General features: G+C 72.3%; 51 protein-coding genes and 2 pseudogenes (2 of these 53 running past the window's edge). 41 read left to right on the forward strand and 12 right to left on the reverse strand.

All coding sequences use genetic code 11. From position 1 onward, the window contains the following. A protein-coding gene (locus ACWCWD_RS14490) for a class I SAM-dependent methyltransferase (protein WP_450772914.1) crosses the window boundary here: on the reverse strand, positions 1–560 show its 5' portion. The gene continues 322 nt to the left of window position 1, outside the view; the window shows 560 of its 882 coding nt (coding positions 1–560); it begins with the start codon at positions 558–560; the stop codon falls past the left edge of the window. A 783-nt stretch (positions 561–1,343) separates the two neighbouring features. On the opposite strand from ACWCWD_RS14490, the gene ACWCWD_RS14495 reads away from it, so the two are divergent. From ACWCWD_RS14495 to ACWCWD_RS14575, 17 genes are all read left to right on the forward strand, one after another. After that, a complete protein-coding gene (locus ACWCWD_RS14495; RefSeq protein WP_386894042.1) occupies positions 1,344–1,937 on the forward strand; it encodes a hypothetical protein in 594 nt (197 codons plus the stop codon). A 156-nt stretch (positions 1,938–2,093) separates the two neighbouring features. After that, positions 2,094–2,525, forward strand: a complete 432-nt coding sequence (gene rpsP / locus ACWCWD_RS14500; protein ID WP_266709635.1) for a 30S ribosomal protein S16 — start codon at positions 2,094–2,096, stop codon at positions 2,523–2,525. 2 nt (positions 2,526–2,527) lie between these two features. Then, a complete protein-coding gene (locus ACWCWD_RS14505; RefSeq protein ID WP_014153811.1) occupies positions 2,528–2,767 on the forward strand; it encodes an RNA-binding protein in 240 nt (79 codons plus the stop codon). 165 nt (positions 2,768–2,932) lie between these two features. Then, positions 2,933–3,532 carry a ribosome maturation factor RimM gene (gene rimM / locus ACWCWD_RS14510; RefSeq protein WP_450772917.1) on the forward strand — a complete coding sequence of 200 codons (600 nt, stop codon included), beginning with the start codon at positions 2,933–2,935 and terminating at the stop codon, positions 3,530–3,532. Then, positions 3,532–4,353, forward strand: coding sequence for a tRNA (guanosine(37)-N1)-methyltransferase TrmD (trmD, locus tag ACWCWD_RS14515; protein ID WP_450772919.1), 822 nt, complete (start codon positions 3,532–3,534; stop codon positions 4,351–4,353). The genes rimM and trmD overlap by 1 nt, the downstream gene beginning before the upstream one ends. Positions 4,354–4,483: 130 nt before the next feature. Further along, on the forward strand, positions 4,484–4,834 hold the full coding sequence (gene rplS / locus ACWCWD_RS14520; protein WP_266709644.1) for a 50S ribosomal protein L19: 351 nt from the start codon (positions 4,484–4,486) through the stop codon (positions 4,832–4,834). 45 nt (positions 4,835–4,879) lie between these two features. Next, a complete protein-coding gene (gene lepB / locus ACWCWD_RS14525; RefSeq protein ID WP_450772920.1) occupies positions 4,880–5,755 on the forward strand; it encodes a signal peptidase I in 876 nt (291 codons plus the stop codon). Further along, a complete protein-coding gene (gene lepB, locus ACWCWD_RS14530) occupies positions 5,748–6,986 on the forward strand; it encodes a signal peptidase I (RefSeq protein WP_450772921.1) in 1,239 nt (412 codons plus the stop codon). The genes lepB (ACWCWD_RS14525) and lepB (ACWCWD_RS14530) overlap by 8 nt, the downstream gene beginning before the upstream one ends. Next, on the forward strand, positions 6,889–7,776 hold the full coding sequence (lepB, locus tag ACWCWD_RS14535; RefSeq protein WP_450773047.1) for a signal peptidase I: 888 nt from the start codon (positions 6,889–6,891) through the stop codon (positions 7,774–7,776). Before lepB (ACWCWD_RS14530) ends, lepB (ACWCWD_RS14535) begins: the two co-directional genes overlap by 98 nt. A gap of 49 nt (positions 7,777–7,825) precedes the next feature. Beyond that, entirely contained in the window at positions 7,826–8,668 is an 843-nt protein-coding gene (gene lepB / locus ACWCWD_RS14540) for a signal peptidase I (protein ID WP_450772922.1), read from the forward strand. After that, complete coding sequence (locus tag ACWCWD_RS14545) at positions 8,658–9,146, forward strand: NUDIX hydrolase (protein WP_450772924.1); 489 nt, start codon at positions 8,658–8,660, stop codon at positions 9,144–9,146. Before lepB (ACWCWD_RS14540) ends, ACWCWD_RS14545 begins: the two co-directional genes overlap by 11 nt. A 64-nt stretch (positions 9,147–9,210) precedes the next feature. Then, positions 9,211–9,519, forward strand: coding sequence for a DUF2469 domain-containing protein (locus tag ACWCWD_RS14550; protein WP_043444228.1), 309 nt, complete (start codon positions 9,211–9,213; stop codon positions 9,517–9,519). Positions 9,520–9,830: 311 nt separating this feature from the next. Beyond that, positions 9,831–10,193 carry a YraN family protein gene (locus ACWCWD_RS14555; protein ID WP_450772925.1) on the forward strand — a complete coding sequence of 121 codons (363 nt, stop codon included), beginning with the start codon at positions 9,831–9,833 and terminating at the stop codon, positions 10,191–10,193. 1 nt (position 10,194) lies between these two features. After that, positions 10,195–11,817: a YifB family Mg chelatase-like AAA ATPase gene (locus ACWCWD_RS14560; RefSeq protein WP_450772927.1), complete on the forward strand. Its 1,623-nt coding sequence runs from the start codon at positions 10,195–10,197 to the stop codon at positions 11,815–11,817. A 239-nt stretch (positions 11,818–12,056) separates the two neighbouring features. Then, positions 12,057–13,193, forward strand: a complete 1,137-nt coding sequence (gene dprA / locus ACWCWD_RS14565; RefSeq protein ID WP_450773048.1) for a DNA-processing protein DprA — start codon at positions 12,057–12,059, stop codon at positions 13,191–13,193. A gap of 250 nt (positions 13,194–13,443) precedes the next feature. Then, positions 13,444–14,280 (forward strand): RNA polymerase sigma factor WhiG, encoded by an 837-nt coding sequence (gene whiG, locus ACWCWD_RS14570; RefSeq protein ID WP_327178240.1) that lies wholly within the window; start codon positions 13,444–13,446, stop codon positions 14,278–14,280. Positions 14,281–14,387: 107 nt separating this feature from the next. Beyond that, positions 14,388–14,945 (forward strand): TetR/AcrR family transcriptional regulator, encoded by a 558-nt coding sequence (locus ACWCWD_RS14575; RefSeq protein WP_450773049.1) that lies wholly within the window; start codon positions 14,388–14,390, stop codon positions 14,943–14,945. A 155-nt stretch (positions 14,946–15,100) separates the two neighbouring features. Here ACWCWD_RS14575 and ACWCWD_RS14580 read toward each other — a convergent pair. Further along, positions 15,101–15,745, reverse strand: a pseudogene (locus ACWCWD_RS14580) (peptidoglycan DD-metalloendopeptidase family protein); the annotation flags it as partial. Positions 15,746–16,019: 274 nt separating this feature from the next. Here ACWCWD_RS14580 and rpsB point away from each other — a divergent pair. The 12 genes from rpsB to ACWCWD_RS14640 all read left to right on the forward strand — a co-directional run bounded on the left by rpsB (position 16,020) and on the right by ACWCWD_RS14640 (position 28,110). Continuing rightward, positions 16,020–16,919, forward strand: a complete 900-nt coding sequence (gene rpsB, locus ACWCWD_RS14585; RefSeq protein ID WP_266709663.1) for a 30S ribosomal protein S2 — start codon at positions 16,020–16,022, stop codon at positions 16,917–16,919. Positions 16,920–17,021: 102 nt separating this feature from the next. Beyond that, positions 17,022–17,858, forward strand: a complete 837-nt coding sequence (gene tsf / locus ACWCWD_RS14590) for a translation elongation factor Ts (protein WP_386894062.1) — start codon at positions 17,022–17,024, stop codon at positions 17,856–17,858. A gap of 160 nt (positions 17,859–18,018) precedes the next feature. Then, complete coding sequence (gene pyrH / locus ACWCWD_RS14595) at positions 18,019–18,792, forward strand: UMP kinase (RefSeq protein ID WP_450772930.1); 774 nt, start codon at positions 18,019–18,021, stop codon at positions 18,790–18,792. 120 nt (positions 18,793–18,912) lie between these two features. Further along, positions 18,913–19,470, forward strand: a complete 558-nt coding sequence (gene frr, locus ACWCWD_RS14600; RefSeq protein ID WP_450772932.1) for a ribosome recycling factor — start codon at positions 18,913–18,915, stop codon at positions 19,468–19,470. Continuing rightward, entirely contained in the window at positions 19,470–20,576 is a 1,107-nt protein-coding gene (locus tag ACWCWD_RS14605; RefSeq protein WP_450772933.1) for a phosphatidate cytidylyltransferase, read from the forward strand. The genes frr and ACWCWD_RS14605 overlap by 1 nt, the downstream gene beginning before the upstream one ends. Positions 20,577–20,746: 170 nt before the next feature. Further along, entirely contained in the window at positions 20,747–21,853 is a 1,107-nt protein-coding gene (gene rlmN / locus ACWCWD_RS14610) for a 23S rRNA (adenine(2503)-C(2))-methyltransferase RlmN (RefSeq protein ID WP_386894067.1), read from the forward strand. 300 nt (positions 21,854–22,153) lie between these two features. Then, positions 22,154–23,248, forward strand: a complete 1,095-nt coding sequence (locus ACWCWD_RS14615; protein WP_450772936.1) for a thiamine ABC transporter substrate-binding protein — start codon at positions 22,154–22,156, stop codon at positions 23,246–23,248. Positions 23,249–23,337: 89 nt separating this feature from the next. After that, a complete protein-coding gene (locus tag ACWCWD_RS14620; protein ID WP_450773050.1) occupies positions 23,338–24,951 on the forward strand; it encodes an ABC transporter permease in 1,614 nt (537 codons plus the stop codon). Positions 24,952–24,953: 2 nt separating this feature from the next. Beyond that, positions 24,954–25,985, forward strand: a complete 1,032-nt coding sequence (locus ACWCWD_RS14625; protein ID WP_450772938.1) for an ABC transporter ATP-binding protein — start codon at positions 24,954–24,956, stop codon at positions 25,983–25,985. A 69-nt stretch (positions 25,986–26,054) separates the two neighbouring features. Beyond that, on the forward strand, positions 26,055–26,471 hold the full coding sequence (locus ACWCWD_RS14630; protein WP_450772940.1) for a hypothetical protein: 417 nt from the start codon (positions 26,055–26,057) through the stop codon (positions 26,469–26,471). A gap of 175 nt (positions 26,472–26,646) precedes the next feature. After that, positions 26,647–27,561 (forward strand): alpha/beta hydrolase family protein, encoded by a 915-nt coding sequence (locus tag ACWCWD_RS14635; protein ID WP_450772942.1) that lies wholly within the window; start codon positions 26,647–26,649, stop codon positions 27,559–27,561. Positions 27,562–27,657: 96 nt separating this feature from the next. After that, entirely contained in the window at positions 27,658–28,110 is a 453-nt protein-coding gene (locus ACWCWD_RS14640) for an SRPBCC family protein (protein ID WP_450772943.1), read from the forward strand. 135 nt (positions 28,111–28,245) lie between these two features. Here ACWCWD_RS14640 and ACWCWD_RS14645 read toward each other — a convergent pair whose 3' ends face one another. Continuing rightward, on the reverse strand, positions 28,246–29,415 hold the full coding sequence (locus ACWCWD_RS14645; protein ID WP_450772944.1) for a hypothetical protein: 1,170 nt from the start codon (positions 29,413–29,415) through the stop codon (positions 28,246–28,248). Continuing rightward, a pseudogene (locus tag ACWCWD_RS14650) lies at positions 29,397–30,050 on the reverse strand (ABC transporter ATP-binding protein); the annotation flags it as partial. The gene ACWCWD_RS14645 and the pseudogene ACWCWD_RS14650, both read right to left, overlap by 19 nt. A 415-nt stretch (positions 30,051–30,465) precedes the next feature. On the opposite strand from ACWCWD_RS14650, the gene ACWCWD_RS14655 reads away from it, so the two are divergent. Together ACWCWD_RS14655 and ACWCWD_RS14660 are read left to right on the forward strand one after the other, a co-directional pair. Further along, a complete protein-coding gene (locus ACWCWD_RS14655) occupies positions 30,466–31,905 on the forward strand; it encodes a gamma-aminobutyraldehyde dehydrogenase (protein WP_450772946.1) in 1,440 nt (479 codons plus the stop codon). A gap of 136 nt (positions 31,906–32,041) precedes the next feature. Further along, positions 32,042–32,587 carry a hypothetical protein gene (locus tag ACWCWD_RS14660; protein WP_450772947.1) on the forward strand — a complete coding sequence of 182 codons (546 nt, stop codon included), beginning with the start codon at positions 32,042–32,044 and terminating at the stop codon, positions 32,585–32,587. A gap of 33 nt (positions 32,588–32,620) precedes the next feature. Here ACWCWD_RS14660 and ACWCWD_RS14665 read toward each other — a convergent pair whose 3' ends face one another. From ACWCWD_RS14665 to ACWCWD_RS14685, 5 genes are all read right to left on the reverse strand, one after another. Further along, a complete protein-coding gene (locus tag ACWCWD_RS14665; RefSeq protein WP_450772949.1) occupies positions 32,621–33,838 on the reverse strand; it encodes a serine hydrolase domain-containing protein in 1,218 nt (405 codons plus the stop codon). A 100-nt stretch (positions 33,839–33,938) separates the two neighbouring features. Next, positions 33,939–34,646 carry a response regulator gene (locus ACWCWD_RS14670; RefSeq protein WP_450772951.1) on the reverse strand — a complete coding sequence of 236 codons (708 nt, stop codon included), beginning with the start codon at positions 34,644–34,646 and terminating at the stop codon, positions 33,939–33,941. Further along, positions 34,643–35,893, reverse strand: a complete 1,251-nt coding sequence (locus ACWCWD_RS14675; RefSeq protein WP_450773051.1) for a sensor histidine kinase — start codon at positions 35,891–35,893, stop codon at positions 34,643–34,645. The genes ACWCWD_RS14670 and ACWCWD_RS14675 overlap by 4 nt, the downstream gene beginning before the upstream one ends. A gap of 102 nt (positions 35,894–35,995) precedes the next feature. Further along, the gene (locus ACWCWD_RS14680; RefSeq protein ID WP_450772952.1) at positions 35,996–36,700 is read right to left on the reverse strand and encodes a glycerophosphodiester phosphodiesterase; all 705 of its coding nucleotides are present in this window, start codon (positions 36,698–36,700) and stop codon (positions 35,996–35,998) included. Between the two features lie 21 nt (positions 36,701–36,721). Further along, positions 36,722–37,756, reverse strand: a complete 1,035-nt coding sequence (locus ACWCWD_RS14685) for an adenosine deaminase (protein WP_450772954.1) — start codon at positions 37,754–37,756, stop codon at positions 36,722–36,724. Positions 37,757–37,911: 155 nt separating this feature from the next. Here ACWCWD_RS14685 and ACWCWD_RS14690 point away from each other — a divergent pair, with 155 nt between their 5' ends. Then, positions 37,912–38,622: a DUF4190 domain-containing protein gene (locus ACWCWD_RS14690; RefSeq protein ID WP_450772955.1), complete on the forward strand. Its 711-nt coding sequence runs from the start codon at positions 37,912–37,914 to the stop codon at positions 38,620–38,622. 95 nt (positions 38,623–38,717) lie between these two features. On the opposite strand, the gene ACWCWD_RS14695 is transcribed toward ACWCWD_RS14690, so the two are convergent. After that, positions 38,718–39,272 carry an NADAR family protein gene (locus ACWCWD_RS14695; protein ID WP_450773053.1) on the reverse strand — a complete coding sequence of 185 codons (555 nt, stop codon included), beginning with the start codon at positions 39,270–39,272 and terminating at the stop codon, positions 38,718–38,720. Positions 39,273–39,456: 184 nt separating this feature from the next. On the opposite strand from ACWCWD_RS14695, the gene ACWCWD_RS14700 reads away from it, so the two are divergent. The 3 genes from ACWCWD_RS14700 to ACWCWD_RS14710 all read left to right on the forward strand — a co-directional run bounded on the left by ACWCWD_RS14700 (position 39,457) and on the right by ACWCWD_RS14710 (position 44,389). Next, a complete protein-coding gene (locus tag ACWCWD_RS14700) occupies positions 39,457–41,709 on the forward strand; it encodes a hypothetical protein (RefSeq protein WP_450772957.1) in 2,253 nt (750 codons plus the stop codon). A gap of 232 nt (positions 41,710–41,941) precedes the next feature. Then, positions 41,942–42,424, forward strand: a complete 483-nt coding sequence (locus ACWCWD_RS14705; RefSeq protein WP_450772959.1) for a hypothetical protein — start codon at positions 41,942–41,944, stop codon at positions 42,422–42,424. Between the two features lie 135 nt (positions 42,425–42,559). Continuing rightward, a complete protein-coding gene (locus tag ACWCWD_RS14710) occupies positions 42,560–44,389 on the forward strand; it encodes a chitinase (protein ID WP_450772961.1) in 1,830 nt (609 codons plus the stop codon). Here the strand turns inward: ACWCWD_RS14710 and ACWCWD_RS14715 are convergent. Beyond that, the gene (locus ACWCWD_RS14715; RefSeq protein WP_450772963.1) at positions 44,377–45,237 is read right to left on the reverse strand and encodes a phosphatase PAP2 family protein; all 861 of its coding nucleotides are present in this window, start codon (positions 45,235–45,237) and stop codon (positions 44,377–44,379) included. The genes ACWCWD_RS14710 and ACWCWD_RS14715 overlap by 13 nt on opposite strands. 148 nt (positions 45,238–45,385) lie before the next feature. Beyond that, a complete protein-coding gene (gabT, locus tag ACWCWD_RS14720) occupies positions 45,386–46,726 on the reverse strand; it encodes a 4-aminobutyrate--2-oxoglutarate transaminase (RefSeq protein ID WP_450772964.1) in 1,341 nt (446 codons plus the stop codon). A 391-nt stretch (positions 46,727–47,117) separates the two neighbouring features. On the opposite strand from gabT, the gene ACWCWD_RS14725 reads away from it, so the two are divergent. The 6 genes from ACWCWD_RS14725 to dxr form a co-directional block, all read left to right on the forward strand. Continuing rightward, complete coding sequence (locus ACWCWD_RS14725) at positions 47,118–49,487, forward strand: ATP/GTP-binding protein (RefSeq protein WP_450772965.1); 2,370 nt, start codon at positions 47,118–47,120, stop codon at positions 49,485–49,487. Positions 49,488–49,712: 225 nt separating this feature from the next. Next, on the forward strand, positions 49,713–51,302 hold the full coding sequence (locus ACWCWD_RS14730; RefSeq protein WP_450772967.1) for a PucR family transcriptional regulator: 1,590 nt from the start codon (positions 49,713–49,715) through the stop codon (positions 51,300–51,302). A 291-nt stretch (positions 51,303–51,593) separates the two neighbouring features. After that, complete coding sequence (locus ACWCWD_RS14735; RefSeq protein ID WP_450772969.1) at positions 51,594–53,039, forward strand: aldehyde dehydrogenase family protein; 1,446 nt, start codon at positions 51,594–51,596, stop codon at positions 53,037–53,039. 212 nt (positions 53,040–53,251) lie between these two features. Then, entirely contained in the window at positions 53,252–55,264 is a 2,013-nt protein-coding gene (locus ACWCWD_RS14740; RefSeq protein WP_450772971.1) for an acyl-CoA dehydrogenase family protein, read from the forward strand. 78 nt (positions 55,265–55,342) lie between these two features. Continuing rightward, positions 55,343–56,590: a 3-phosphoshikimate 1-carboxyvinyltransferase gene (gene aroA, locus ACWCWD_RS14745; RefSeq protein ID WP_450772972.1), complete on the forward strand. Its 1,248-nt coding sequence runs from the start codon at positions 55,343–55,345 to the stop codon at positions 56,588–56,590. A 98-nt stretch (positions 56,591–56,688) separates the two neighbouring features. Continuing rightward, on the forward strand, positions 56,689–57,671 hold the 5' portion of the coding sequence (dxr, locus tag ACWCWD_RS14750; protein ID WP_450772974.1) for a 1-deoxy-D-xylulose-5-phosphate reductoisomerase. The gene runs 271 nt beyond the window's last position; the window shows 983 of its 1,254 coding nt (coding positions 1–983); it begins with the start codon at positions 56,689–56,691; its stop codon lies off the right edge, out of view.

A 57,671-nucleotide genomic window follows, 5' to 3' on the forward strand; every position in this document is an offset into this window, starting at 1 on the left:
ACCTCCAGCACCGCCGCCGTGGCGCACCGCTCGGGCGGCCCCCAGCCGGTCAGCACCACGGTCGCGCCCCGGGCCGCCAGCGGTACGGCGGACTCCAGCGCGGGGGTGAGCTCCTCCCCGTCGCCCGCCGTGCAGCCGATCGGGTCGAAGGCGGTGACCAGGTTGTACGGTGCCCCGTCCGCGGGCACCGCCGCCGGGAGACCGTCGACCAGGCGCGCGGGTGCGCCGGTGCTCGGGCCGTGCGGCCCGGCTCTTCCGCCCGGCCCCTCCGCGCCCGGGGGCAGCAGCCGTTCCCGGGCCAGGGCGAGCCGGTCGTGGTCGGTGTCCACCCCGGTGACCCTGGCTCCGCGGGCCGCCGCGATCAGCAGGGCGAGCCCGGAGCCGCAGCCGAGGGAGAGCAGGCGCGTGCCGGATCCGACTTCGAGCCGTTCGTAGACCGCTTCGTACAGCGGTGACAGCATCCGCTCCTGGATCTCTGCCCAGTCGCGGGCACGGGTACCGGTGTCCACCGGAGCGGGGGTGTCCGCGTACCTGTGGTTCCGGACGAGCGTTGGTGTCATGGATGTACCCCAATCGCCAAGAGGGTTCGGTCGTGCCCGAATGGGCGCCCCGCGTGCGGGCGTCGGCGTCCCCGTATGTCAGGGAACTGCGCATCAGCCGCCGCGTCCAGGGGGCGCAGGGTCATTCATTGCGCGCCCCGGTCGTGCGCCCTGTGGGGGCGGGGGTGCGCCGCACCGCCGACTCTCGCCGTCGGGAAGGCGGTACCGACTCGCTTCGCGGACCCTGCGGTCCGCCGGGTGGCACCCGGGTCCGGTGGTCCGCGGTGGGCGGCGGCCATCCGGAACGCGAGCCTCCCGTTCCTTCCGCCCAGTCTCACCCGACACCCGGAGCGCAGCACGTCGAACGCCCCGGGGACCGCGTACGCCGTGGTCACGGGGGTGGTCGCGGAGCTCGGCGGACCGCCCGCGGGTGCGCCCCGCCGCGTCCGGGAACGGTGGGCGGGGCCGGTGCTCCGTTCGGGCGGCGGGAGCGGTAGCCTCGCCCCGACCGCGTGCGGGCCGGGTGGATCCCTCGGTCACGAGCCCCGCCGCAGGCCTCCGTGGCGGCCCGGGGCCCCCGCCCGGCGATCGCGAAAGCATGCGAAAGCGGTACGGACCCGTGCACTCCGACCAGAGCGTCTACGCGTTATTACGTACGGCCTTGGTGGGAGCTGTGAGGCTTCTCCGCAGATCGGCGTACCCGCCCGCGTACACGGGGCATCGCCGCCAACCGGCTGGTACGTGCAAATTATTTGGGATGCCCCGGAATAGGAACACCGAGGCCCCCAGGCTCGTTATCACGACGTGAGCACGACACCACCTGTACTTGCCGCAGAGCTGGCGCAGGCGTGGGCCGACATTCAGCGGTACCACCCCGAGCTGCCCGATCTCGCCGCACCCGAGTCCCTGATCGGAGAGTCCTCGTCCGCCTGTGGCGCCGAACTCTCCTTCGAGCGACTGCTCCACGAGGCAGTCCACGGCATCGCCGCCGCCCGAGGTGTCCGCGACACCTCCCGCGCCGGCCGTTACCACAACCGACGTTTTCTCGCGATCGCCGAAGAGCTGGGCCTCGACCACACCGAGGAGCCCCACCCCAGCAGCGGTTTCTCCCTGGTCACCCTCAACCCGGAGGCGAAGCGGCGGTACCGGCCCACGGCCGAGCGCCTCCAGCGCGCGCTGAAGGCGCACACCGTGGCGACGGCGGCCGACACCAAGCGGTCCTTCCGGGGCCCGGCGGCCCGCCACGGCTCGTCCGGCGGCGGCGTCCGCGTCAAGGCCGTCTGCGACTGCGGACGCAACGTCCGGGTCGTCCCCTCGGTCCTCGCCCAGGCGCCGATCGTCTGCGGGGGCTGCGGGAAGCCGTTCCGTATCCCGGAAGCCACCGTCGCGGTGGGGTGAGTCGATGGTGTGTGGCACAATGGACAGCTGCACTCGACAGTCGCACAGGACCCCTCTCTCCTCCGGCTGACGCGTCCATCGGGCACCTCGAGTGCCACAACCCCACGTGGCATTTTGTTGTGCCCAATCCCGTCAAGACCAGGAGACACCACTCCCGTGGCAGTCAAGATCAAGCTGAAGCGTCTGGGCAAGATCCGTTCGCCTCACTACCGCATCGTCGTCGCCGACTCCCGTACCCGCCGTGACGGCCGGGCCATCGAGGAGATCGGTCTGTACCACCCGGTGCAGAACCCGTCCCGCATCGAGGTCAACGCGGAGCGCGCGCAGTACTGGCTGTCCGTCGGCGCCCAGCCGACCGAGCCGGTCCTCGCGATCCTCAAGCTCACCGGTGACTGGCAGGCCCACAAGGGCCTCCCGGCCCCCGCGCCGCTGCTGCAGCCGGAGCCCAAGGCTGACAAGCGCGCCCTGTTCGAGGCCCTGACCTCCGACGGTGACGAGGCCAAGGGTGAAGCCATCACCCCGAAGGCCAAGAAGTCCGAGAAGAAGGCTGACGAGGCGGCCGACGCTGCCGAGTCGACCGAGGCCTGAGCATGCTCGAGGAGGCTCTCGAGCACCTCGTGAAGGGCATCGTCGACAACCCCGACGATGTGCAGGTCGCCTCGCGTGACCTGCGCCGCGGGCGCGTGCTGGAGGTCCGGGTACACCCCGACGACCTCGGCAAGGTGATCGGCCGCAACGGCCGCACCGCGCGTGCTCTGCGCACGGTCGTGGGCGCCATCGGCGGCCGCGGCATCCGTGTCGACCTCGTCGACGTGGACCAGGTGCGCTGAAAGAGTTGAACACCGGCAAGGGCCGGGGAGGGCTTCACAGCCGTCCCCGGCCCTTGTCGTCGCTCCGGCCCCGAGGGGTGCCCGGGGCGGCCCTCCCGTACCCCCGGCGCTGACGCCCGGCTCCCGCCGGCCGCCCGCGTCCGCCCCATCAATCGGAGAATCAGCGTGCAGTTGGTAGTTGCGCGGATCGGCCGCGCCCACGGCATCAAGGGCGAAGTCACCGTCGAGGTCCGCACGGACGAGCCCGAGCTGCGACTCGGCCCCGGTGCCGTGCTCGCCACCGACCCGGCGGAAACGGGACCGCTCACGATCGAGACCGGCCGGGTGCACAGCGGCCGGCTGCTGCTCCGCTTCGCGGGCGTGCACGACCGGACCGGCGCCGAGGCGCTGCGCAACACCCTGCTGATCGCCGAGGTCGACCCGGACGAGCTCCCGGAGGACCCGGAGGAGTTCTACGACCACCAGCTGATCGACCTCGACGTGGTGCTCGCGGACGGAACCGAGATCGGCCGGATCACCGAGATCACCCATCTGCCCTCGCAGGACCTGTTCATCGTGGAGCGCCCGGACGGCAGCGAGGTGATGATCCCCTTCGTCGAGGAGATCGTCACCGAGATCGACCTGGAGGAGCAGCGGGCCGTCATCACCCCGCCGGCCGGCCTGATCGACGAGAGCGAGGCGGTCGTCGCCTCCTCGCGCGACGAGGAGGCCGACGGCGAGGGCCCCGGCGAAGGCTCCGGGACCGACGCGGGGAGCAAGGCGTAATGCGGCTCGACGTCGTCACGATCTTCCCCGAGTACCTCGACCCGCTGAACGTCTCGCTCGTGGGCAAGGCCCGCGCCCGGGGCAGCCTCGGCGTGCACATCCACGACCTGCGGGAGTGGACGTACGACCGCCACAACACGGTCGACGACACCCCGTACGGCGGCGGACCCGGCATGGTCATGAAGACCGAACCGTGGGGCGACGCCCTCGACCAGGTGCTCGCCGACGGCTACGAGGCCGGCGCTCACAGTCCCGTCATGGTCGTGCCCACGCCCAGCGGGCGCCCCTTCACCCAGGAACTCGCGGTCGAACTCTCCGAGCGGCCGTGGCTGGTCTTCACCCCGGCGCGGTACGAGGGCATCGACCGCCGTGTGATGGAGGAGTACGCCACCCGCATGCCGGTCGTCGAGGTCTCCATCGGCGACTACGTGCTGGCCGGCGGGGAAGCCGCCGTCCTCGTGATCACCGAGGCGGTGGCCCGCCTGCTGCCCGGCGTCCTCGGCAACGCCGAATCGCACCGCGACGACTCCTTCGCCCCCGGCGCCATGGCCAACCTGCTGGAAGGCCCCGTCTACACCAAGCCGCCCGAGTGGCGCGGCCGGGCCATCCCCGACGTGCTGCTCACCGGCCACCACGGGAAGATCGCACGGTGGCGACGGGACCAGGCGTTCGCCCGTACCGCGCTGAACAGGCCCGATCTGATCGAACGCTGCGCCGCGAGCGACTTCGACAAGAAGGACCGGGAGATCCTCTCGATCCTCGGCTGGGCACCGGAGCCCGGTGGCCGATTTTGGCGCAGGCCTTCCGACGTGGAAGAATGAGCAGCTGCTGTACGTCCGGCGTGCGCCCCTGCCACAGGGGGAACGACGTCCGACCGGCGTGATCAGCACTTCGATCTTCCAGACGATCTCCCGTCGATGACCTGTGGCATCGGCGAAGAAAGCAGACACAATGGCTTCCCTGCTCGATGGCGTCAACGCCGCCTCCCTGCGTTCGGACCTCCCGGCGTTCCGCGCCGGTGACACCGTCAACGTCCACGTGCGCGTGATCGAGGGCAACCGCTCCCGTATCCAGCAGTTCAAGGGCATCGTCATCCGCCGCCAGGGCGCGGGCGTCAGCGAGACCTTCACGGTCCGCAAGGTCTCCTTCAGCGTCGGCGTCGAGCGCACCTTCCCGGTGCACAGCCCGATCTTCGAGAAGATCGAGCTCGTCACCCGCGGTGACGTCCGTCGCGCCAAGCTGTACTTCCTCCGTGAGCTGCGCGGCAAGGCCGCGAAGATCAAGGAGAAGCGCGACCGCTGAGCTGACACCGACGTCCACAGCGCGGCCGGATAGGCTTCGGCCGCGATGGACACGGAAGAACAGCACACGAAGCGCGATCGCTCCGCCGGACCTGCGAAAGGTCCGGGGGCGCGGTCGCGCTTTTCGCGTTCCGGGGCTCTCGGGCCTTTTGGCGGTACGTCCCCCGATCCCGACGGGCCCCAGCCCCCCGGTGAGTCCGACGGGTCCGGTGCGGCCGGTCCGCCGGGGCGGGACGGCGGCGATCGGGCCGGGCGCGGCCCCGCGCTGCGGCGGGCGGCTCTGCTCTGCGCCGCCCTGCCGGCCGCCGTGCTCCTCCTCAGCGCCTTCGTCGTGCAGCCCTTCCTCATCCCGAGCGGCTCCATGGAGTCCACGCTGCGGGTCGGGGACCGGGTGTTCGTGAACAAGCTGGCGTACCGTTTCGGCTCCGTGCCGGAGAGGGGGGACGTCGTGGTCTTCGACGGCACCGGCTCCTTCCTCCCGGAGACCGCCGGCGGTAACCCCGTCACCGGGCTGCTGCGCGGCGCCGCCGCGGTCCTGGGCCTCGCCGACGCCCCGGACACCGACTTCGTGAAACGCGTCGTCGGGGTGGGCGGCGACCACGTGGTCTGCTGCGACACGGAGGGCCGGCTGGAAGTGAACGGCACCCCCCTGGACGAGGAGTACCTGCACGCGGGGGACGCCCCTTCCCGGGTGCCGTTCGACATCGTCGTCCCCGACGGCACCCTGTGGATGATGGGCGACCACCGGGACCGGTCCAGCGACTCCCGCAGCCACCTCGGGGAGCCCGGGGGCGGCATGGTGCCCGTCGACGAGGTGATCGGACGGGTGGACTGGATCGGCTGGCCCTGGAGCCGGGCGGGATCCCTGGCCGGTTCCGGCGCGTTCGACGGCGTACCGGAGCCGGGCGGCTCGCATGGGTAGCCGCGGCCGCGGGAGCCGCTCCGGTCCCGGAGGAGGGTCCTCGTACGGCTCCGGTCCCGAGGGGTCTTCGTACGGGTCTGCCCCCGAGGGGTCTTCGTACGGGTCCGGTCCTGAGGGGGCTTCCCACGGCTCCGGTCCCGAGGGGGCCTCGTACGACACCGGGGACGCGGGGGCCTCGTACGACACCGGGGACGCGGGCCGTTCCGCTTCCCCGGCCGGGACCGGGGGCGCGCGTTCGGCACCGACCCGGGCCGAGCGCCGCAGGCTGGCGCGCCGGGTCGCGCGGCGGCGTCGCAGGTCCAGGGTGACCGAGATCCCCCTCCTGCTCGTGTTCGCGCTGCTCATAGCCCTGCTCCTCAAGACCTTCGTCGTCCAGGCCTTCGTGATCCCCTCGGGCTCGATGGAACAGACCATCCGGATCGGCGACCGGGTTCTGGTCGACAAGATGACGCCGTGGTTCAACGCCGAACCGCAGCGGGGCGACGTGGTGGTCTTCAAGGACCCCGGCGGCTGGCTGGGGGAGGGCGAGACGGTGGGCACCGGCACGGCGCCGGTCGGGATCCGGCAGGCGAAGGAGTTCCTCACCTTCATCGGACTGCTGCCCTCCGCCGACGAACAGGACCTGATCAAGCGTGTGGTCGCGGTCGGCGGGGACACCGTGAAGTGCTGCGGGAAGGACGGCCGGCTCACGGTCAACGGGGTGGCCGTCGACGAGCCCTACCTGAACCTTGGGGATGTGCCATCGGCCATCCAATTCGAGGTAAAGGTTCCCGAGGGCCGGATCTTCGTGATGGGCGACCACCGGTCCAATTCCGCCGACTCCCGCTACCACCTCGGCAACGGTTTCCACGGCACTGTGCCGCTCTCGGACGTCGTGGGGCGCGCCGTGGTCATCGCCTGGCCTGCGGGGCACTGGGCCACGCTGGGGCAGCGCGACGCGTTCGCGGGGGTTCCGGACGCGGCGTCGGGAGCGTCGGCCGCGCCGCGTCTCTCGCATAGTGTGTCCCACCAGGATCCCTACGGAATGATCCCGCTCCCGACCCCTGCGGAACTCCCGCTCGTTATGGGAGTGATGGGCCTGCGTCGCATCCGGCGCGGGCGGTGGCACGGATTGAGGAGTGGATGTGGGGGATTTGGCGGTCGGCGCACGATCCGGACACGACGAACCCGAGGACCGGCCCGGACGGACCGGGGACCCCTCGGAGACGGCGGCGGACCGGACGGGGGATGACGACGCCCCGGACGGCGCCGCCTCGGGCCCCAAGCAACGTTCCTTCTGGAAGGAGCTGCCGCTCCTCATCGGGATCGCGCTCGTTCTGGCTCTGCTGATCAAGACCTTCCTGGTCCAGGCGTTCTCGATTCCCTCGGACTCGATGCAGGACACGCTCCAGCGCGGTGACCGGGTGCTGGTGGACAAGCTGACCCCGTGGTTCGGCTCCGAGCCGGAACGCGGCGAGGTCGTCGTCTTCCACGACCCCGGCGGCTGGCTGGAGGGCACCACCACGCCCGACCCGAACATCGCGCAGAAGTTCCTCAGCTTCATCGGACTCATGCCCTCCGCCGAGGAGAAGGACCTGATCAAGCGGGTCATCGCGGTCGGCGGCGACACGGTGGAGTGCAAGCTGAACGGCCCCGTCACGGTGAACGGGAAGGCGCTGGACGAGAAGTCCTTCATCTACCCGGGCAACACCCCCTGCGACGACAAGCCGTTCGGCCCGATCAAGGTTCCGAAGGGCCGGATCTGGGTCATGGGAGACCACCGCCAGAACTCCCTGGACTCCCGGTACCACCAGAGCCTCCCGGGCCAGGGCACCGTCTCCGTGGACGACGTCGTCGGCCGTGCCGTACTGGTGGCCTGGCCCGTCAACCGCTGGGCGACGCTGCCCGTGCCCAGCACCTTCGACCAGCCCGGTCTGAACGCCGCGGCGGCGGCAGCGCCGGCCGCGCTCGGTGTGGCGGGGGCGCTGCCCCTGGTCTTCTGGCGTCGCAGGAGGCTGACCCGGGACCGTACCGACGGGTAGTGTGCCGACTCGGATCAGCGATTGTCGATCTCCGATGGGGGACGCTGGGATGAGTGGTGCAGGACGTACGGGAGACGGCCGCGGCCGGCTCGGCAATGTGTTGTCGGGCCTGGTCGTGGCCGTCGGCTGTGTGCTCTTCCTCGGCGGGTTCGCCTGGGCGGCGCTGGTGTACCGGCCGTACACCGTGCCGACCGGGTCGATGTCCCCGACCGTGGAGACCGGGGCCAAGGTGCTCGCGCAGCGGATCACGGGCGACGAGGTGCGGCGCGGCGACGTCGTGGTCTTCACCGACAAGGCGTGGAGCGGCTCCCCGATGGTCAAGCGGGTCATCGGGATCGGCGGCGACACGGTGGTCTGCTGCGACGCGAAGGGCCGGCTCACCGTCAACGACGAGCCGGTCGAGGAACCGTATCTGCGGACACCGGCGGGTGCTGACGGCGCCTCCGGCGGCCTCAGCGGCTCCGGGGCTTCCGGAGCTTCTTCCGGTACCTCCAGCGACTCCGGTGCTTCCGGCGACTCCGGACAGGCCGCTTCCACGGAGTTCAGTGCGGAGGTCCCCGAGGGAGAGCTCTTCCTGCTCGGTGACGACCGTGCGATCTCCCTGGACTCCCGCGTCCACCTGACGGAGGAGGGACAGGGCTCGGTGCCGCGCACCGCGGTCGAGGCACGGGTCGACGCGGTGGCCTGGCCGTCCGGGCACATGCTCGACCGGGCCGAGGGGTTCGCCGGACTTCCCGGCGGCATCTCGTCCCAGGGGCCGCTGCCGCTTCAGCTCGGCGCCGTGGTGGTGGGTGTGGTGCTGATCCTGGCCGGCTGCGCCTACGGGCCGGTCGCCGCGTGGACGCGGCGCGGGAAGTCCGCGAAGGCGAAGGCGGTGGCGGGTGGCCGCTGAGATCCGGACGGTCGCGCGGGTCGTGCTCCTCGACCCGCAGGACCGGATTCTGCTGATGCACGGTTTCGAGCCCGACGACCCCGGCACCACCTGGTGGTTCACGCCCGGCGGCGGGCTGGAGGGCGACGAGAGCCACGAAGAGGCCGCCCGCCGCGAGCTCGCGGAGGAGACCGGCATCACGGAGGTCGAACTCGGCCCGGTGCTCTGGAAGCGCAGATGTTCCTTCCCGTTCGACGGGCGTCGCTGGGAACAGGACGAGTCGTACTTTCTCGCGCGAACGGAACGGACCGCCACCGACCTGGGGGGCCTGACCGACCTGGAGCGCCGCAGTGTCACGGGTCTCAGGTGGTGGACTTCCGCCGAACTGCAGGCGACCCGTGAGACGGTGTACCCGACCAAGCTCGCCGAGCTGCTGCGCAGGCTGCTCGACGAGGGTTCTCCGAGTGTTCCGCTGATTCTCGCCCCCGAAATCGCTTGAACGTCCGGGGGCGTCACCGGCTGCAGCACAATGGGGGAACGCACGGCTGAAGGGGACGCATGCCATGAGCGCCGAGGACCTCGAAAAGTACGAGACCGAGATGGAGCTGAAGCTCTACCGGGAGTACCGCGACGTCGTCGGTCTGTTCAAATTCGTGATCGAGACCGAACGTCGCTTCTACCTCACCAACGACTACGAGATGCAGGTGCACTCGGTCCAGGGGGAAGTGTTCTTCGAGGTGTCCATGGCGGATGCCTGGGTCTGGGACATGTACCGGCCGGCGAGATTCGTCAAGCAGGTGCGTGTGCTGACCTTCAAGGACGTGAACATCGAGGAGCTCAACAAGAGCGATCTCGAACTCCCGGGAGGCTGACGGACCGCCTCGCGAGGGCGGGAAGAACCTTTCCGCGGGTGTGTGAAGCGGGCCGCGGGGTCTGTGAAGCGGGCTGCGGGGTCCCTGAAAGGGCACACGGGGTGTGCGGTGGGCCGCAGAGTTCGGTGAAACGGCACATGGGGCGGGCGCAGCAGCACGCGATAGTGAGACGGATCGTTTCCTCGGCCCGTCAATCCGGGCGACCCGGTCATCCTCAAGGGTGGCCGGGTTTTCCACATCCGGGAAGTTGTCCACCAAGATCCACAAGGATCGGCCGCTCCGCGCAGAGTCGGTGCCGGAGGTGGTGCCGGATGAAGAACGCACGAGGGGCACTCGGGCGGTACGGCGAGGAGTTGGCGGCGCGGCTGCTGACCGACGCGGGGATGGCCGTGGTGGAGCGCAACTGGCGCTGCCGGGCCGGAGAGATCGACATCGTCGCGCGCGACGGAGACGCACTCGTCGTCTGCGAGGTGAAGACCCGCAGATCGACGGCGTACCAGCACCCGATGGCGGCGATCACCCCGGTCAAGGCGGAGCGGCTGCGGCGGCTCGCGGAGCTGTGGCTCGACGCGCACGGGGGGCCACCGAGGGGCGGCGTCCGCATCGACCTCGTCGGGGTGATCGTGCCCCGGCGGGGCGGCCCGGTCGCCGAGCACGCCCGGGGGGTGGCCTGAGATGGGCTTCGCGCGAGCCTGTTCCGTCGCCCTGGTCGGCGTGGAGGGCGTGGTGGTGGAGGTCCAGGCGGACCTGGAACCGGGAGTGGCGGCCTTCACGCTGGTCGGGCTGCCGGACAAGAGCCTGGTCGAGAGCAGGGACCGGGTCAGAGCGGCCGTCGTCAACTCCGGTGCCGAGTGGCCGCAGAAGAAGCTCACGGTCGGTCTCTCCCCGGCCTCCGTACCGAAATCCGGCTCCGGGTTCGACCTCGCCGTCGCGTGCGCCGTACTCGGCGCCGCCGAGCGGATCGATCCGTCGGCGATCGCCGACGTCGTCATGATCGGCGAGCTGGGCCTGGACGGGCGGGTGCGCCCGGTACGCGGGGTGCTGCCCGCCGTCCTCGCCGCCGCCGAAGCGGGGTACGACCACGTGGTGGTCCCGGAGCAGACCGCCGGGGAGGCGGCACTGGTCCCGGGCGTCTCGGTCCTCGGCGTACGGAGCCTGCGCCAGCTGATCGCGATCCTCAGCGACGAACCCGTCCCCGACGAACCGGCGGGCCAGGTGAGCCGCCCCGACGCCCTGCTCGCCGGGCTGATGGTGCCCGGCTCCGGGTTCGGCGCGGGGCTCGCCCCGGCCGGCGGACCGGGCGGGACGTACCGCAAGGACCTGCGCGATGTCGCCGGACAGAGCAGAGCGCGCAGGGCCCTGGAGATCGCCGCGGCGGGCGGACACCATCTGCTGCTCTCGGGCCCCCCGGGCGCGGGCAAGACGATGCTGGCCGAACGGCTGCCGGGCATCCTGCCACCACTGACCCGGCGGGAAGCCCTGGAGGTGACGGCGGTGCACTCGGTCGCCGGAATCCTCCCGCCGGGCGAGCCGTTGGTGAGTGTCCCGCCGTACTGCGCCCCGCATCATTCGGCCACCATGCAGTCGCTCATCGGCGGCGGCAACGGACTGCCGAGACCCGGCGCGGTCTCCCTTGCGCATCGCGGGGTGCTGTTCATGGACGAGGCCCCCGAGTTCTCGGCCAGGGCCCTGGACGCCTTGCGCCAGCCCCTGGAGTCCGGACACGTCGTGGTGGCCCGGGCGGCGGGCGTGGTCAGACTGCCGGCGCGCTTCCTGATGGCGCTGGCGGCGAACCCGTGTCCCTGCGGCCGGCACAGTCTGGGCGGGGCCGGATGCGAATGCCCGCCCGCAGTGGTGCGCCGCTACCAGGCCCGGCTCTCCGGACCGCTCCTCGACCGGGTGGACCTGCGCGTCGAGGTGGAGGCGGTGACCCGCGCGGACCTGGTGGAAGGCGGCGGCCGGGGCGAGTCGACCGAGGCCGTGGCCGCCCGGGTGCGGGAGGCCCGTGCGCGCGCCGCCGAGCGGCTGGCCGGCACGCCCTGGACCACCAACAGCGAGGTGCCGGGCCACGAGCTGCGGACCCGGCTGCTCGCCGCCCCCGGAGCGCTGACCGCCGCCGAACGGGACATGGAGCGCGGTGCCCTGACTGCGCGTGGGCTGGACCGGGTCCTGCGGGTCGCCTGGACCGTCGCGGACCTGCGCGGCGCGGACCGCCCGGACGCTTCGGACGTGGCCGTCGCTCTTGAGCTGCGCACCGGTGTCCAGCGCGGAGTGCCGATGAAGGCGAGGGCCTCGTGACAGGGGAACGGTGGGGGGCCCGGCCGCAGGACCGGGAGAAGACGGAGGATCCGGGGCAGACGGGGCAGACGGGGCAGCTGGAGAAGGCGGGGCAGTCGGGGAAGGCGGGGCAGCCGGGGGAAGGCGGCACGGACGCGAGGACACCCGGAATCCCGGAACACCGGGAACACGCGGAACACCCGGAACACCGGGAAGAACACCCGGAACCTACCGGGAGCTGCGGGCCGGACACCGTACGGCTGGCGCGGGCCGCGCTCACCAGGATCGTCGAACCCGGGGACGAGCGGGCCGGCCGGTGGCTGCGCGCGCACGGGCCCGTCGAGGTACTGCGCCGCCTGACCGCGTACGACGGGTCGCCCCAGAGCCTGCCCGGGATGACGGCGGCCCGGCTCGCCGGATACCGCATGCGGGCCGCCGCGGCCGACCCGGAGCGGGACCTGGAGGCGATGGCCCTGGCCGGAGGGCGGTTCGTCGTCCCGGGCGACCCGGAGTGGCCCGGGCAGCTGGACGACCTCGGCGACGCCCGTCCGGTGGGGCTCTGGATCCGGGGCGGCCCCGACCTGCGGCTCTGGGCGCTGCGTTCGGTCGCGGTGGTCGGCGCGCGGGCCTGTACCCCGTACGGCGCCCACATGGCGGCGACGCTGGGCGCGGGGCTCGCGGAGCGGGGCTGGGTGGTGGTCTCCGGAGCCGCCTTCGGCGTGGACGGCGCGGCGCACCGGGGAGCGCTGGCCGCCAAAGGCGCGACGGTCGCGGTCCTCGCGTGCGGGGTGGACGTCCCCTACCCGCGGGGCCACGCGGAGCTGATCGGCCGGATCGCGCGGGAGGGCCTGCTGGTGGGGGAGTTACCACCGGGCACCCACCCGACCCGCAGCAGGTTCGTCCTCCGCAACAGGGTGATCGCCGCGCTGACCAGGGGCACGGTCGTGGTCGAGGCCGAATACCGCAGCGGCTCCCTGGTGACCGCCCGGGGCGCCCAACGGCTCGGCCGCTTCACCATGGGCGTACCGGGGCCCGCGACCAGCGGACTGTCGGCAGGCGTCCACGAACTGCTGCGCGGCGAAGGGGTACTGGTCACCGACGCGGCCGAAGTGGCCGAACTGGTCGGCGACATCGGCGACCTCGCCCCGCTCCGCCGCGGGCCCGTGCTCCCGCGCGACCTGCTCGGCCCGGTCGCCTCCGCGGTCCTGGAAGCGCTGCCCCGTGAAGGGACCGCCCGGGTGCGCGACGTCGCCCGGTCCGCGGGCACTTCGGCCGACGAGACGCTCGCGCGACTGTACGAACTGCACTCACTGGGGTTCGTCGAACGGGAGGGCGACACCTGGCGTCCGGCGTCCGGGCCGAGACCCAACGACGACGCCCGGCGAGGCGGTACTTGACCTGGGGCATTCGGGTGAAAAGGTAAGCGGGGTGACCTACGGAGTTCGTGCGGCGCCACTCCCGGGGCCGATGCGTACGGCGTCGGCCCCGGTCGTCCGGTACGCCCGGCGGCGGGAGCGCGCGCGGCATCCGTGCGCTCCACCCGTCCCCGTCCGACGCGCGCCGCGAGGCCCCAGTCACGCTACGCTCACAGGTCTTCACTCCCCACAAGTCCCCAGTACTTCACGGCAGAACGGCTCAAGGCACCACATGCCCCAGCACACCTCCGGGTCTGACCGCGCGGCAGTACCACCCGCTGCGCGTGGCACTGTGCGGCCCTCCGCCCCTTCCTCCCTCGAAGAGTTGTGGCGTACGTACAAGTCCACGGGAGACGAGCGGCTGCGGGAGCAACTGATCCTGCACTACTCACCGCTCGTCAAGTACGTCGCGGGCCGGGTCAGCGTGGGGCTCCCGTCCAATGTCGAGCAGGCGGACTTCGTGTCCTCGGGCGTCTTCGGACTGATCGACGCCATCGAGAAGTTCGACATCGAGCGGGCCATCAAGTTCGAGACGTACGCGATCACGCGCATCCGGGGCGCGATGATCGACGAACTCCGTGCGCTGGACTGGATCCCGCGCTCCGTGCGTCAGAAGGCGCGGAACGTCGAGCGCGCGTACGCCACGCTCGAAGCGCAGCTGCGGCGCACCCCGTCGGAGTCCGAGGTCGCCGCCGAGATGGGGATCGCCCTGGAGGAACTGCACGCTGTCTTCAGTCAGTTGTCGCTGGCGAACGTAGTGGCCCTGGAGGAGCTGCTGCACGTCGGCGGGGAAGGCGGCAACCGGCTCAGCCTGATGGACACGCTGGAGGACACCGCCGCCGACGATCCGGTGGAGGTCGCCGAGGGCCGCGAGCTCAGACGTCTGCTCGCCCGCGCCATCAATACGCTCCCCGACCGGGAGAAGACCGTGGTCACGCTCTACTACTACGAGGGCCTCACGCTCGCCGAGATCGGCAACGTCCTCGGAGTCACCGAGAGCCGGGTCAGCCAGATCCACACCAAGTCGGTCCTCCAGCTCCGCGCGAAACTGGCCGACGCCGGCCGCTGACCGGCGCGCCCGGCCGCCTCTCCTCCCGCCGGACGCCGAGGTAGGGCACTTCACGGGCACACCCCCCGCCGTACAGTGGAGCCGTGCCCAGGATTCGAGCGGCCTCCGTGGCCGAGCACCGGACCATGCAGCGCGGCGCCCTCCTGGACGCCGCGCGCTCCCTGCTTTCCGAGGGCGGGACGGAGGCATTGACCTTCCCCGCGCTCGCCGAACGCACGGGTCTCGCCAGGTCGTCGGTGTACGAGTACTTCCGTTCCCGCGCCGCCGTCGTCGAGGAACTCTGCGCCGTCGACTTCCCCGTGTGGGCGGCCGAGGTGGAGAACGCCATGGCTCGGGCCACCACGCCCGAGGAGAAGATCGAGGCGTACGTCCGCAAGCAGCTCGAACTGGTCGAGGACCGGCGCCACCGTGCCGTGGTCGCCATCTCCGCCAGCGAGCTCGACGCCGGGGCCCGCGAGAAGATCAGGGCCGCGCACGGCGGACTGATCACCATGATCGTCGAGGCCCTGGGCGACCTCGGGCACACCCAGCCGAGGCTCGCGGCGATGCTGCTCCAGGGCTCCGTCGACGCGGCGGTGCGCCGGATCGAGCTGGTCGTGGCCGAGGAACCGGGCGTGATCGCCGAGACCGCCGTCGCCATGATCCTGCGCGGCGTACGGGGCTGAACCCGCCGCCCGGCCTCTTCGGGCAGGGGGACGCCCGACACCGGAAGCAGCCGTGACGGGCCCCGCCTCAGCAGGGCGGACGGCAGCAGCGAGAGCGGGTCGACGTAGGTGTCCCCGCGCCGCACACCCCAGTGGAGACACCCCCGCGTGCAGTGCGAAGGGCCCGCTTCCGTCACCGCTACCGGTGCGCCCGCCCGGACCTCGTCGCCGACGCGCACCGACGGGCGCACGGGTTCGTACGTGGTGCGCAGCGGTGGATCGCCGCTCTCCGCCAGTTCCACGGTGAGAACCCCGCGCCCCGCCACCCGGCCCGCGAACACGACGCGTCCGGACGCGACCGCCAGAGCCCGGGTGCCGGGCGGTGCGGCGAGATCGACGCCCCGGTGACCGGGCGCGTACGGACCGGCGGGCGGCTCCCAGCCCCGTACCACCACCGGCCGCCCCGCGAGGGGCCAGGACCGGGTGCCGTTGTCGGAGTCGGAGTCGGAGTCGGAGTCGGAGCCGGAGCCGGAGCCGGAGCCGTTGTCGGAGCCGGAGCCGGAGCCGGTCGGGGCGGGCGCCTCGGCCGACGGGTCGCCCGGCGTGCGCGCCGACGCTCCGGCCGGAGCGTCGGCGCCGAGCGTGAGAAGGCCGAGTGCCAGGAGTAAGGGAACGAGGCGGGCCGCCCCCGGCACCCATGCCCATGCCCCCGCCCGCGCCCGTACTCGTGCCCGCACCCGCACCCGTACTCGTGCCCATGTCCGTGCCCGTACCGGCTTCCGTGCCCGAGGCGGGACCGTGGTCGTGTGTGTCCGCTGCATGCCGGAACCCTCCCCCGGAGGGCCGCTGCCGGGGGATCTTGGGCCCCGGCTGTGGAGTACTCGCCGGTTGTGGACAACGCCGTCACCCGACACGCGAAGGGTCCCGTACACTTCTTGTGGCGACCCGGGTGACCGGGTCGACTTCGCACGCCCCGCCACCTCCCTCTCAGCGGACGGTGGCCGCGCCTCTCGGTCCTTCGTGGCACGGCGCGTGGGGCGTCAGGCGCGACAGCAATCCTGCGGTCGCGGAACCGAGTACCTCAAGGAGATGGCCATGGCCGTCGTCACGATGCGGGAGCTGCTGGAAAGCGGCGTCCACTTCGGTCACCAGACCCGTCGCTGGAACCCGAAGATGAAGCGCTTCATCTTCACCGAGCGCAACGGCATCTACATCATCGACCTGCTCCAGTCGCTGTCGTACATCGACCGCGCCTACGAGTTCGTCAAGGAGACCGTCGCGCACGGCGGCTCCATCATGTTCGTGGGTACCAAGAAGCAGGCCCAGGAGGCCATCGCCGAGCAGGCGACGCGCGTCGGCATGCCGTACGTCAACCAGCGTTGGCTCGGTGGCATGCTCACCAACTTCTCCACCGTCTACAAGCGCCTTCAGCGTCTGAAGGAGCTCGAGCTCATCGACTTCGAGGACGTGGCCGCCTCCGGCCTCACCAAGAAGGAGCTCCTGGTCCTCTCCCGCGAGAAGGCCAAGCTGGAGAAGACCCTCGGTGGCATCCGCGAGATGCAGAAGGTCCCCAGCGCCGTCTGGATCGTCGACACCAAGAAGGAGCACATCGCCGTCGGTGAGGCGCGCAAGCTCCACATCCCGGTCGTCGCGATCCTCGACACCAACTGCGACCCCGACGAGGTCGACTACAAGATCCCGGGCAACGACGACGCGATCCGCTCCGTCACCCTGCTCACCCGCGTGATCGCCGACGCCGTCGCCGAGGGCCTCATCGCCCGTTCCGGTGCCGCCACCGGTGACTCGAAGCCGGGCGAGAAGGCCGCCGGCGAGCCCCTCGCCGAGTGGGAGCGCGACCTGCTCGAGGGCGACAAGAAGGACGACGCCGAGGTCCAGGCCTCCGCCGAGACCGAGAAGGCCGCGGACGCCGAGCCGGCCGAGGCCGCCGCCGAGACCGCCGAGGTCGAGGCTGCCGCCGAGACCGAGCAGGCCTGACACCTCCGTCACGGCTGACTGACGGCGGGGGCCGGTGCCATGCGCACCGCCCCCGCCGTTCACCCGTAGATCTTTCAGACTTCGAGAGAGAAACACAGACTCATGGCGAACTACACCGCCGCTGACGTCAAGAAGCTCCGCGAGCTCACCGGCGCCGGCATGATGGACTGCAAGAAGGCGCTCGACGAGGCCGACGGCAGCGTCGACAAGGCCGTCGAGGCGCTCCGTATCAAGGGCCAGAAGGGCGTCGCCAAGCGCGAGGGCCGCTCTGCCGAGAACGGCGCGGTCGTCTCGCTCATCTCCGACGACAAGACCTCCGGCGTTCTGCTCGAGCTGAAGTGCGAGACCGACTTCGTCGCCAAGGGCGAGAAGTTCCAGGCCGTCGCCAACACGCTCGCCGCGCACGTCGCCGCGACCTCCCCGGCCGACCTGGCCGCGCTGCTCGCCTCCGAGATCGAGGCCGGCAAGACCGTCCAGGCGTACGTGGACGAGGCCAACGCCAACCTCGGCGAGAAGATCGTCCTGGACCGCTTCGCGCAGTTCACCGGCGGTTACGTGGCTGCGTACATGCACCGCACGATGCCCGACCTCCCGCCGCAGGTCGGCGTGCTCGTCGAGCTGGACAAGCCGAACGCCGAGGTCGCCAAGGACGTCGCGCAGCACATCGCCGCCTTCGCCCCGAAGTACCTCAGCCGCGACGAGGTCCCGGCCGAGACGGTCGAGAACGAGCGTCGTGTCGCCGAGGCCACCTCGCGCGAGGAGGGCAAGCCCGAGGCCGCCCTCCCGAAGATCGTCGAGGGTCGCGTCAACGGCTTCTTCAAGGACGTCGTCGTCGTGGAGCAGTCCTTCGCCAAGGACGCCAAGAAGACGGTTCAGAAGGTTCTCGACGAGGCCGGTGTCTCCCTGAAGCGCTTCACGCGCATCAAGGTCGGCATCTGAGTCCCGTCCGCGAATGACGGTGGACCCGGATAGGGTCTGATGCAGTCGTCGGCCGCACACCTGCCGAGCGACCGCAGATCTGACGAGGAGGCCATTGCCGCAGAGGGACACCAGACCCACCGGCAATGGCCTTCTTCGTATGTGCACGAGGAGAATTTCCATGGACAAGGGCGCGGACGCCAAACAGGTTGACCACAAGCGCGACGAGAAGGTGTCCGGACGCTTCATGCTGAAGCTGTCCGGTGAGGCCTTCGCCGGTGGCGGCGGACTCGGAGTCGATCCCGACGTCGTGCACGCCATCGCCCGCGAGATCGCCGCAGTGGTGCGCGACGGTGCGGAGATCGCCGTCGTCATCGGCGGCGGCAACTTCTTCCGCGGCGCCGAGCTGCAACAGCGCGGCATGGACCGGGCCCGGTCCGATTACATGGGCATGCTCGGCACCGTGATGAACTGCCTGGCACTCCAGGACTTCCTGGAGAAGGAGGGCATCGACTCGCGCGTACAGACCGCCATCACCATGGGCCAGGTCGCCGAGCCGTACATTCCCCTCCGTGCCGTTCGCCACCTGGAGAAGGGGCGCGTCGTGATCTTCGGCGCAGGCATGGGCATGCCGTACTTCTCCACCGACACCACCGCTGCCCAGCGGGCCCTGGAGATCGACGCCGAGGCGCTCCTGATGGGCAAGAACGGCGTCGACGGGGTCTACGACTCCGACCCGAAGACCAACCCCGGCGCGGTGAAGTTCGACGCGCTGGAGTACAGCGAGGTGCTCGCCCGCGATCTGAAGATCGCCGACGCCACCGCGATCACGCTCTGCCGCGACAACCAGCTCCCGATCCTGGTCTTCGAACTGACCGCCGCGGGCAATATCGCCCGTGCCGTCAACGGTGAGAAGATCGGCACGCTCGTGAGTGACGAGAGCACCCGGGCCTGACGGCCCACGGATGGACAACGGCCTGCCGGTCGGACACCGTGCAGGTGAGGACGCGACGCAGGACCCGCAGGGCCCGGCGATGACGATGCCGGGCCCACTCAAGACACGCAGGAGCACGTGGTGATCGAAGAAATCCTCCTCGAAGCCGAGGAGAAGATGGAGAAGGCCGTTGTCGTGGCGAAAGAGGACTTCGCCGCGATCCGGACCGGCCGCGCGCACCCGGCGATGTTCAACAAGATCGTCGCCGACTACTACGGCGCGCTGACCCCGATCAACCAGCTGGCCTCCTTCTCGGTTCCCGAGCCGCGGATGGCCGTGGTGACGCCGTTCGACAAGACCGCGCTGCGCAACATCGAGCAGGCGATCCGCGACTCCGACCTGGGCGTCAACCCCAGCAACGACGGCAATATCATCCGGGTGGTCTTCCCCGAGCTCACCCAGGACCGCCGCAAGGAGTACATCAAGGTCGCCAAGACCAAGGCCGAGGACTCCAAGATCTCGATCCGCTCCATCCGCCGCAAGGCGAAGGAGGCGCTCGACAAGCTCGTCAAGGACAAGGAGTCCGGCGAGGACGAGGTGCGCCGTGCGGAGAAGGAGCTCGACGACACCACCGCGAAGTACGTCGCGCAGGTGGACGAGCTGCTGAAGCACAAGGAAGCCGAGCTGCTCGAAGTCTGATGAACGACTCCTCCTGGGGCGCCCCGCAGGGAGCCGGCTACTGGGGCACGTCCGAGATCGGGGCCGCTCCGGCGGGTCCTGCCCACGATGCGCACGGCGCCCAGCAGACTCGGCCCATGCCCATCGTGCCGGACACTCCCGACGCAGGTAGAGACGACGCGGACGACCACGACGGACGGGACGGGGACGCCACGCACATCAGTGGCCCCCTGTTCCGCGACGAGGTGCCGCAGGCGCCCGCGCCCGCCCCGCAGACACCCGCTCCCGCCCCGCCCCCCGCTCCGCAGAAGAAGCGGGCGGGGCGTGACCTGCGGGCCGCCATAGGGGTCGGCGTGGGTCTCGGTGCCGTCGTCATCGCCTCGCTGTTCGTCGTGAAGGCCGTCTTCGTCGGTGTCGTCGCCGTCGCCGTCGTCGTCGGTCTCTGGGAACTCACCTCTCGGCTCGCCGAGCGGAAGTCGATCAAGGCCCCGCTCGTCCCGCTCGCGGTGGGCGGCGCCGCCATGGTCGTGGCCGGCTACGTGTGGGGGGCGGACGGCGCCTGGATCGCGATGGCGCTCACCTCGCTCGCCGTACTCGTCTGGCGGATGACCGAGAAGCCGGAGGGATACCTGCGGGACGTCACCGCGGGTGTCTTCGCCGCGTTCTACGTACCGTTCCTGGCGACGTTCGTCGCGCTGATGCTGGCCGCGGACGACGGACCGTGGCGGGTGCTGACCTTCCTGATACTGACCGTGGTCAGTGACACCGGCGCGTACGCGGTCGGCTGGCGGTTCGGCAAACACAAGCTCGCCCCGCGCATCAGCCCCGGAAAGACCCGCGAGGGTCTCTTCGGGGCCATCGCCTTCGCGATGGTGGGCGGCGCGCTGTGCGTGCAGTTCCTGATCGACGACGGTTCCTGGTGGCAGGGTCTGCTGCTCGGCCTCGCGGTCGCCGCCAGCGCCACCCTCGGTGACCTCGGTGAGTCCATGATCAAGCGCGATCTCGGCATCAAGGACATGGGCACGCTGCTGCCCGGTCACGGCGGGATCATGGACCGGCTGGACTCGCTCCTGCCGACCGCTCCGGTGGTCTGGCTGCTGCTGGTGCTGTTCGTCGGCAGCGGCTGAGCCCGGGGCCGAGACTTCAGGCGATACGTTCCGGCTGCGGTCCACGGGCCGTGCCCCGCAGATCGGAACGCTTCCGCACACCGCGCTCCACCTGCGTCTTTACGCGCGAAGGGCCCGCTGTCCACAGGACGGCGGGCCCTTCCCGTCGCGTCTGCGACACTGGAAGAACCATGCCTAAGCCCGGAGAACTCACTTTCGTCGCGCCCCGCGGAGCCAAGAGGCCCCCGCGCCACCTCGCCGACCTCACGCCCGCCGAGCGCAAGGAAGCAGTCGCCGCGACCGGCGAGAAGCCGTTCCGCGCGCAGCAGCTCTCGCAGCACTACTTCGCGCGGTACGCGCACGATCCGTCGGAGTGGACGAACATCCCCGCCGGATCGCGGGACAAGCTCGCGGAGGCGCTCTTCCCGGACCTCATGTCCGTGGTCCGCCACATCAGCTGCGACGACGACACCACCCGCAAGACGCTCTGGAAGCTGCACGACGGGACGCTCGTCGAGTCCGTCCTCATGCGCTACCCCGAGCGCGTCACGATGTGCATCTCGTCACAGGCCGGCTGCGGGATGAACTGCCCGTTCTGCGCCACCGGACAGGCCGGCCTCGACCGGAACCTCTCCACCGCCGAGATCGTGCACCAGATCGTGGACGGTATGCGCGCGCTCCGCGACGGTGAGGTGCCGGGCGGGCCCGCGCGCCTCTCCAACATCGTCTTCATGGGGATGGGGGAGCCGCTGGCGAACTACAACCGCGTCGTCGGCGCCATCCGCCGGCTGACCGACCCGGAGCCGGACGGCCTGGGCCTCTCCCAGCGCGGCATCACCGTCTCCACGGTGGGCCTGGTGCCCGCCATGCTGCGCTTCGCGGACGAGGGCTTCAAGTGCCGTCTCGCCGTCTCGCTGCACGCCCCGGACGACGAGCTCCGCGACACCCTCGTGCCCGTGAACACCCGCTGGAAGGTCCGCGAGGTGCTCGACGCCGCGTGGGAGTACGCCGAGAAGTCCGGCCGCCGGATCTCCATCGAGTACGCCCTGATCCGCGACATCAACGACCAGGCGTGGCGGGGCGACCGGCTCGGCCGGCTGCTCAAGGGCAAGCGGGTGCACGTCAACCTCATCCCGCTCAACCCGACGCCGGGCTCGAAGTGGACCGCCTCCCGTCCCGAGGACGAGAAGGCGTTCGTGGAGGCCATCGCCGCCCACGGGGTGCCCGTCACGGTGCGCGACACCCGTGGCCAGGAGATCGACGGCGCCTGCGGGCAGCTGGCCGCCGCCGAGCGCTGAGCAGGCCCCTTCGGGATGCCCCGGTCGGACCGCCGTTGTCGGTCCGACCGGGGCAAAGCCCCCACACAGGGTCCGTGTAGCCTGGCCCCCGCATCCAACTTCATATTCCGACAGGGGAGCGCCACAGCGCTGAGAGTGCGGCACCGGTGAACGGATGGCCGCAGACCCTCTGAACCTCGCCCGGGTCATTCCGGGTAGGAAGTTCGGTCATTACTCAAGCTGTTGCGCCCTGCCCGCTTCCGGCACCCGCCGAAGCGTGCGGGGCCGCGTCTCTTCCTGGTCACCTCCAGGAGGAATCACATGCACACCACGACGAAGTACGCGGCGACCGCGCTCGCCGCCGCACTCGGCGTCACCGCGCTCGCCGGCTGCGGAAGCTCCGACGACGACACGACCGGCTCGGGTGCCTCCAAGGGCTCCAAGACCGTCACCCTGGTCAGCCACGACTCCTTCGCCGCCTCGGACGACGTGCTCAAGGAGTTCACCAAGGAGACCGGCTACACGGTCAAGGTCCTCAAGAGCGGCGACGCCGGAGCGGCCCTCAACCAGGAGATCCTCACCAAGGGCTCCCCGCGCGGCGACGTCTTCTTCGGCGTCGACAACACGCTGCTCTCCCGCGCCCTCGACCAGGGCCTCTTCACCCCGTACAAGGCGAAGGGACTGGACGCCGTCTCGGCCGACACCCAGCTCGACGCCAAGCACCGGGTCACCCCGATCGACACCGGCGACATCTGCGTCAACTACGACAAGAAGTACTTCGCCGACAAGAAGCTGGACCCGCCGCAGTCCTTCGCGGACCTGCTGAAGCCCGCGTACAAGAACCTCCTGGTCACCGAGAACGCCGCCACCTCCTCGCCCGGACTCGGCTTCCTGCTCGGCACCATCGCCGACTCCGGTGAGAAGGGCTACCAGGACTACTGGAAGAAGCTGAAGGCCAACGGCGTCAAGGTCGTCGACGGCTGGGAGCAGGCGTACAACGAGGAGTTCTCGGGCTCGGCCGGTGGCAAGAAGGCGAACGCCGACCGCCCGCTCGTCGTCTCCTACGCCTCCAGCCCGCCGGCCGAGGTCTACTACGCCGACCCGCAGCCGACCGAGGCCCCCACCGGCGTCGCCACCGCGACCTGTTTCCGCCAGATCGAGTTCGCCGGTCTGCTGGACGGGGCGAAGAACGAGGCGGGCGGCAAGGCGCTGCTGGACTTCCTGATCAGCAAGACGTTCCAGGAGGACATGCCGCTCCAGATGTTCGTCGACCCGGTCGTCAAGGACGCGAAGCTGCCGGAGGTCTACACCAAGTTCGGCGCCACCGTGGACAAGCCGTTCACCGTGGCCCCCGAGAAGATCGCCGCCAACCGTGAGCAGTGGGTCCAGACCTGGACCTCGCTCGTCGTGAAGTGACGAAGCCCTAAGTGCCGAAGACAGCCGGAACCACCGCGCGCCGCCGCACCACCGGCGGCGCGCGCTCCCTCGCGACGCGGCTCGGCCTGATGGCCGTGCCCGTCGCGTTCTTCGCGCTGTTCTTCGCGTACCCGGTCGCCGCGATCGTGGCCCGGGGGCTGAAGACCGAGGACGGCTGGCAGTTCGCGCGCTTCGGCGAGGTCCTCGGCCGCGCCGACCTGCTGGACGTCCTCTGGTTCACCACCTGGCAGGCGTTCGCCTCCACCGCGCTGACGCTGCTGATCGCCCTGCCCGGCGCCTACGTCTTCGCCCGCCTCGACTTCCCCGGCAAACAACTGCTGCGCGCGATCGTCACCGTGCCGTTCGTGCTGCCGACCGTCGTCGTCGGCACGGCCTTCCTCGCCCTGCTCGGACGCGGTGGGCTGCTCGACGAGCTGTGGGGCGTACGCCTCGACACCACCGTCTGGGCGATCCTGCTGGCCCACGTCTTCTTCAACTACGCGGTGGTCGTACGGACCGTCGGCGGGCTCTGGTCGCAGCTCGACCCGCGTCAGGAGGAGGCCGCCCGGGTGCTCGGCGCGGGGCGGTTCGCCGCCTGGCGGCGGGTGACGCTGCCCGCGCTCGCCCCCGCCGTGGGCGCCGCCGCCCTCATGGTCTTCCTGTTCACGTTCACCTCGTTCGGTGTCGTACAGATCCTCGGCGGTCCCGCCTACTCCACGCTCGAAGTGGAGATCTACCGGCAGACCGCGCAGCTGCTCGACCTGCCCACCGCCGCCGTACTGACCCTCGTCCAGTTCGTCGCCGTCGGCGCCATCCTGGCCGTGCACGCGCGTACGGTACGCCGCCGGGAGCGGGCCCTGCGCCTCGTCGACCCGGCGCTGACCGCCCGCCGCCCGCGCGGCGCGGGCCAGTGGGCGCTCCTCGGCGGGCTCCTGCTGACCGTGCTCGTGCTCATCCTGCTGCCCCTCGGGGTCCTGGTGGAGCGGTCCTTCGACCAGCCCGGGGGGCACGGATTCGCCTACTACCGGGCCCTGGGATCGGCCGAGGCCAGCGGTTCCACCTTCCTGGTCGCCCCGTTGGAGGCGATTTGGAACTCCCTCCAGTACGCCCTCGCCGCGACCGGCATCTCCCTCGTCGTCGGAGGGCTCGCCGCCGCCGCGCTCACCCGCCGGGCGGGGCGGCTGGTCCGGGGCTTCGACGCGCTCCTCATGCTGCCGCTCGGCGTCTCCGCCGTCACCGTGGGCTTCGGCTTCCTGATCACGCTGGACGAACCGCCGCTCGATCTGCGCACCTCCTGGATCCTGGTGCCGCTCGCCCAGGCGCTCGTGGGCGTCCCCTTCGTCGTACGGACCATGCTGCCGGTCCTGCGCGCCGTGGACGCCCGGCTGCGGGAGGCGGCGGCCGTCCTCGGCGCCTCGCCGCTGCGGGCCTGGCGCGAGGTGGACCTCCCGCTGGTGCGCCGGGCGCTGCTCGTCGCCGCCGGCTTCGCCTTCGCCGTCTCGCTCGGCGAGTTCGGCGCCACCGTCTTCATCGCCCGTCCCGACCGCCCGACCCTGCCGGTCGCCGTGGCGCGCCTGCTGGGCCGTTCGGGGGAGCTCAACTACGGCCAGGCGATGGCCCTCAGCACGATCCTGATGCTGGTGTGCGCCGTCTCCCTGCTGCTCCTCGAACGCATCCGTACCGACCGATCCGGGGAGTTCTGACCATGCTGGAGCTGGACGCGGCCACGGTCCGTTTCGGCGGACGGGCGGTACTGGACGCGGTGGACCTCGCGGTCGCCGACCACGAGATCGTCTGCGTGCTCGGCCCGAGCGGCAGCGGGAAGTCCACCCTGCTGCGCGTCGTCGCGGGGCTCCAGCCGCTCGACGGGGGCCGGGTGTTCCTCGACGGCGCGGACCAGGCGGGCGTCCCGGTGCACCGGCGTGGCCTCGGGCTGATGTTCCAGGACCACCAGCTCTTCCCGCACCGGGACGTGGCCGCCAACGTCGCCTTCGGGCTGCGGATGCGCGGGGTGGACCGGAGCGCCCAGCGCGAACGTGTCGCCGAACTCCTCGATCTGGTGGGTCTCTCCGGCGCGGGCCCCCGGGCCGTCGCCGGACTGTCCGGCGGCGAGCAGCAGCGGGTGGCGCTCGCCCGCGCCCTCGCGCCCAGCCCGAGACTGCTGATGCTGGACGAACCGCTCGGCCAGCTCGACCGGGGACTGCGCGAACGCCTCGTCGTCGAACTCCGCTCGCTCTTCACGGACCTGGGCACGACCGTGCTCGCCGTCACCCACGACCAGGGCGAGGCCTTCGCGCTCGCCGACCGGGTCGTGGTGATGCGGGACGGCCGGATCGCCCAGGCGGGCACCCCGCTGGAGGTCTGGCAGCGCCCCGCCTCCGCCTTCGTCGCCCGCTTCCTCGGCTTCGACAACGTGGTCGCGGCGACGGTCACCGGTGCCACCGCCCGCACCCCGTGGGGCGAGGTGCCCGTACCGAAGGGATCACCGCAGGGCAGCTGCGACCTGCTGGTACGGCCCGCGGGCGTACGGATCGGCGCCCCGGAGGACGGCCTGCGCTGCACGGCCGGAGCGCGTACGTTCCGGGGCGACCGGGTCGCCGTGCGGCTCACCCCCGAGCACGGCCCGGTCGTGGAGGCCGAGTGCGCGCTCGCCGACACCCCGGCCGAGGGCGCGGTCGTCGGGGTCACCTTCGACGCGGCGGGGACGGTGGTCCTGGCGGCGGCGCCGGGGGCCTGACGCCCGGCCGTCCGGCGGCACTTCCGGCGCGTCCTGGCCCACGGCCTACTCTTTTTCGCGGGGGTGGCCATGGAGCCGATGGTTTTCGAGTACCTCTCCTACCCGGTCGCGTGCCAGGGCTGCGGTGCGGAGACGGAGTGCTCGGGCGTTCACGCGCTGGTGGACGAATCCCTGACCTGGGACACGGAGATCAACTGCTCGGCCTGTGGCCTCTGGCAGTCCGCGTGCGGCGGTGAGCTGCCCGCCGGTCTGCGGGACCGCATGCTTTCCGAGCACGGTCCGGTGCGGCTCCGACTGGATCCGGCCACGCGCAACGCCGTGGCCATGCGTGTGCTGAGGGCCGAACTCGGCCTGGCCCTGGCCGAGGCCAGGTCCGTGCTGAACGAGGTCGTCACGGGCGAGTACGTGGGCACGATGCCCGAGATGGAGCGCCTGGCCCGCAGGCTCCGGGCCGCCGGGATCGAGGCCGTGGCCGCCCGGGCATGAGCCGTGCTCCGGCCGCCGATCCGGTTCCCCGAAGAGCGGAACCGTGTACGGAAGCGGGTCCGGCCGCCGATCCGGTCCCGAAGGGCCCCAACGGGATACGGAAGCGCCGAACCGGATACGGAAGCGCCGGGACCCGTGTAACGGAAGCGCCGGACCGGGTCCTACGCTGCCGTCCATGACGATCCAGGGGCCGGCGGCCGAGCCGCGCATATCCGTCCTGTACGACGACTCCCGCCGCGACCTGCGCGACCCCGCCGCGCCCCGCCCGGTACGGCTCTACGTGTGGGAGCCGGTCCGCCGCACGGCCGGCGCCGGTCCGCTGGTCGTGGTGTCGCACGGAACGGGCGGGTCCGGCAGCGCGATGAACTGGCTGGTGCGTCCGCTGGTGGAGGCGGGCCTCCGGGTGGTCGCGCTCGACCACCACGGCAACAACTTCGTCGACGGATACGAGCCCGAGGGCTTTCTCCTCGGTTGGGAGCGCCCCCGGGACGTCACCTTCGCGCTCGACGCGCTGGCCGCCCGGGAACCCCTGGGACCGGTCGGCGCCGCCGGGTTCTCGTTCGGGGGATACACGGCCGCCGCGCTCGCCGGGGCGCGCGTCGACCAGGACGTGGTGGCGGCCGTACTCGACGGAAGGCTGCCGGAGCCGGCGATTCCGGAGTTCCCGGACCTGCTCGCGGCGGTACGGAGGAAGCGGACGCCCGAGGAGCTGATGGCGGCCGTCCGGGACTCCGGCGCGGACGTGTCCGACCCGCGGGTGCGGGCCGTCTTCCAGGTGGCGCCCGGCCTGGGGTCGCTGGTGACGCCCGGCAGCCTGGCCGCGATCCGGATTCCGGTCGCGCTCCGCTGGGGCGGGGCCGACACCGTCACTCCGTACGCCGAGGACACCGCACCGTACCTGGACCACATCCCCGGGATCACCGGGCTCTGCGTGGGTCCCGGCGTCCGGCACGAGGACTTCTTCGAGCACCTGCCGGGCGGCGAGGGGGCCCGGGAGCGGACGGGGGCGGACGCCGCCGCGTTCTTCCTGCACCACCTCACCGGGCGCACCCCGGGGCCCCGGACGTCCCCGAGCCCCGGCCGGTCCTGACCGCCGCCGCGACAGCCCCGGGCGGTCGGCGCAAGCTGGATACGGGCCCCGCCGGTACCGGAAGGGGGCCGACCGGGAAGGACAGTGACGCGGATCATGAGCCATTCAGCGCGCGAGGGCATCGACATCACCCGCGTACTCGACGCCCCCAGGCAGCGCGTCTTCCGGGCGTGGACCGATCCGGAGGACTTCGCGGCCTGGTACGGCGGCGACGCGGAGGTGCCGCTCGACCGGATGTTCATGGACGTACGCCCCGGAGGCACCTGGAGCCTGGTGCTGGTGGTGCCCGGCACCGAGATGCCGTTCCACGGGACGTACCTCGAAGTGGCGGACCCGGAGCGGATCGTCTTCACGCTCCAGGACGCGACGGCCCCCGAGGGCGCCTGCGAGACGGTGACCGCCACCTTCCACGAGCGCCCGGGCTCCACCACCGAACTGGTCTTCCAGCAGCGCGGCGGCCACCTCACGCCCGAGCAGTACGCCGCCGCCGAGGACGGCTGGGAGGCCTTCTTCGACGCCCTCGCCGCCCGCCTGGCCACGCGCCCCTGAGGTCCCGTCCCCGAGGTCCCGTCCCTGAGGTCCCTTCCCCGAGGCCCCGTCCCCGAGGTCCCGCACGAAGCGCGCCGGGGCCCCGCGTAGAGCGGGACCCCGGCGCGCTCGGGCCTCTGGGCCGACTCGGCCTTCTCAGCCCGACAGCGGCAGGGCCGCCAGCTGGGCGAGCACCCAGGTCAGCGGGGCGAACACCAGCAGCAGGGTCACCGCCCGCAGCGCGGTCGCGGAGCGCAGCACGGACGAGTGGGCGCCCATCCGGTGCAGGGTCTCCGCGGTCCGCGCCCGGTCCTGCCGTGCCTCGATCGCGGAGGTCAGCAGGGACGCCGTCGTGCAGCCCAGGACCAGGACGGCCCCGAGCGCGGTGAGCGGCCCGTAGGAGCGCGACCCCGGTTCGTACAGCGCCATCGCCGCGAAGGCGCCCGAGACCACCGCGCAGACGATGCCGAGCGGCCGGCCGATGCGGCGGGCCTCGTCCATCAGGACCCGGCCCGCCAGCAGTCGCACGGCCCCCGGCCGGGCCGACTGGAGCAGCCGGCCGCAGAGGTGGGTGAGGCCGGGCCCGGCGAGCGCCAGGCCGGTCGCGGTGAGGACCCAGCCGGCCAGCACACCGGCGGGGGTGGAGTCGAGCCGGCCGGGCAGCGGGAAGGGGCTGCCCCCCGAGCCCCGGCTCGCGTACGCCTCCACGGCAAGACCCGCGGCGGCCAGCGCCACACCCCAGGGCAGTCCCGCCGGAGCGGCGGCGGGGGAGGCGGGTTCCTCCGCCGCGAACGGTTCGTCCGGCGCCGGGGCCGTGGGCCGGGACCGCAGGGCCAGCGCGCTCGCCACGGATGCCGAGACGGGTACGAGCGCCAGCAGCACCAGTGCGGCGGCGAGCGGCAGCGGGGTACCGGAGCCCAGGAACTCCGCCGCGCCGCCGTCGAAGGGCATTCCGGTCAGGTCGCCACGCAGGTGCAGGAAGAAGAGCAGGGCCACCATCGAGCCGAGCGTGGTGGCGACCGCGGTGGAGACGGCGGCGAGCACCGACAGCCGGACCGGCCCGAGACCCAGGGCGGAGAGCCCGGCACGCGGCCGGGTGCTCGGGTCCGTACGGGCCACCGCGACGGCGAACTGCACGGTGGCCGCCAGCGGTACGAAGCACCACAGCAGCCGCAGCACCGAGCCCGCCGCCTGGGACGGGTGCCCGGAGGCGTGCCCGAGCGTGCTCAGCAGGAGGAAGCCCACCCCGGCGGAGGCGGAGGCGACCAGCAGCCGCCTGACCAGGACGAGGGGATGGGAGCCGCGGGCTAGACGGAGAGCGAGCACGCCGAGCGGCCTTCCGTGTCGGCCACGGCGGGCAGTTTGACGGTGGCGACCCGGCGGCCGTCCAGCATCGGGACCGTGCGGTCGGCGAGTGCGGCGATCTCCGCGTCGTGGGTGGCCATCACCACCGTGATGCCGTGCGAACGCGCCGCCGCCGTGAGGGTACGCAGCAGCTGGTTGCGGTCGGCTCCGTGCAGGGTCGCGGTCGGCTCGTCCGCGAAGATCACGGAAGGAGCGGCGGTGAGGGCGCGTGCCACGGAGATCCGCTGGCGCTGGATCTGGAGCAGCGCGTGGGGCCGCTTCTTGGCGAGCGGGCCGATGTCCATGCGCTCCAGCCACTCCATGGCGGCCTTCCTGGCGGTGCGGTGGGAGACGCCCCGCAGCAGCAGCGGCAGGGCCGCGTTCTCCCAGGCGCTGAGCTCGGGGACGAGCTGCGGATCGGAGGCGATCCAGCCGAACCGGTCGCGTCGCAGCTGTTCGCGCAGGCGGGGGCCCATGGTGTGGACCGGCACACTGTTGAACCACACCTCGCCCTGCTGCGGCACCAGTTGGCCCGAGAGGCAGTGCAGCAGCGTGGACTTTCCGCTGCCGCGCGGCCCCGTGACGGCGAGGATCTCGCCGTCACGGACACCGAGCGAGACACCGCTGAGGCCCGGCGATCCATTGTGGGAGTGATGCAGGGAGCGTGCCCAGATCACGTCGTTGTCCGGCGGGGCCACCATGGCGTACACCTCGGTTCAGGTCAGTTTCCCGTTCCCCCGTACGGGGGAACGAAGACGCGGCCGATCGGTCACTGGGCACGGTAGGGAGTGGGAACGGGGTGTGCGAACAGCACGCGGCCCGGACGAGTTCGTTCTCACTCGATCGGGTGCATTCGGGCCGAGGTGGCCACGAGGGGCGAGGTGGTGTGCGCACGTCGTGGGGGCGGTGATCCGCAGGACGCCCTGGCCGGCCGGCTTCCGTACGTACGCTGGCCGTGAAGGACCGGGCCGACCGGAGACCGACGAAAGACCAACGAGACCGACGAGAGACCGACGAGAAGGAGTGGTGGCTGTGACCACCGAGGTGCGCCGTCTGCGCAACTACATCGACGGGGAATTCCGGGACGCCGCCGACGGGCGGACCATCGACGTGGTCAACCCGGTCACGGAGGAGGTCTACGCGACCTCGCCGCTCTCCGGGCCGGCCGACGTCGACGCCGCCATGGCGGCAGCCGCCGCGGCGTTCCCCGGGTGGCGCGACACCACGCCCGCCGAGCGGCAGAAGGCCCTGCTCAAGATCGCCGACGCGTTCGAGGAGCACGCGGAGGAGCTGATCGCGGCGGAGTCGGAGAACACCGGCAAGCCGTTGGCGCTCACCCGCAGCGAGGAGGTCCCCCCGATGGTGGATCAGATCCGCTTCTTCGCGGGGGCCGCCCGGATGCTGGAGGGCCGCTCGGCCGGGGAGTACATGGAGGGCCTGACCTCGATCGTCCGGCGTGAGCCGGTCGGTGTCTGCGCGCAGGTCGCGCCCTGGAACTACCCGATGATGATGGCGGTCTGGAAGTTCGCCCCGGCCCTCGCGGCGGGGAACACCGTCGTCCTCAAGCCGTCCGACACCACCCCCGCGTCGACCGTCCTGATCGCCGGGATCATCGGCGAGATCCTCCCCGCCGGTGTCTTCAACGTCATCTGCGGCGACCGCGAGACCGGCCGCGCGATGGTGGAGCACCCGACCCCCGCGATGGCCTCGATCACCGGTTCCGTACGGGCCGGTACGGAGGTCGCCGCCTCGGCGGCCAAGGACGTCAAGCGCGTCCACCTGGAGCTCGGCGGCAAGGCCCCCGTCGTGGTCTTCGAGGACGTGGACATCGACAAGGCGGTGGCCGGCATCTCCGAGGCGGGCTACTTCAACGCCGGCCAGGACTGTACGGCGGCGACCCGGGTGCTGGTGCACGAGTCGGTGCACGACGCCTTCGTCGCGGCCCTGGCCGTGGCGGCCAAGGAGACGAAGACGGGACGGCCGGACGACGAGGACGTGCTCTACGGCCCCCTCAACAACGCCGACCAGCTCGCCCAGGTCAGCGGGTTCATCGACCGTCTCCCGGCTCACGCCACCGTCGAGGCGGGCGGCCACCGGGTCGGCGACAAGGGCTACTTCTGGGCGCCGACCGTCGTCTCCGGCCTGCGCCAGGACGACGAGATCATCCAGAACGAGGTCTTCGGCCCCGTCATCACCGTGCAGTCCTTCACCGACGAGGCCCAGGCCCTGGCGTTCGCCAACGGCGTCGAGTACGCGCTCGCCTCCTCGGTGTGGACCAAGGACCACGCCCGCGCGATGCGGATGTCGAAGAACCTCGACTTCGGCTGCGTCTGGATCAACACCCACATTCCGCTGGTCGCCGAAATGCCGCACGGCGGATACAAGAAGTCGGGCTACGGCAAGGACCTCTCGGCGTACGGCTTCGAGGACTACACGCGGATCAAGCACGTCATGACCTCCCTCGAAGGCTGACCGCGCAACCCGTCGGGACGCACCGTGCGCCTCCTGGACGGCCCCCGGTTCTCCGGGGGCCGTGCTGCGTCCAGGGGATCACCGGTTCCGACGGAGCGCTTTTGAACATGTTCATAAAAGGCGTACAGTGCGAGGCATGAGCGAGCGGGCCCTGTTGCGGCGCATACGCGTGTGGTTGGTCTTCTTCATCGTCTGTCTGGCACTGAGCGGGCTCACCGCCTTCCCGCTCGTGCACGAACTCCGCTGGACCGAGGAGCTCTTGGCCTCCTCCGCGTCACCGGTCCCCGAGCATCTGCCCGCCCTCATGGAGTGGATCACCCGGGTGCGTACCGGGCTCGACGAGGCCGACGCGCGGTACCCCTTCGTGCTGTACGGGACCGACTGGCTGGCCTTCGCTCATCTCGTCATCGCCGTGGCGTTCTACGGGCCCTACCGCGATCCGGTGCGCAACATCTGGGTGGTGGAGTTCGGCATGATCGCCTGCGCCGGCATCCTGCCGCTCGCCCTGATCTGCGGGCCGCTGAGGGGCATTCCCTTCTGGTGGACGGTCATCGACATGTCGTTCGGCGTGTTCGGAGTCGTCCCGCTGCTCGTGGTGCGGCGGCTGATCAAGCGGCTGGAGGCAGCGGGGCCGAGCGGCGCCGAACCGCCGCTGCGGAGGGCGCCCGCCCCGGCGGGATGAGGGTGGAGTGAGGGGCGCGGGTGTCCTCGCCGTTCAGGGTGCGGACGGGGCGCCGTACGCGGCGATGATGATGTTCAGCGCCGTGGGGTTCACCTCCTCACCCTTGGCGTCCGTGGAGTTGACGCTGTAGACGAGAGTCCTCGACAGATCCCGGGTCGCGGCTATCGCGGTGTTGTAGCCGTAGCGGCCGCCCGTCTTTCCCCAGACCTCCCGCCCGCCCAGTGTCATTACCGAGAGCCCGGCGCTGTACTGGGCGGGGTCGCCGGATCCGTACATGCGCACGGAGCGGTCGGGCAAGGTGAACATCTCCTCCAGCAGGGGGCCGCGCACCACGCGGCCCTGGAACAAAGCCCGGGTGAACCGCTCCAGGTCGGCGGTGGTCGACACGATGTCTCCCGCCGCCCATGCGTCTGCCGTCCCCCAGACCGAGACGTCCCGCAGTTCCGATGTGCCGTCGGCGGCCGGGAAGAGCTGGTAGCCGTGGTTGTGCGCACCCCGGATGCGCGCCCCGCCCTCGGGGAAGTACGTGGAGTCCAGCCCGAGTGGGCGCAGGATGCGCGCCGAGACCTGATGGGCGTATCGGTCGCCGGTGACCTTCTCGATCAGCAGGCCCAGCAGGGTGTAGTTGATGTTGAGGTAGTGCTGGCTCCGGCCCGGCGCGAACTCAGGCTCCTTCGCGGTCGCGGAGGCGACCATCTCCTGCGGGGTGTGCGGGTCGAAACGGTGGGCGTACCACTCCTCCACCGTCCCGCCCGGCATGTCGGCCGCCGGAATCCCGCTGGTGTGGTTGAGCAACTGGCCCACGGTGACACCGGCGTACGTGGCCGGGACGAGGGCGGGGAGGTAGGACCGGACGGTGCGGCCCAGCGACAACTTCCGCTCCCCGACCAACTGGAGGGCCGTGGCCGCCGTGAAGACCTTGGTCACGGAGCCCGCCCGGAAGCGGGCGTCGGGGTCGGCAGGCCTGCCGGAGGCGAGATCGTGCACACCGGCGCTGCCCCGCCATGCGCCGTCCGTGCCTCCGACCCGGACGAGCGCGGCCGTGGCGTCCTCCCGGGGGAGCCCCGCGATCGCCGCCGCCAGAGCGCGGGAGTCGGCGTCGCCGACGGTGGTGTCATCGACGGTGGTTACGCCGCGGACGGTCGCGGCGGCGGCCGGGCCGGTCACCGCGTGCCCCGGTACGGCGGCCGGACCGGCCAGGACGCCGAGGATCAGCGGCGAGGCGAGCAGGGTTCGGGTGCGGTTCTTCATCGGGGCCTCCGTCGTGGGATGTCGTCCTTCTGCGGTGACTCCATCCTGTTGATCCCGGGTGCCCCGCGGATCACCCGAGCGGGGGTTTGGCCGGGGGAACCTACCTCCCCCGAGCGAGGGAGGCGGGAGCGTCTCCTCCCTCTCCCGGGGGAGAGGGAGCCACCAGCCCCGTCTCGTAGGCGCAGATGACCGCCTGGACGCGGTCGCGCAGCCCCAGCTTGGACAGCACGTTGCCCACGTGCGTCTTCACCGTGTGCTCGCTGACGACGAGGGCCTCGGCGATCTCCGCGTTGGAGAGCCCGCGCGCCAGGTGCAGCAGCGTCTCCCGCTCCCGGCCGGTCAGCCCTGTCAGCCGGGCCGCGGCGGTGGACGGGATGGTGGGCGCCGGCCGCGCCGTGTACTCGGCGATCAGCCGGCGGGCCACGGACGGCGCCAGCAGGGAATCACCGGCCGCGGCCACCCGTACCGCGTGCACGAGATCGTCCCGGCGTACGTCCTTCAGAAGAAAACCGCTCGCCCCGGCCCGCAACGCCTCGAACACGTAGGCGTCCGTGTCGAAGGTGGTGAGCATGACGGACCGGCAGTCGCTCGACGCGCTGATCGTCCGGCACGCCTCGATACCGTCCATGACCGGCATCCGGACGTCCAGCAGCGCCACGTCCGGGCCGAGCGCGCGCACCGCCGCCACGGCCCCGGCCCCGTCACCCACCTCCGCGACCACCTCGATGTCCGGCTGCGCGTCGAGAATCATGGCGAAGCCGCTGCGCACCAGCTCCTGGTCGTCGGCCACCACCACGCGAATCGTCAACTGAGGTCCTCCTGAACGGGAAAGGCGAAGGGGATGGTGGCCGACACCTGGAAGCCGCGGCCTCCGGGAGCGGGGCCCGTGCGGGCCGTCCCTCCGTGCGCCGCGGCCCGCTCCCGTATGCCGACCAGCCCGAACCCCGAGGGTGGCGACGACCCGGGTGGCGGCGACCGCGACGGCCAGGCGGGAACGCGGCCGTCGGTGGTGCGGCTTCCGTCGTCCGTCACCACGAGCACCAACGCGTCCGCGCGGTAGACGAGTTCCACGGTGACCCGGGAGAACGGCGCGTGCTTCACCACGTTGGTCAACGCCTCCTGCGCGATACGGTGCGCCGCCGCCCCCACATCGGACGGAACCGGCCGGGGCGAGCCCGTCACCACGTGGACTACCTCCGAGCCGCTCGCCCGCACCCGCTCGATCAGCCTGGGCAACTCGCCCAGCCCGGGCTGAGGTTCACGCGGTGCCGCCTCGGCCGCCGCCCCCTCCTCGCGCAGCACGCCCAGCATGCGGCGCAGCTGCGTCATCGCGTCCCGCCCCGCTTCCGAGATCGCCTCGAAGGCCGCCTCCGCGCGCTCCGGGGCCGTGCGCACCGCCACCGGCCCGGCCTCTGCCTGCACCACCATCAGGCTCACCGCGTGCGCCAGGACATCGTGCATCTCCCGGGCGATCCGGGCCCGTTCCCGGGCAGCCGCCCGCTCGGCCTCCACGTGGCGCGTCAACTCCAGCTGTTCGGCACGCTCCTCCACGGCCCGGGTGTACTCCTGGCGGAAGCGGGCGAGCCGGCCGAAGCCGTAGGCCCCGCCGAGGACGATGAGGGAGAAGACCAGCTCGCGGATCTCGCCCGTGTTCCACGCGGTGGCGGGGAAGACGGTCGCGAGCGACAGGGCGAGCAGGAGCTGCCGACGTGGCGAGGGGCAGGCGGAGCCCACCGTGTAGAGGGCGACCAGCGCCGTGTACGGCAGGGTCTGCCCCGGTCCGTCCAGTGCCGCCGTGTAGAGCCCGAGCGCCCCCAAGCAGACCAGCAGCACCGTGGCCGGGGCCCGGCGGCGCCACGCCAGCGGCAGTACCGTCAGCGTCGTCAGCAGGTAGGCCGTGAGGTCCGCCGGCTCCTGGCCCGGGTCGCGGGGGAGCAGCCAGGGCACGCTCACCGCGGCCTGCACCAGCAGAGCCACCCCGGCGTCCGCAGCCCAGGCGCGGCCACGCCACCCCGCGCGCGCCCGCGCCCACCGTCCCCGTACGCCCACGTCCACCACGCCCCCCCCGGCCGCGGGGCCGCACCCCTGACGGACCCGGCGGCCATCATGCCGGACGACGGCACGGAACGGGCTCGTTCCGGGCCGCCCGGGCGGAGGTCAACCGCGTCCGCCCGGAGCCGGGTCGGCGAGCAGGGCGCGCAGCACGTCGATCCGGTTGGTGGTGATCGAGTCGACCCCCCGGGAGACGAGCCGGCGCATGGTGCGCCCGGTGTCGGCGGTCCAGGCGGAGACGAGCAGGCCGTCCCGGTGCGCGCGGTCCGTCAGGTCCCGTGTCACCAGCCCGAACCGGTAGTTGAGCCAGCGCGGGCCGATCGCCGCGAGGAGTCCGGGGCGGGGCGGGGCGAGAGTCGTCCAGGTCAGGGCGATCTCGGCCGAGGGGTCGTTGGCGCGCACCCGCAGCATCGCGTCGGGGCCCGCGCAGTAGTAGGCGCGGTCCCCCGCCCCGCACTCGCGCACCGTACCCACGATCGTCCGCACCGAGGCGTCCGTGGAGCCGGGCAGGTCCACCATCACCCGGTGCGGGCCGACCGCCGCCAGCGCCTCGCGCAGGGTCGGCACTCCGCCGCCGGTGCGCTCCGCCAACTCGGCGTGGTCGAGCGCGTCCAGGCGGACGTCGTGGCCCCAGAGCCGCTCCAGCGTGGCGTCGTGAAGGAGGACGGGGACCCCGTCGCGGGTCACCCGGACGTCGATCTCGACCGCGTCCGCCCCCCGTTCGAGGGCGGACCGGATCGAGGACAGCGTGTTCTCACGGGCGCGGTAGGGATCTCCGCGATGCCCCACGGCGGTGACGGTGTGTGCCATGGGGCCATTGTCGCGGCCGGTTCAGCGGCCGGGGGCCGCCAGCCACTGTGTCGTGTACGTGTCGATCTCGGCGGCCAGCTTCCGCTTGTCGGCCGGGTCCATGAAGGACGCCTCCACGCCGTTCTTCGCCAGCTCCGCGACCCCGCGCTCGTCCAGCTCCAGCAGGCGGGCGGCCACGGCGTACTCGTTGTTCAGGTCGGTGCCGAACATCGGCGGGTCGTCGCTGTTGACGGTGACCAGCACACCGGCCGCCACCATCTCCTTGATCGGGTGCGAGTCCAGGTCCGCCACCGCGCGCGTCGCGATGTTGGACGTCGGGCAGACCTCCAGCGGGATCCGCCGCTCCGCGAGGTGCTGGAGCAGGGCCGGGTCCTGTACGGAACTCGTCCCGTGCCCGATGCGCTCGGCGCGCAGCGACGTCAGGGCGTCCCACACCGTCTGCGGGCCCGTCGTCTCGCCGGCGTGCGGCACCGAGTGGAGCCCGGCCGCGATGGCACGGTCGAAGTACGGCTTGAACTGCGGGCGGTCCACGCCCACCTCGGGTCCGCCGAGCCCGAACGAGACCAGCCCCTCGGGCCGCAGGTCCACGGCCAGCCGGGCGGTCTCCTCGGCCGATACGAGCCCCGCCTCCCCGGGGATGTCGAAGCACCAGCGCAGCACGGTGCCGAACTCCGCCTCGGCCGCCTTGCGGGCGTCCTCTATCGCCTCCATGAACCCCTGCTCGGGGATGCCGCGCCGGGTCGAGCTGTACGGGGTCACGGTCAGCTCGGCGTACCGGATGTTCTGCCGGGCCATGTCGCGGGCGACCTCGTACGTGAGCAGCCGGACGTCCTCCGGGGTACGGATCAGGTCCACCACCGAGAGGTACACCTCGATGAAGTGGCCGAAGTCCGTGAAGGTGAAGTAGTCGGCCAGCGCCTCGGGGTCGGTGGGCACCTTGGAGTCCGGGTGGTGGGCGGCCAGCTCGGCCACGATGCGCGGGGACGCCGAGCCGACGTGATGCACGTGGAGTTCGGCCTTGGGCAGTCCCGCGATGAAGGGGTGGAGGTCGGTCATCAGGAATCTCTCCGGTGGTTCTCGGTACGCCGGTACCGACCGCCCGCGGCGCCCGGTTCTCCGGCAGGGGCCGCCGGTGGCACCGTTCATCGTAGGCGGCAGCTGAAGGGCGCGGCCCGGGCCGTAGCATGACGGCACCACTAGGGGGGAGTCACATGTCAGAGAACATCGAGCCGCCCAGCGGCGGGGAGGCACCCCGCGATCCCTGGGCCGCACCGGAGAACAGGGTCGACCTGGGCAAGCAGGGCGGGGACGTCCGTCCGCCCGCGGTGCACGACCAGCCGACCGTCACGTCCGTACCCGGCGTCGGGGAGCCGCAGCAGGAAGCCTGGGCGGCCCCGGTCGCCGGAGGGTTCGGGCCCCCGCCGGCGCAGGGCGGTCCCGGTCCCGGACCTTCCGCGATGCCCCCGCCGCCGGTCTCGCCGAACGGCCCGGGGCAGCAGCCGGCCGGCCAGTACGGCTACCCGGCCGCCCCGCCGCAGCCGTACCCCAACTACGCCGGGTACGACGCCTACGGCGGCCAGGCGGCCTGGGCACCCACCCCGAACAACGGGATGGGCATCGCGGCGATGGTGCTGGGCATCCTCTCCATCTGCCTGTTCTGCATGTACGGGGTCCTGAGCATCGTCCTGGGCGTGCTGGCCCTGATCTTCGGCATCCTGGGCCGCAAGCGCGCCCAGCGGGGCGAGGCCACCAACGGCGGCCAGGCGCTCGCCGGGATCATCACCGGGTCCATCGGGATCCTGATCGGCGCGGTGATCATCGGATTCCTGATCTGGCTGTTCGCCACGCACGCGGAGGATTTCGAGGACAGCGGGTCCACGGACGACCCGTTCGCCACGTCCCTCGTCGTCGAAGGGTCCTGACGCCCGGGAAGCACCGCGCCGTCCGTCCCACGCCGTCCGTCCGACCGGGCCCATGCCCGGCCGTGCGGACGGCGCGTGGTTTTCGGGGCAGGAACTCAAGCGGGCTCGGGCGCTTCGGTCCGGAGCCGCTCCCGTGCCTCCATCAGCGCGAACCCCAGCAGGTTCAGCCCGCGCCACCGCCCGGGGTCCTCGGCCCGCTCGTCGTCCTTCGCCAGCCCGATGCCCCAGATGCGGTCCACGGGGCTCGCCTCCACCAGGACGCGGTTCCCGGTGGAGAGCAGGTACGCGCGCAGCGCCGGGTCCTGCCCGAACTTGTGGACGCTGCCCGCCACCACGAGGCCGAAGCGCTCCCGCACCCACACCTCCTCGTCGAAGCCCCGGACCAGGCGCCCCGCCTTCTTCGCGGCGGCCGGACTGCGGGCCTCCAGCGCGGCCCGCTCCGCCTCGGCATCGCCGAAGAGCCTCGCCTTCCCGGCCATCATCCAGTGCTCGGCGGAGGGGTACCCCACCCCGTCGACGGTGAACGGCGACGGCCACCACTGGCTGAGACAGGAGGCGCCCAGCGTGCCGTCCGGAAGGGGGCGGTGGCCCCAGAAGAGCAGGTACTTGACCCGCTTGCCGTTCCGGGTCCGGGCGCGGAGATCGTCCATCTGTTCCATGACAGGGGAGTGTGGCACCCGCCACTGACATCGGCGGCGACGGCGGCCGCGGCACTGGACCGGCGACCCGGTCCGGAGGAATGCGACGGGTGGTGGCTTTCATCCCAACTTCCGATCACTCCAGGTGAGTTGCGGGACACTGTCGGTTCTGCGTCCGGGCATATAGCATCGCCCAATGCATCGTGACTTGGTGGGGGCCCTGGACGAGGGCGAGTTGCAGCCGCTGTGTGACTGGCTGACCGGAATTCACGTCGATACCGGCACATTGCACGAGTTGCCGCAGTGGGATTCCTCGCGCTTTCCCGAACTGCTGCCGTCGAGCCGCCGGCTGGCCGACCGCACGGAGTCCGTGAAGGCGGAGATCCTCGCCCAGCTGCCGAAGGCCGCCGCCGAATCGGGCGGGGTGCCGCTGTTGCTGCTGTTCGTCTTCCTGTCCGTCGAGGCGGAGTGGGAGATCTCCTACCACTACAAGCCCATGTGGGACACCCTGCAGGGCGCGCAGGACTGTCTGCGCGACCACGGGGCGGTGGTGAGCGGGGAGGACGCCATTCTGACGCGGGCCGTCCTCGCGCTGATGGGGAGCCTCACGGAGCAGATCAAAGCCGAGAACGCCATGACCACCGGGCAGTTGGACGCCCACGAGGCGGCCCTCGGTACCGCGGCGGCGAAGGCGCGGGAAGCGGCCGCGCTCGCCCGGAGAGTGGCGGGCGCGCACCCGGACCTCAGCGCCTACGTCGTCGGCCGCGCCGAGGAGTGCGAGGCCTACAACACCGCTGTCGGCGCGGCGGTTCGCGCGGTGGGCGAATTCCTCACGACCGGGGCGTCGCTCGACCAGGCCATCGCGGACCTGGAGGCGGCCGAAGAGGGCGATTCGATCACCGACGACGTCTACGTGAGCGAACTGCGGGCCCACCGCTTCTCCTTGATGGAGCTGAACCGCGTACGCCACGATCCCTGGCTGAGGATCGACCAGGGGAAGATCGTCTACCTCTACCCGTTCGCCACCCGCGGTGTGCTGCCCCAGGCGGTGCTGGACAGCGTCGGGGAGAGAGCCGAGGGCTGGTCACTGGGGGACGTGACGCCCGTATCGGTGAACGGTTCACTCAAACTCGACGACGTCTGGGACGGTTCGGACGCGTTCGGGCGGCACTACGAGGGCGCGCTCCTGACGCTCCCCGATGTGGTCATGTTCGGCGCAGGCGCCGATCCAACCGCGGACGCGGACGGAGCGGCGCGGTTCCAGGCCGAGATCCGGTTCTCGAAACTGGGCAACCACCACGTGCGGTTCACGACGGACATCAAGAACGTCATGCCCGCCGATCTCTACGCGATGATGCTGCGTGCCGCACCCGAACACGGCAGCGTGCGCGTCGCGTTCAAGGATGCCCCGAGCAGGGAGTGGCCGCGGCTGGCGGATCTCGCGGTGCAGCTCGCGGAGGACGCCGGCCGGCGCCTCGCCGAGAACGCGGTCACCTCCGAGGCCGACGTCGTCGCACGCCAGGGCATGTTCCAGCTCGTCGTCACCGTCGACGCGGCCTCCACCGCGCCCGGCCCCGCGAGTTCCCTCGCGCGCCGCGAGGTGCGGTCCGCGGGCGACCTGCTCGAAGCGGTGGGTGCCCAGCTGCTCACCAACCCGGTCACCTACCTGATCGGGGCGCCGGTCGAGTGGATCCGCTACGAGACGGAGAACCAGCTCTCCTCGACGGCGACCGGCCTGATCGGGGAGCGGACCGTCCGCACCTCCAACACGACCGTCATCCTGGCGCCCGGAGTCGCCGCGTTCACCCAGGGCACCCGTGCGAGCGTGGCGGAGTTCGCCGCCTCGCTGGACGGACTCTTCGCCGGCTGGTCCCTCGAACTGGCCGACCACTACAGGCGGGTCGACGGCATCCAGGCGCAGGTGGACGCGGCGGAACGCGACCCCGGCGTGAGCGCGCAGGCCCTGGGCACGCTCGCACGGATGCTGGACGACGAGAAGTTGCGGCTCAACGACTTCGCCACCGGGGTCAGGTCCACGGTCGCGCTCATCCGGTCACCGTCCCTGATGGCCTCACCCGTCGTGGCGGACAGCCTCCGGCTGCTGCTGGAGCGCTGCGGTTTCCAGGAACGGGTCGCGGAGCTCAACGCCATGATCGAAGAGGTGACGCAGGAGCAACTCGGCGTGACCATAGAGAAGCTCGCCCGCCAGCGCGAGGAGCAGGAGGCCCAGGAGGAGGAGCGGCGCGAGAGCAGGCAGCGCGCCAAGCTGGAGGTGTTCCTCGCGGTGATCGCCGCCGCGGGGGTCTCGGGGGTCGTCCAGGTGCTGCAGGCCGGGTTCTTCCAGGGCGACGGGGCCGTGAAGTGGGCGGTCCTGAGTGTGGTCGGCATCGTGTCCCTGGCGTTCCTCCTGGGCCTCGTGCTGTGGCCCCGACCCCGCAGGAACCCCTGACGGGGCCACCCCCGCAGGAACCCCTGACGGGGCCACCCGCGCGTCTGGCCCCTGCCGGCCCGTAGCTCCTTCCTGCGAGACCCTGCGAGACCCTGCGAGACCCTTCGGGACGTCGATCCCCTTGTGGCCCACCTCACAGGAAACTGGTGGCCCCGACCCGCGTAACGATTCGGCCCATCCGCTCTCTCTCCGTGTGAACGCACCGTCCACACGGAGAAGAGGGAGGCCAGTCGTGACTGGCACCAAGGTAGGAGCGGCAGTCCGGTGGCTGGCATCGGCGGCACCGGATCCGGGCGCCTGCCGGCGGGAGTGGGAGCGCGATCCGCGGGGGATCGCGCTCCTGCCCACCGGCAGGCGCTGGGACGTACTGATCCTGACCGCGCGGCTCGGGTATCCGACGCTCGACGTACTCACCCGTCTGATCGACCGGCCGGGGCCCGTCCTCGCCGACTTCGGCGACGCCCGGATGGGCTTCTTCGTGCCGCCGGGCACCGCCTCGCGGTGGCTCGGCACGGGGGTGCGGGGCCTGGGGGCCGGTACCTGGATCGTGGTCCCGCGCCCGGGGCAGGTTGCCGGCGGGGTGCGCTGGCTGGTGCCGCCCGACGGATCGGGGACGCTCACGGACCCCGTACTGCTGGAGTTCGCGATGCACGAGGCGGCGGCCGTCGTGGTGGCCGGCGAACGGGACGCGAACGGCGGTGACCTGGGCCGATGAGGCGGTGACGCGCTTGGAGCGGGGCGGCCCCGCGCCGGGGTGGCGGGAGGTGCCGCCGCCAGTGGTCTTGACAACTCGATTGGTCTGGACCATGTTGTGCGCGCCGCCCCATTCCCCCCTCGTACGGAGGCAGTTGTGGAACGCACGCGATGTCCTGCCCGATTCACCAGAGTTCTGGCCGCCTTTTCCGTGACCCTGCTGGCGGCCGGTGCCCTCGCCGCCGTCGCCCCGGCGGCCTCGGCCGCCGACACCGATCTGGCGCGCAACGGCGGATTCGAGTCGGGCCTGACCGACTGGACCTGCTCGGCCGGGAGCGGAGCCGTCGTCGGTACGCCCGTCCACGGCGGCACCTCCGCGCTGAAGGCGACCCCGGCCGGCAGCGACTACGCCAACTGCGCCCAGACCGTCACGGTGAAGCCCGGCTCCACGTACACGCTGAGCGCCTGGGTCCAGGGCGACTACGTCTACCTCGGCGCGACCGGCACCGGCACCACCGACGTCTCCACCTGGACCCAGTCCTCCGGCGCGTGGAAGCAGCTCACCACCACCTTCACCACCGGCTCCGCCACCACGTCCGTCAACATCTGGACCCACGGCTGGTACGGCACCTCCGCGTACTACGTGGACGACCTCAGCCTGGTCGGCCCCGGCGGTGCCCCGGTCACCGTGCCCGCCGCCCCCACCGGACTGACGGCCGGCACCCCGACCGCCACCTCCGTACCGCTGTCCTGGACGGCCTCCTCCGGCGCCACCGGCTACCAGGTCTACCGCGGCGGTACGAAGGTCGCCTCGGTCACCGGAACCTCCACCACCGTGACCGGCCTCACCGCCTCCACGGCGTACAGCTTCCAGGTCACCGCCACCAACTCGGCCGGTGAGTCGGCGAAGTCCGCCGCCGTCGCCGTGACGACCGCCGCCACCGGCTCCACCGGCGGCGGGAACAGCGCCGGGCTGCCCGCGCACGCGCTCGTCGGCTACCTCCACTCCAGCTTCGCCAACGGCTCCGGCTACACCCGGATGGCCGACGTGCCCGACTCCTGGGACGTCATCGACCTCGCCTTCGGCGAGCCGACCTCCGTCACCTCGGGCGACATCCGCTTCTCGCTCTGCCCGGTCACCGAGTGCCCGAACGTCGAGTCGGAGGCCGAGTTCAAGGCGGCCATCGCCGCCAAGCAGGCGGCCGGCAAGAAGGTGCTGATCTCGATCGGCGGCCAGAACGGCCAGGTCCAGCTCACCACCACCGCCGCCCGGGACGCCTTCGTCACCTCGGTGTCCAAGATCATCGACACCTACGGTCTGGACGGCCTGGACATCGACTTCGAGGGGCACTCCCTCTCGCTGAACACCGGCGACACCGACTTCCGCTCGCCCACGACGCCCGCCATCGTCAACCTGATCGCGGCGGTGAAGACCCTCAAGGCCAAGTACGGTTCCGACTTCGTGCTCACCATGGCGCCGGAGACCTTCTTCGTCCAGCTCGGCTACCAGTACTACGGATCGGGCCCCTGGGGCGGCCAGGACCCGCGCGCCGGTGCCTACCTGCCGGTGATCCACGCCCTGCGCGACGACCTCACCCTGCTGCACGTCCAGGACTACAACTCGGGCTCCATCATGGGCCTGGACAACCAGTACCACTCGATGGGCGGCGCCGACTTCCACATCGCCATGACCGACATGATGCTCACCGGCTTCCCGGTCGCCGGCGACCAGACGAAGTTCTTCCCGGCGCTCCGGCCCGACCAGATCGCCGTCGGCCTCCCCGCCTCCACCCAGGCCGGCAACGGGTACACCACCCCCGCCGAGGTCACCAAGACGCTGAACTGCCTGACGAAGAAGACCGACTGCGGGACCTATCAGACCCACGGCACCTGGCCGGGGCTGCGCGGCCTGATGACCTGGTCGATCAACTGGGACCGCTTCAACAACGGCGAGTTCTCCCGGAACTTCGACGCCTACTTCGGCTGATCCGGACCCCGGTCCCCGGCCGTGGTCCCCTCCCCGGCCGGGGCTCCACCAGCACCGGGCCGCCCGGTCCGGTGCCGGGCGCACCACAGCGGGACGAGCAGCAGACCGCTCAGCCACAGGCTGCCGAGCACGTCGAGCGGCCAGTGGTAGCCCCGCAGCATCAGACCGGCGCCCGTCGCCGCCGTCAGCAGGGCGGCGGCGACGGGCGCCATCCAGCGCCGGGGCGTGTACGCCATCAGGAGCAGGGCCGACGCCCCGTACGCCACCGCGGCCGTCGCCGTATGGCCGGACGGGTAGTAGCCGGTGTACGGCACCAGCGGTCCCTGCCGGTCGGTCCAGAGCTTCATCGGTACGACCACGAGCGGCACCGCCACCATGGTGAGCGCCGCGATCAGCACGGTGCCCCGGGCGCCGCGCCACAGCGCGTACAGCAGCGTGAGCGCGAGGACCGGCAGGGCGACCGGCATCCCGCCGAGATCGGAGAAGACCTGGGCGACCCCGGCGGGGCCGTGGCCGATGAGTTCCTTGCCGACACGCTCGTCGAGCCGCAGCAACGGGCCGGCGGCCACCACCTGCCAGGTGGTCAGCGCGAAGAGGACCGCCATCAGGCCGATCCAGGAGAAAAGGAGGGCCGGCCGCCGGGGAACAGGGGGGGTTGTTCCGGGACGGCCGGCCGGATCGGTCCGCCGCGCGCCCCGGGGGGTGTGGGGCGGGCGGCCGTCCGATCGGTGAGGAGTTCCGGAGCCGGAGGCTCCAGTGGTGCGCGCCGAGGCGCCACCGGACAGGCGCTGGGGAAGCTCCGGCCCGGTGCTGTCCGCGGATTCCTGCGGACGGGGTGTTTCTCTCATCTGCCGAAACCGTACGGCAGAGGGCGCCCGGAGGACAGACGCCACGGGATCCCGCCATCGCCCCCGCACACCTTCTTCACAGGCCCTCACTCCCCTGCCGCGAATCCCCTGGAAGAGGCTCTCCGCAGGGGGTTCGCGTTCGCACGGATCAGAGGGTCGCGAAGGACTGTTCGATGATGTCGAGACCCTCGTTCAGCAGGTCCTCGCCGATGACCAGCGGCGGCAGGAAGCGCAGCACGTTGCCGTAGGTGCCACAGGTCAGCACCAGCAGGCCCTCGGCGTGGCAGGCCTTCGCCAGCTTGCCCGCGGCCTCCGCGTGCGGCTCCTTGGAACCCGACTTCACCAGCTCGATGGCGATCATGGCGCCGCGGCCGCGGATGTCGCCGATGATGTCGCCGTTCGGCAGCTTGTCCCGCATCGCGGAGAGGCGGTCCTTCATGACCTCCTCGATGCGCTTGGCCTTCCCGTTCAGGTCCAGCTCGCGCATGGTCTCGATCGCGCCGAGCGCACCGGCACAGGCGACCGGGTTGCCGCCGTACGTACCGCCGAGGCCGCCCGCGTGCGCGGCGTCCATGATCTCGGCGCGGCCCGTCACGGCGGAGAGCGGCAGACCGCCCGCGATGCCCTTGGCGGTGGTGATCAGGTCCGGGACGATGCCCTCGTCCTCACAGGCGAACCACTGGCCGGTGCGGCAGAAGCCGGACTGGATCTCGTCGGCGACGAAGACGATCCCGTTGTCCTTGGCGAACTGCGCGATGGCCGGCAGGAAGCCCTTGGCCGGCTCGATGAAGCCACCCTCGCCGAGCACCGGCTCGATGATGATCGCCGCGACGTTCTCCGCGCCGATCTGCTTGGTGATCTCGTCGATGGCCTGCGCGGACGCCTCGGCGCCGGCGTTCTCGGCGCCGGTCGGCCAGCGGTAGCCGTACGCGACCGGGACGCGGTAGACCTCGGGGGCGAACGGACCGAAGCCCTGCTTGTACGGCATGTTCTTCGCCGTCAGCGCCATGGTGAGGTTCGTCCGGCCGTGGTAGCCGTGGTCGAAGACGACCACCGCGGTGCGCTTGGTGTACGCGCGGGCGATCTTCACCGCGTTCTCGACGGCCTCGGCGCCCGAGTTGAAGAGCGCGGACTTCTTGGCGTGGTCGCCCGGGGTGAGCTCGGCGAGCTGCTCGCAGACCTCCACGTACCCCTCGTACGGCGTCACCATGAAGCAGGTGTGGGTGAAGTCGGCGAGCTGCGCGGAGGCGCGGCGCACGACGGCCTCGGCGGAGGCGCCCACGGACGTCACGGCGATGCCGGAGCCGAAGTCGATCAGACGGTTGCCGTCCACGTCCTCGATGATCCCGCCACCGGCGCGCGCGGTGAAGACGGGCAGCGTGGAGCCCACGCCTGCGGCGACCGCGGCGACACGGCGGGCCTGCAGCTCCACCGACTTCGGGCCGGGGATCGCGGTGACGACGCGGCGCTCCTGCGGGATTGCGGACATGGGTGGCTCCTGGGGGGTGGTGGTGCGGACGGGGGGGGGTGGTGCGCGCGGACGCGTCTCCTGTCTGCAGGCTAGGGGCGCGCGGGGGAGCCGGTCATGCTCCGATCGGTAGTGGTGGAGGCGTGTCCTTGTCCGTGGCGGACATAACCGGGACGCGGAGGGACGGGGAGGACAGAGCCGTGGGACGGGGAGGACAAAGAGGGCCGGCCGGTCGTACGGGCCGGTCCCACCCCCGCCGTCCGTCCGGCCGGCCCCGCGCGCGGGCCGGCCCCGCTCCGGGAAACCCGTACCGCCGTGCCCACCATCCGGGCGCCTTTGCTGAACTCCCCGTCCCCGCCCACTAGATTGGCCGGGGCAGCGGACGGACCTGGCTGGTCAGGGGGAACGGTTCATGGAGAACGACGGCACGTACGGCGCCCGGGACACGCGGTCGGGGCGGGTACCGCATCCCGTGGGGCCGCCCCCTGCCGCGCCTCCGCCCTCCGTCCCGCCCCGCCCCCGCACCGCTCCCGCCGCGGTGCCCCCGCTCGACGTCTGGCTGAGCACCCCGCGCCCGGCCGAGGAACCGGGCATCTGGCGGTACGGCCACCGGCCGCCGCCGCCCGAGAAGTCCGAGGAGGCCGAGGGCCGCCAGCTGCTGACCGGCGCCCTGATCTCCGTACTCGCGGGCATCCTGATCTGGTCGCTCTGGCGCAACGGCTACCTCCCGTACCGCCTGGTGCCCCTGCGGGTGTTCACCCCGAGCGACTGGTGGTACGCGGGCACCAACAGCCCCGCGACCATCCAGGGCCGCGACGCCATCAGCGTGTACGAGGGCATCCTCTTCGGCGTTCTCCTCTACGGCTGCGGACGGCTGGGCAACTGGTCCGAGGTCTTCCGCCGCTACGTCGCCGAGCGCGGGCAGCCGTTCCGCGCGGTGACCGCGCTGGCGCTCGCCGGCTTCGCGGAGCTCCTGGTGTGGAAGGAGACGATTCCGGTCGCGGACCCGGTGTTCGCGCTCGTGGTGTCCGTCGCGGGCGGGCAGTTCCTCCAGAGCCAGGCCGCCTCCAACTGGATGTACGCGGCGATCACCCTCGCCGTGCTCGCCCCCTTCGCCGTCCTCGGCGGGTGGCGCTCCCTCCTCACCGCCAGCCGGAAGCCCGCCTCCCCGGCGGACGGCGCGGCGGCCGGGCCCGGCGCGGCCGACCCCGAGCGCTCGCCGGCCCGCTGGCCCGAACTCCGGGCGGCCGGGCAGACCGAAGCGGCCGAGACGCTCACCGCGGAGGTCCGGGCCGGACGGATGAACGACGTGGACTGCGCCCGGCTCCGGCAGGCATGGACCGTGGCGCGGCAACGGCCCGAGGCCCTCCCCTCCTTCACCGAGTCCGTGCTGCGCCGGGGCGGCGCCGCCTTCCTGCACCCCTCCGGCCGCCGCGACCTTCCCGCCCGGACCGTCGCCCACGACCTGCTCACCGGCCAGGTACGCATCGGCCGCTGCTCCGCCGACCCGCACAACCCCTACGTCCGGCGCGGCTCCGGCGTCGCGCTGGAACCGTCCCTGCTCGGCACCTCGCTGCTGGCGGTCGGACCGCCCGGGAGCGGCAAGTCGGCCCGGCTGGTGCGCCCGGTCGTCGAATGCCTCGCCCTCCAGGCGCTCGCCGGGCGGGCCGCCGTACTCGCCGTGGGCGGGGGCGGCACCGACCTCGGGCCCGACGACCTCTACGACGTCGTCGTGCGGATCGGCGGCCAGGGGGCCACCCACGGCCTCGACCTGTACGGCGGCACCACCGACCCCGACGAGGCGGCGGCGGTGCTCGCCGAGGGGCTCGTCGGAGACGTGGAGACGGTCGACGTACGCCGGGCCGTCACCGTGCTGGCCCAGCTCATCGGCCCGTACCGGGCGGTGCACGGGGCCTTCCCGTCCGTGCCGGAGCTGCGGGAACTCCTCGACGGCCACCCCGCCGCGCTGGCCGGGCTGCGGGAAGCCGCGGAAGCCGGCGGCCACCGCGCGATGCTCCGGGAGCTCGACGCGCGCGCCCGGCAGTCCGGCGGACCCGGCGACCCCGGCCCGGTCCTGGCCGACCGGCTCGCCCTGCTCGACCGGCCCGCGCTCGCCGACTCCTTCGTCACCGGACCCGAGGCCGCGCCGTTCTCCCTGCGGTCGATGGAGCAGCTGCCGCTGCGGGTCCGGATCGACCTGCCCGAACGCGCGCACGCCGAGGCGTCCCGGCTCCTCGCCCGGCTGGTCCTCGCCCAGTTCACCGCCGTCGCCGCCGCCCGCCCGGACCGCACCCTCTTCCTCGGACTCGTCCTGGACGACGCGACCCGGGCCGTCACCGACGAGACCGTGCGCGGCATCCGCCGGCTCCGTTCGGTGAACGCGGGCGTGCTGCTCACCCTGCGGACCGTCGACGACGTCCCCGAGCGGCTGCACACCGCGCTGCTGGGCGCGGTCGGGTGCAGCATGGCGTTCGCCGGGGTCACCACCTGGGACGGGAAGCGCTTCTCGGAGGCGTGGGGCAAGGAGTGGATGGAGACCCGCGAGGTCGCCCAGCACGCCGTCTTCGCCGACCAGAGCGTCACCCGCGCCCTGCACGCGCTGCGCAAGCTGGTGACCGGCAAGGCGGTGACCCGCGACGCGGTGACCGTGCGCCGGGTCGAGCGGGAACGGTGGTCGGCCTCCGAGCTGGCCTACGCGGTGCCGGCCGGTCACGCGGTGGTCTCGCTGACGAACGTCGCGGGCGAGCACGCCCCGCCGCTCCTGGTGGAGCTCGGCGGGTGAACCGCACGGGTGGGCCGGCCGAGCACGGGGCGTGGATGAGCTGAGCACGGGTGGGCGGGCCGAGCACCCGGCGGTTTCGGCCGGGACGGCGTGGCGATTGTGCCGCCCTGGCAGAATCGGAGGTGGCCGTTCGTACAGGACGGCGCAGTGCGGAGCCGGCCGACCCGAGCCGGCTCCCGACGGCCCGGCCCGACTCGACCCACTCGACCCCGAGGGTTTCGTTCCATGCCCCCCACGCTCGCTTCCCTCGTCCAGCACTCGGCCCTCAAGCTCCGCGTCCGCGCGGCGGCGGACCGGCTCGACACCCCGGTGCGCTGGGCCCACGCCAGTGAGCTCGCCGACCCCGTTCCGTACATGGACGGCGGTGAACTGCTGCTCGTGACCGCCGCCAACCTCGACGCCGAGAACCCGGAGGAGATGCGCCGCTACGTGCGGCGGCTGACCGCCGCCGGGGTCGCCGGACTCGGCTTCGCCGTGGGCGTCGTGCACGAGGCGGTCCCCGCGGCTCTCGTGGACGCGGCCGAGGAGGCGGGGATGCCGCTCCTGGAAGTGCCCCGGCCGACCCCGTTCATCGCCATCAGCAAGGCGGTATCCGCCGCCATCGCGGCCGACCAGTACCGCGCGGTCACCGCCGGGTTCGAGGCGCAGCGGGAACTGACCAGGGCCGCGCTCACCTCCGAAGGCCCCGTCCCGCTGCTGACCCGGCTCGCCGCGCACGTCGACGGCTGGGCCGCCCTGTACGACACCGCCGGCGCGGTCGTCGCGGTGGCGCCCGAGTGGGCCGCCCGCCGGGCCGCCCGGCTCACCCCCGACGCGGCCCGGCTGCGGGAGAGGCCCGCGCCGTCGAGCGCCGTCGTGGGCTCCGCCGAGGACCGGGTCGAACTCCAGACCCTGGGCACCGGCCGCCGGGCCCGGGGCGTCCTCGCCGTCGGTACGGGCGCGGCCCTGGGCACCGCCGAGCGGTACGCCGTCAACTCGGCCGTCGCCCTGCTCACCCTGACCACGGCCCGCTCGCGCGCGCTGCACGGCGCCGAACAGCGCCTGGGCGCGGCGGTGCTGCGGATGCTGCTCTCCGGGGAGCCGGACCACGCGCGGGCCGTCGCGGGCGACCTCTGGGGCGGGCTGTTCGACGCCCCGTTCCGGCTGCTGATCGCGGAACCGGCGGCTCTGTCGGGTACGACCGGTACCGCCGTGGCGGAGACCCTCGCCGAGGCCCTGGACACGGCGGCCACCCGGTCCGGCGAACCGCTCCTCGCGGTCCCCGAGGGAGAGCGCCTCGTGGTGCTGGCCGTCGATGGGGGTGCGGCGGTCGCCGCGTGCACCGCGTACGCGGAGGCGCAGGACGCCCGGCCGGCGCGGGACACCGGCGCGGAGGGGGCGCAGATCGTGGTGGGACTCTCCGCCCCCGCCGGGCCGATAGCGGTCTCCGCCGCGTACAAGCAGGCCGAACAGGCGCTCTCGGTCGCCCGCCGCCGGGGCAGGGCCCTCGTGGAGCACGAGGAACTCGCGGCCGGGTCGGTGCTGCCGCTCCTCGCGGACGACGCGGTACGCGCCTTCGCGGACGGCATGCTCCGCGCCCTGCGCGAGCACGACGCCAAGGGCCGGGGCGACCTGGTGGCGTCGCTGCGCGCCTGGCTCTCCCGGCACGGCCAGTGGGACGCGGCCGCCGCCGACCTGGGGGTGCACCGGCACACCCTGCGGTACCGGATGCGGCGGGTGGAGGAGATCCTCGGGCGCTCGCTCGACGACCCGGACGCCCGGATGGAACTCTGGCTGGCGCTGAAGGCGACGTCCTCGCCGACGGCGGAGGACTGAGCGACCCGACGGGCGGACCGGGTGTGGACGGCGGCACGTCCGGTCCGCCGCGCCGTCGTGCGGCGGCCCGGAACGGCCCCGCACCGGCCCGCCCCGCCCCGCCTTCGACATTTCGGCGCCCCGCCCGTGCCGCCTGCTCCATCGCGGACAAACCTCACGGACCGGGCTCCGCCCTACGGTGGGGCGGGTGGTGTCCGGCGGCACCGCGACGACGGACAGCCGCCCCCACCATCCGCACGTCACGCGACGGGCATCACACGCACCAGACGACCTCCGAAGGGCCGGACCTCCATGACTTCCACCCACGCCTTCTGGCTGGCCGGCCGCCAGGCCACCGGCGAGGACAGCTTCGCCGTCACCAACCCGTGGGACGGCCGGCTCGTCGGTACCGTCAGCGTGCCGACCGACGCGCAGATCGAGGAGGCCGTCGCCGCCGCGCACGCCGTGCGCGAGGAGTTCGCCGCGACCCCCGCGCACGTCCGGGTCGCCGCGCTCGACCACGTCGTACGCCGCCTCGTGGAGCGCACCGAGGAGATCGCCCGGCTGATCTCCGCCGAGAACGGCAAGCCGATCAAGTGGGCCCGCGGCGAGGTCGGCCGTGCCGTCTCCGTCTTCCGGTTCGCCGCCGAGGAGGCCCGCCGGTACAACGGCGGCGACTCCCAGCGCCTGGACACCGACGCCGGCGGCACCGGACGCCTCGGCCTCACCCGCCGCTTCCCGCGCGGAACGGTCCTCGGCATCGCGCCGTTCAACTTCCCGCTCAACCTGAGCGCCCACAAGGTCGCCCCGGCCATCGCCGTCGGCGCCCCGATCATCCTCAAGCCCGCCCCGGCCACCCCGATCTCCTCGCTGATCCTCGGCGAGCTGCTGGCCGAGACCGACCTGCCGGCCGGTTCCTGGTCCGTGCTGACGGTCCCGAACGACCGGATGCCCGCCCTGGTCCAGGACGAGCGGCTGCCGGTGATCTCCTTCACCGGCTCCGGCCCGGTCGGCTACTCGATCATGGAGTCGGTGCCGCGCAAGCACTGCACGCTGGAGCTCGGCGGCAACGGCGCGGCCGTGGTCCTCGGCGACTACGCCTCCGAGGAGGACCTGGACTGGGCCGCGAGCCGCATCGCGACCTTCTCCAACTACCAGGGCGGCCAGTCCTGCATCTCGGTGCAGCGGGTCATCGTCGACGCCTCGCTCCACGACCGCCTCGTCCCGAAGATCGTCGCCGCCACGGAGGCCCTGGTCACCGGCGACCCCTCCGACGACGCCACCGACGTGGGCCCGCTCGTCAGCGAGGACGCGGCCAAGCGCGTCGAGTCCTGGGTCGACGAGGCCGTCGCCGCGGGCGCCCGGCTCCTCACCGGCGGCGAGCGCGACGGCGCCACCTACGCGCCGACCGTCCTCGCCGGGGTCCCCGACTCGGCCACCCTCGCCCACGAGGAGGTCTTCGGACCGGTCCTGTCGATCCAGAAGGTCGACGGCGAGGCGGAGGCGTTCGCGGCCGTCAACTCCTCCAAGTACGGCCTCCAGGCGGGCGTCTTCACCCACGACCTGCAGACCGCCTTCCGCGCCCACCGCGCGCTGGAGGTCGGCGGCGTGATCATCGGCGACGTCCCCTCGTACCGCGCCGACCAGATGCCGTACGGCGGCGCCAAGCAGTCCGGCGTCGGCCGCGAGGGCGTCCGCTTCGCGATGGACGACTACACCTACGAGCGTGTCCTGGTCCTGACCGGCCTCGCCCTGTAGGCGTGTCCTGACGCGTCACCACGGCCGGAGCCCACTGTGCGGGGGCTCCGGCCGTCGGCGTACGCGGCTCGGGCGCCCGCCGCTGCGGTGGTGGGGGTGGGACGAATCGGGTAGATACGGACGTGTGCCACCGGCCGCAACCCCGCGGGCGCGGAGCCGGTCACCCGCCGTCAGGCCGTCCCCCGATCCGCCCCGCGGAGAGGTGAGCCCCCATGTCCGCACCGCAGGTCCCGCAGGACCTTCCCGAACGCCCCGACGAGGCCGGTACGGCCAGAACCTCCGCCGCTTCCCGCTCCCGTCCGCCGCAGGCGAGGGTGACCGAGCGCGAGGCGCGCCGGGTCGCCGAGGACGCGCGCGAGCAGGACTGGCACCGGCCCAGCTTCGCCAAGGAGCTCTTCCTCGGACGGCTCCGCCTCGACCTGATCCACCCGCACCCGCTGCCCGCTGGCGAGGACGTCCGGCGGGGCGAGGAGTTCCTCGCCCGGCTGCGCGCGTTCTGCCTCGCCCACGTCGACGGCGCCCTCATCGAACGCGAGGCGCGCATCCCCGACGAGGTGATCGCCGGACTGAAGAAGCTCGGCGCGCTCGGCATGAAGATCGACCCGAAGTACGGCGGCCTCGGCCTCACCCAGGTCTACTACAACCGGGCCCTCGCCCTGGCCGGCTCGGCCAGCCCCGCGATCGGCGCGCTGCTCTCGGCCCACCAGTCGATCGGCGTACCGCAGCCGCTGAAGATGTTCGGCACCCAGGAGCAGAAGGACACCTTCCTGCCCCGGCTCGCCAGTACCGACATCTCCGCGTTCCTGCTCACCGAACCCGACGTCGGCTCCGACCCCGCCCGGCTCGCCACCACCGCCGTACCGGACGGCGACGACTACGTCCTCGACGGCGTGAAGCTCTGGACCACCAACGGGGTCGTCGCCGACCTGCTGGTCGTCATGGCCCGGGTGCCCGAGGGCCCGGACCACGCGGGCGGTATCACGGCGTTCGTGGTGGAGGCCGACTCGCCGGGCATCACCGTGGAACACCGCAACGCCTTCATGGGGCTGCGCGGGATCGAGAACGGCGTCACCCGCTTCCACGGGGTGCGGGTGCCCGCCGCCCACCGCATCGGCCCCGAGGGCGCCGGGCTCAAGATCGCGCTGACCACGCTCAACACCGGCCGGCTCTCGCTGCCGGCCATGTGCGTCGGGGTCGGCAAATGGTCCCTGAAGATCGCCCGCGAATGGTCGGCCGTCCGCGAACAGTGGGGCAGGCCCGTCGCCCGGCACGAAGCGGTCGGCGCGAAGATCTCGTTCATCGCCGCCACCACCTTCGCGCTGGAGGCCGTGGTCGACCTCGCCTCCCAGATGGCCGACGAGGACCGCAACGACATCCGGATCGAGGCCGCGCTCGCCAAGCTGTACGGCTCCGAGATGGGCTGGCGGATCGCCGACGAACTGGTGCAGATCCGCGGCGGACGCGGGTTCGAGACCGCCGACTCGCTCGCCGCCCGCGGTGAACGGGCCGTCCCCGCCGAGCAGATGCTCCGCGACATGCGGATCAACCGCATCTTCGAGGGATCGACCGAGATCATGCATCTGCTGATCGCCCGCGAGGCGGTCGACGCCCACCTCAAGGTGGCCGGCGACCTCATCGACCCCGAGAAGCCGCTGGCCGACAAGGCCAGGGCGGGCGCGGCCGCGGCCGGCTTCTACGCACGCTGGCTGCCGAAGCTGGTCGCCGGACCCGGCCAGCTGCCCAGCTCGTACGCGGAGTTCCGGCCCGCCGGACACCCCGACCTCTCCCACCACCTGCGGTACGCCGAACGCGCCGCCCGCCGGCTGGCCCGCTCCACCTTCTACGCGATGTCGCGCTGGCAGGGCCGGATGGAGACCAAGCAGGGGTTCCTGGGCCGGACCGTCGACATCGGCGCCGAACTCTTCGCGATGAGCGCCGCCTGCGTCCGCGCCGAACTCCTGCGCGGCCAGGGCGAGCACGGCCGCGAGGCGTACCAGCTCGCGGACGCCTTCTGCCGGCAGGCCACACTCAGGACGGAGGAGCTCTTCGGGCGCCTCTGGGCCAACACCGACGACCTGGACCGGCGGGTGGTCGACCGGGTCCTCGCGGGTGCGTACACCTGGCTGGAGGAGGGGGTCATCGACCCCAGCGGGGACGGCCCCTGGATCGCGGACGCCACCCCCGGCCCGGCCCAGGGCGAGAACGCCCGCCGACCCTACAACTGAGCCCGTCGGCCCCCGGGGGCGCGTCCATCCGCCGGACGCGCCCCCGCCGTGCGCGCGGGTACGGCAAGATGATCCGCCGTGACCGTCATACAGATTCCCGGCTCGAAGTCCGTCACCGCCCGCGCGCTCTTCCTCGCCGCGGCCGCGGACGGCACCACCACCCTCCTCCACCCGCTCCGTTCGGACGACACCGAAGGGTTCACCGAGGGCCTCACCCGCCTCGGCTACGAGGTCACCAAGGAGCCGGACCGCTGGCACATCGAGGGCCGCCCGTCCGGGCCCGGCGTCACCGACGCCGACGTCTTCTGCCGCGACGGCGCGACCACGGCCCGCTTCCTGCCCACCCTCGTCTCCGCCGCGCCCTCCGGCACGTACCGCTTCGACGCCTCCGCGCAGATGCGGCGCCGCCCGCTCGCCCCGCTCAGCCGGGCGCTGCGCACCCTCGGCGTCGACCTGCGCCACGACGAGGCGGACGGCCACCACCCGCTGCGGGTGCACGCCGCCGGCATCGAGGGCGGCCGGATCACCCTGGACGCGGGGGAGTCCTCGCAGTACCTCACCGCCCTGCTGATGCTCGGTCCGCTGACGGCCACCGGCCTGACCATCGACGTCACCGAACTGGTCTCGGCGCCGTACATCGGGATCACGCTGGCGATGATGCGGGACTTCGGGGTCGATGTCGCCCGCGAGGGGAACACCTTCACCGTGCCGGCCGGCGGCTACCGCGCCACCACGTACGCCGTCGAGCCGGACGCCTCGACCGCCAGCTACTTCTTCGCCGCCGCCGCCCTCACCGGCGGCGAGGTCACCGTCCCCGGCCTCGGCACCGGCGCCCTCCAGGGCGATCTCCGCTTCGTCGACGTACTGCGGCGGATGGGCGCCGACGTGACGATCACCGAGGACGCCACCACGGTCCGCTCCGACGGAACCCTGCGCGGCATCACCGTCAACATGCGCGACATCTCCGACACCATGCCGACGCTCGCCGCCCTCGCCCCGTACGCCGACGGGCCGGTCCGGATCGAGGACGTGGCCAACACCCGGGTCAAGGAGTGCGACCGGCTGGAGGCGTGCGCCGAGAACCTCCGCGCCATGGGCATCACCGTGCACACCGGACCCGACTGGATCGAGATCCATCCCGGGACCCCGCGCCCCGTCGAGGTCACCACCCACGGCGACCACCGCATCGTCATGTCCTTCGCCGTCGCCGCGCTGCGCAACCCCGGCACCACGTACGACGACCCGGGCTGCGTACGCAAGACCTTCCCGGACTTCCACCAGGTCTTCGCGGAGTTCTCCGAGGGGCTGCCGGTCCGGGAGAAGTGACGGGGGAGGCCGGCCGGCGGGGCCGCGGCCCCGCATCCGGGAAGCGCGACCGGGACGCCCTGTCCTCGCGCACAGCGGGAGCGGCAACAATGGGGGGCATGACCGACAGCCCTGCCCCCCTCGCCGATCCGCATCTCGTCCACGACGCGACGGAAGGCCGCCGGGACCTCGTGATCCTCGGCTCCACCGGGTCCATCGGGACCCAGGCCATCGACCTGGTGCTGCGCAACCCCGACCGCTTCCGGGTCACCGCGCTCTCGGCGGCGGGCGGGCGGGTCGCCCTGCTCGCCGCCCAGGCACGCCGGCTCGGGGTGGACACGGTCGCCGTCGCCGCCGAGGACGCCGTACCCGCCCTGCGCGAGGCGCTGCGCGCGGAGTACGGCACGGGGGAGCCGCTCCCCGAGATCCTGGCCGGCCCCGACGCCGCCGCCACCCTCGCCGCGAGCCCGTGCCACACCGTGCTCAACGGCATCACCGGCTCCATCGGCCTCGCGCCGACGCTGGCCGCGCTGAAGGCGGGCCGCACCCTGGCCCTGGCCAACAAGGAGTCGCTCATCGTCGGCGGCCCCCTGGTCAAGGCGCTGGCCGCGCCCGGGCAGATCATCCCGGTCGACTCCGAGCACGCCGCGCTCTTCCAGGCGATCGCCGCCGGCACCCGCGCCGACGTCGCGAAGCTCGTCGTCACCGCGTCCGGCGGCCCGTTCCGGGGACGTACGCGCGGCGAACTCGCCCACGTCACCCGGGAGCAGGCGCTCGCCCACCCCACCTGGGCCATGGGCCCGGTCATCACGATCAACTCCGCGACCCTCGTCAACAAGGGGCTGGAGGTCATCGAGGCGCACCTCCTCTACGACATCCCGTTCGAGCGCATCGAGGTCGTCGTCCACCCGCAGTCGTACGTGCACTCCATGGTCGAGTTCACCGACGGCTCCACGCTCGCCCAGGCCACCCCGCCCGACATGCGGGGGCCCATCGCCGTCGGGCTCGGCTGGCCGCAGCGCGTCCCGGACGCCGCCCCGGCCTTCGACTGGACCAAGGCATCCACCTGGGAGTTCTTCCCGCTGGACACCGAGGCCTTCCC

It is taken from the genome of Streptomyces sp. NPDC001493 (genome assembly GCF_053597235.1).

Coding starts and splice junctions, on each gene's coding strand:
- ACWCWD_RS14605 (WP_450772933.1), top strand. CDS start 19,470: ATGAACGACTCCTCCTGGGGCGCCCCGCAGGGAGCCGGCTACTGGGGC.
- ACWCWD_RS14695 (WP_450773053.1), bottom strand. CDS start 39,272: ATGGACGATCTCCGCGCCCGGACCCGGAACGGCAAGCGGGTCAAGTAC.
- ACWCWD_RS14690 (WP_450772955.1), top strand. CDS start 37,912: ATGTCAGAGAACATCGAGCCGCCCAGCGGCGGGGAGGCACCCCGCGAT.
- gabT (WP_450772964.1), bottom strand. CDS start 46,726: ATGTCCGCAATCCCGCAGGAGCGCCGCGTCGTCACCGCGATCCCCGGC.
- lepB (WP_450772920.1), top strand. CDS start 4,880: ATGGACACGGAAGAACAGCACACGAAGCGCGATCGCTCCGCCGGACCT.
- ACWCWD_RS14680 (WP_450772952.1), bottom strand. CDS start 36,700: ATGGCACACACCGTCACCGCCGTGGGGCATCGCGGAGATCCCTACCGC.
- ACWCWD_RS14640 (WP_450772943.1), top strand. CDS start 27,658: ATGAGCCATTCAGCGCGCGAGGGCATCGACATCACCCGCGTACTCGAC.
- ACWCWD_RS14630 (WP_450772940.1), top strand. CDS start 26,055: ATGGAGCCGATGGTTTTCGAGTACCTCTCCTACCCGGTCGCGTGCCAG.
- ACWCWD_RS14730 (WP_450772967.1), top strand. CDS start 49,713: ATGCCCCCCACGCTCGCTTCCCTCGTCCAGCACTCGGCCCTCAAGCTC.
- ACWCWD_RS14685 (WP_450772954.1), bottom strand. CDS start 37,756: ATGACCGACCTCCACCCCTTCATCGCGGGACTGCCCAAGGCCGAACTC.
- tsf (WP_386894062.1), top strand. CDS start 17,022: ATGGCGAACTACACCGCCGCTGACGTCAAGAAGCTCCGCGAGCTCACC.
- ACWCWD_RS14660 (WP_450772947.1), top strand. CDS start 32,042: ATGAGCGAGCGGGCCCTGTTGCGGCGCATACGCGTGTGGTTGGTCTTC.
- lepB (WP_450772921.1), top strand. CDS start 5,748: ATGGGTAGCCGCGGCCGCGGGAGCCGCTCCGGTCCCGGAGGAGGGTCC.
- ACWCWD_RS14615 (WP_450772936.1), top strand. CDS start 22,154: ATGCACACCACGACGAAGTACGCGGCGACCGCGCTCGCCGCCGCACTC.
- rlmN (WP_386894067.1), top strand. CDS start 20,747: ATGCCTAAGCCCGGAGAACTCACTTTCGTCGCGCCCCGCGGAGCCAAG.
- pyrH (WP_450772930.1), top strand. CDS start 18,019: ATGGACAAGGGCGCGGACGCCAAACAGGTTGACCACAAGCGCGACGAG.
- ACWCWD_RS14505 (WP_014153811.1), top strand. CDS start 2,528: ATGCTCGAGGAGGCTCTCGAGCACCTCGTGAAGGGCATCGTCGACAAC.
- ACWCWD_RS14550 (WP_043444228.1), top strand. CDS start 9,211: ATGAGCGCCGAGGACCTCGAAAAGTACGAGACCGAGATGGAGCTGAAG.
- ACWCWD_RS14635 (WP_450772942.1), top strand. CDS start 26,647: ATGACGATCCAGGGGCCGGCGGCCGAGCCGCGCATATCCGTCCTGTAC.
- rpsB (WP_266709663.1), top strand. CDS start 16,020: ATGGCCGTCGTCACGATGCGGGAGCTGCTGGAAAGCGGCGTCCACTTC.
- ACWCWD_RS14735 (WP_450772969.1), top strand. CDS start 51,594: ATGACTTCCACCCACGCCTTCTGGCTGGCCGGCCGCCAGGCCACCGGC.
- rplS (WP_266709644.1), top strand. CDS start 4,484: ATGGCTTCCCTGCTCGATGGCGTCAACGCCGCCTCCCTGCGTTCGGAC.
- trmD (WP_450772919.1), top strand. CDS start 3,532: ATGCGGCTCGACGTCGTCACGATCTTCCCCGAGTACCTCGACCCGCTG.
- ACWCWD_RS14740 (WP_450772971.1), top strand. CDS start 53,252: ATGTCCGCACCGCAGGTCCCGCAGGACCTTCCCGAACGCCCCGACGAG.
- ACWCWD_RS14725 (WP_450772965.1), top strand. CDS start 47,118: ATGGAGAACGACGGCACGTACGGCGCCCGGGACACGCGGTCGGGGCGG.
- ACWCWD_RS14555 (WP_450772925.1), top strand. CDS start 9,831: ATGAAGAACGCACGAGGGGCACTCGGGCGGTACGGCGAGGAGTTGGCG.
- ACWCWD_RS14620 (WP_450773050.1), top strand. CDS start 23,338: ATGGCCGTGCCCGTCGCGTTCTTCGCGCTGTTCTTCGCGTACCCGGTC.
- ACWCWD_RS14665 (WP_450772949.1), bottom strand. CDS start 33,838: ATGAAGAACCGCACCCGAACCCTGCTCGCCTCGCCGCTGATCCTCGGC.
- ACWCWD_RS14715 (WP_450772963.1), bottom strand. CDS start 45,237: ATGAGAGAAACACCCCGTCCGCAGGAATCCGCGGACAGCACCGGGCCG.
- ACWCWD_RS14700 (WP_450772957.1), top strand. CDS start 39,457: ATGCATCGTGACTTGGTGGGGGCCCTGGACGAGGGCGAGTTGCAGCCG.
- ACWCWD_RS14560 (WP_450772927.1), top strand. CDS start 10,195: ATGGGCTTCGCGCGAGCCTGTTCCGTCGCCCTGGTCGGCGTGGAGGGC.
- whiG (WP_327178240.1), top strand. CDS start 13,444: ATGCCCCAGCACACCTCCGGGTCTGACCGCGCGGCAGTACCACCCGCT.
- ACWCWD_RS14625 (WP_450772938.1), top strand. CDS start 24,954: ATGCTGGAGCTGGACGCGGCCACGGTCCGTTTCGGCGGACGGGCGGTA.
- lepB (WP_450772922.1), top strand. CDS start 7,826: ATGAGTGGTGCAGGACGTACGGGAGACGGCCGCGGCCGGCTCGGCAAT.